This is a genomic window from Bradyrhizobium sp. WSM4872, from assembly GCF_055811715.1.
Genome location: NZ_JBVVPT010000004.1, coordinates 82,501 through 138,180, shown reverse-complemented (window position 1 = coordinate 138,180; position 55,680 = coordinate 82,501). Strand labels below are relative to the sequence as shown.

Annotated in this window: 57 protein-coding genes (1 of these 57 only partly in view); 20 read left to right on the top strand and 37 right to left on the bottom strand. The window is 64.1% G+C overall.

Translation table 11 applies throughout. The features are described 5' to 3' along the window. Positions 1-17: 17 nt before the first annotated feature. The 3 genes from AC0L3C_RS08180 (at position 18) to AC0L3C_RS08170 (ending at position 2,619) form a co-directional block, all read left to right on the top strand. The gene (locus tag AC0L3C_RS08180; RefSeq protein WP_473407634.1) at positions 18-605 is read left to right on the top strand and encodes a GNAT family N-acetyltransferase; all 588 of its coding nucleotides are present in this window, start codon (positions 18-20) and stop codon (positions 603-605) included. A 134-nt stretch (positions 606-739) separates the two neighbouring features. Next, on the top strand, positions 740-1,129 hold the full coding sequence (locus AC0L3C_RS08175; protein ID WP_473263747.1) for a RidA family protein: 390 nt from the start codon (positions 740-742) through the stop codon (positions 1,127-1,129). A 47-nt stretch (positions 1,130-1,176) separates the two neighbouring features. Beyond that, positions 1,177-2,619: a homospermidine synthase gene (locus AC0L3C_RS08170; protein ID WP_473282660.1), complete on the top strand. Its 1,443-nt coding sequence runs from the start codon at positions 1,177-1,179 to the stop codon at positions 2,617-2,619. A gap of 134 nt (positions 2,620-2,753) precedes the next feature. Here AC0L3C_RS08170 and AC0L3C_RS08165 read toward each other — a convergent pair whose 3' ends face one another. The 11 genes from AC0L3C_RS08165 to AC0L3C_RS08115 form a co-directional block, all read right to left on the bottom strand. Then, positions 2,754-3,089, bottom strand: a complete 336-nt coding sequence (locus AC0L3C_RS08165; RefSeq protein ID WP_007597175.1) for a hypothetical protein — start codon at positions 3,087-3,089, stop codon at positions 2,754-2,756. Between the two features lie 89 nt (positions 3,090-3,178). After that, positions 3,179-3,895 carry an MgtC/SapB family protein gene (locus AC0L3C_RS08160; RefSeq protein ID WP_219680356.1) on the bottom strand — a complete coding sequence of 239 codons (717 nt, stop codon included), beginning with the start codon at positions 3,893-3,895 and terminating at the stop codon, positions 3,179-3,181. Between the two features lie 30 nt (positions 3,896-3,925). Continuing rightward, positions 3,926-4,945 carry a WD40 repeat domain-containing protein gene (locus tag AC0L3C_RS08155; protein WP_473407633.1) on the bottom strand — a complete coding sequence of 340 codons (1,020 nt, stop codon included), beginning with the start codon at positions 4,943-4,945 and terminating at the stop codon, positions 3,926-3,928. After that, positions 4,945-5,991 (bottom strand): CobW family GTP-binding protein, encoded by a 1,047-nt coding sequence (locus tag AC0L3C_RS08150; RefSeq protein WP_473407632.1) that lies wholly within the window; start codon positions 5,989-5,991, stop codon positions 4,945-4,947. The genes AC0L3C_RS08155 and AC0L3C_RS08150 overlap by 1 nt, the downstream gene beginning before the upstream one ends. A gap of 54 nt (positions 5,992-6,045) precedes the next feature. Then, entirely contained in the window at positions 6,046-6,909 is an 864-nt protein-coding gene (locus AC0L3C_RS08145; RefSeq protein WP_473407631.1) for a metal ABC transporter solute-binding protein, Zn/Mn family, read from the bottom strand. 5 nt (positions 6,910-6,914) lie between these two features. Continuing rightward, positions 6,915-7,784, bottom strand: a complete 870-nt coding sequence (locus AC0L3C_RS08140; RefSeq protein ID WP_473407630.1) for a metal ABC transporter permease — start codon at positions 7,782-7,784, stop codon at positions 6,915-6,917. 6 nt (positions 7,785-7,790) lie between these two features. Further along, entirely contained in the window at positions 7,791-8,546 is a 756-nt protein-coding gene (locus AC0L3C_RS08135; RefSeq protein ID WP_473407629.1) for a metal ABC transporter ATP-binding protein, read from the bottom strand. A 2-nt stretch (positions 8,547-8,548) separates the two neighbouring features. Next, positions 8,549-8,800: a hypothetical protein gene (locus tag AC0L3C_RS08130; protein ID WP_473407628.1), complete on the bottom strand. Its 252-nt coding sequence runs from the start codon at positions 8,798-8,800 to the stop codon at positions 8,549-8,551. Positions 8,801-8,843: 43 nt separating this feature from the next. After that, positions 8,844-9,344, bottom strand: a complete 501-nt coding sequence (locus tag AC0L3C_RS08125; protein ID WP_027514082.1) for a hypothetical protein — start codon at positions 9,342-9,344, stop codon at positions 8,844-8,846. Beyond that, positions 9,341-9,952, bottom strand: a complete 612-nt coding sequence (locus AC0L3C_RS08120) for a permease (RefSeq protein ID WP_473263754.1) — start codon at positions 9,950-9,952, stop codon at positions 9,341-9,343. Before AC0L3C_RS08120 ends, AC0L3C_RS08125 begins: the two co-directional genes overlap by 4 nt. 184 nt (positions 9,953-10,136) lie before the next feature. Further along, positions 10,137-10,733: a superoxide dismutase gene (locus tag AC0L3C_RS08115; RefSeq protein ID WP_007615200.1), complete on the bottom strand. Its 597-nt coding sequence runs from the start codon at positions 10,731-10,733 to the stop codon at positions 10,137-10,139. Between the two features lie 237 nt (positions 10,734-10,970). On the opposite strand from AC0L3C_RS08115, the gene AC0L3C_RS08110 reads away from it, so the two are divergent. From AC0L3C_RS08110 to AC0L3C_RS08100, 3 genes are all read left to right on the top strand, one after another. Next, a complete protein-coding gene (locus tag AC0L3C_RS08110; protein WP_473407627.1) occupies positions 10,971-11,498 on the top strand; it encodes a GNAT family N-acetyltransferase in 528 nt (175 codons plus the stop codon). 82 nt (positions 11,499-11,580) lie between these two features. After that, the gene (locus AC0L3C_RS08105; RefSeq protein WP_473407626.1) at positions 11,581-12,966 is read left to right on the top strand and encodes an MATE family efflux transporter; all 1,386 of its coding nucleotides are present in this window, start codon (positions 11,581-11,583) and stop codon (positions 12,964-12,966) included. A gap of 106 nt (positions 12,967-13,072) precedes the next feature. Next, on the top strand, positions 13,073-13,507 hold the full coding sequence (locus tag AC0L3C_RS08100; RefSeq protein ID WP_473282644.1) for a DUF2147 domain-containing protein: 435 nt from the start codon (positions 13,073-13,075) through the stop codon (positions 13,505-13,507). Between the two features lie 4 nt (positions 13,508-13,511). On the opposite strand, the gene AC0L3C_RS08095 is transcribed toward AC0L3C_RS08100, so the two are convergent. Further along, entirely contained in the window at positions 13,512-14,651 is a 1,140-nt protein-coding gene (locus tag AC0L3C_RS08095) for a DUF3095 domain-containing protein (RefSeq protein WP_473263758.1), read from the bottom strand. 224 nt (positions 14,652-14,875) lie between these two features. Between AC0L3C_RS08095 and AC0L3C_RS08090 the strand changes: the two genes are divergently transcribed. Further along, on the top strand, positions 14,876-15,253 hold the full coding sequence (locus AC0L3C_RS08090; RefSeq protein ID WP_473263759.1) for a ribbon-helix-helix domain-containing protein: 378 nt from the start codon (positions 14,876-14,878) through the stop codon (positions 15,251-15,253). 4 nt (positions 15,254-15,257) lie between these two features. Here AC0L3C_RS08090 and AC0L3C_RS08085 read toward each other — a convergent pair whose 3' ends face one another. From AC0L3C_RS08085 to AC0L3C_RS08065, 5 genes are all read right to left on the bottom strand, one after another. Further along, positions 15,258-15,473 carry a hypothetical protein gene (locus AC0L3C_RS08085; protein WP_473263760.1) on the bottom strand — a complete coding sequence of 72 codons (216 nt, stop codon included), beginning with the start codon at positions 15,471-15,473 and terminating at the stop codon, positions 15,258-15,260. Positions 15,474-15,598: 125 nt separating this feature from the next. Further along, positions 15,599-16,321 (bottom strand): SDR family NAD(P)-dependent oxidoreductase, encoded by a 723-nt coding sequence (locus AC0L3C_RS08080; RefSeq protein ID WP_473263761.1) that lies wholly within the window; start codon positions 16,319-16,321, stop codon positions 15,599-15,601. Continuing rightward, positions 16,314-17,696 (bottom strand): class I adenylate-forming enzyme family protein, encoded by a 1,383-nt coding sequence (locus tag AC0L3C_RS08075; RefSeq protein ID WP_473407625.1) that lies wholly within the window; start codon positions 17,694-17,696, stop codon positions 16,314-16,316. Before AC0L3C_RS08075 ends, AC0L3C_RS08080 begins: the two co-directional genes overlap by 8 nt. Next, positions 17,683-17,928, bottom strand: coding sequence for an acyl carrier protein (locus AC0L3C_RS08070; protein ID WP_007597226.1), 246 nt, complete (start codon positions 17,926-17,928; stop codon positions 17,683-17,685). Before AC0L3C_RS08070 ends, AC0L3C_RS08075 begins: the two co-directional genes overlap by 14 nt. A 139-nt stretch (positions 17,929-18,067) precedes the next feature. Beyond that, positions 18,068-19,882 carry a long-chain-acyl-CoA synthetase gene (locus tag AC0L3C_RS08065; RefSeq protein WP_473407624.1) on the bottom strand — a complete coding sequence of 605 codons (1,815 nt, stop codon included), beginning with the start codon at positions 19,880-19,882 and terminating at the stop codon, positions 18,068-18,070. Positions 19,883-20,112: 230 nt separating this feature from the next. Between AC0L3C_RS08065 and AC0L3C_RS08060 the strand changes: the two genes are divergently transcribed. Then, on the top strand, positions 20,113-21,093 hold the full coding sequence (locus tag AC0L3C_RS08060; protein WP_473407623.1) for a Bug family tripartite tricarboxylate transporter substrate binding protein: 981 nt from the start codon (positions 20,113-20,115) through the stop codon (positions 21,091-21,093). A 39-nt stretch (positions 21,094-21,132) separates the two neighbouring features. On the opposite strand, the gene AC0L3C_RS08055 is transcribed toward AC0L3C_RS08060, so the two are convergent. Beyond that, positions 21,133-21,399 carry a DUF3551 domain-containing protein gene (locus AC0L3C_RS08055; protein WP_473407622.1) on the bottom strand — a complete coding sequence of 89 codons (267 nt, stop codon included), beginning with the start codon at positions 21,397-21,399 and terminating at the stop codon, positions 21,133-21,135. Between the two features lie 33 nt (positions 21,400-21,432). Beyond that, positions 21,433-21,714 (bottom strand): DUF3551 domain-containing protein, encoded by a 282-nt coding sequence (locus AC0L3C_RS08050; RefSeq protein WP_473282630.1) that lies wholly within the window; start codon positions 21,712-21,714, stop codon positions 21,433-21,435. A gap of 419 nt (positions 21,715-22,133) precedes the next feature. Here AC0L3C_RS08050 and AC0L3C_RS08045 point away from each other — a divergent pair, with 419 nt between their 5' ends. Continuing rightward, the gene (locus AC0L3C_RS08045; protein ID WP_473407621.1) at positions 22,134-25,274 is read left to right on the top strand and encodes an efflux RND transporter permease subunit; all 3,141 of its coding nucleotides are present in this window, start codon (positions 22,134-22,136) and stop codon (positions 25,272-25,274) included. Between the two features lie 28 nt (positions 25,275-25,302). On the opposite strand, the gene htpG is transcribed toward AC0L3C_RS08045, so the two are convergent. The 4 genes from htpG to AC0L3C_RS08025 form a co-directional block, all read right to left on the bottom strand. Beyond that, the gene (gene htpG, locus AC0L3C_RS08040; protein ID WP_473407620.1) at positions 25,303-27,180 is read right to left on the bottom strand and encodes a molecular chaperone HtpG; all 1,878 of its coding nucleotides are present in this window, start codon (positions 27,178-27,180) and stop codon (positions 25,303-25,305) included. Between the two features lie 122 nt (positions 27,181-27,302). Beyond that, entirely contained in the window at positions 27,303-27,716 is a 414-nt protein-coding gene (locus AC0L3C_RS08035; protein ID WP_473407619.1) for a hypothetical protein, read from the bottom strand. A 262-nt stretch (positions 27,717-27,978) separates the two neighbouring features. Then, positions 27,979-28,578 (bottom strand): nuclear transport factor 2 family protein, encoded by a 600-nt coding sequence (locus tag AC0L3C_RS08030; RefSeq protein ID WP_473407618.1) that lies wholly within the window; start codon positions 28,576-28,578, stop codon positions 27,979-27,981. Positions 28,579-28,732: 154 nt separating this feature from the next. Next, positions 28,733-29,539: a response regulator gene (locus tag AC0L3C_RS08025; protein ID WP_007597237.1), complete on the bottom strand. Its 807-nt coding sequence runs from the start codon at positions 29,537-29,539 to the stop codon at positions 28,733-28,735. Positions 29,540-29,759: 220 nt separating this feature from the next. Between AC0L3C_RS08025 and AC0L3C_RS08020 the strand changes: the two genes are divergently transcribed. Together AC0L3C_RS08020 and AC0L3C_RS08015 are read left to right on the top strand one after the other, a co-directional pair. Then, positions 29,760-29,990 carry a NepR family anti-sigma factor gene (locus AC0L3C_RS08020; RefSeq protein ID WP_027565572.1) on the top strand — a complete coding sequence of 77 codons (231 nt, stop codon included), beginning with the start codon at positions 29,760-29,762 and terminating at the stop codon, positions 29,988-29,990. Beyond that, on the top strand, positions 29,990-30,538 hold the full coding sequence (locus AC0L3C_RS08015) for a sigma-70 family RNA polymerase sigma factor (protein WP_007597240.1): 549 nt from the start codon (positions 29,990-29,992) through the stop codon (positions 30,536-30,538). Before AC0L3C_RS08020 ends, AC0L3C_RS08015 begins: the two co-directional genes overlap by 1 nt. Positions 30,539-30,642: 104 nt before the next feature. On the opposite strand, the gene AC0L3C_RS08010 is transcribed toward AC0L3C_RS08015, so the two are convergent. The 8 genes from AC0L3C_RS08010 to AC0L3C_RS07975 form a co-directional block, all read right to left on the bottom strand. Beyond that, on the bottom strand, positions 30,643-31,341 hold the full coding sequence (locus tag AC0L3C_RS08010) for a nitroreductase (RefSeq protein WP_473282622.1): 699 nt from the start codon (positions 31,339-31,341) through the stop codon (positions 30,643-30,645). Positions 31,342-31,478: 137 nt separating this feature from the next. Next, positions 31,479-32,723 carry an acyl-CoA dehydrogenase gene (locus AC0L3C_RS08005; protein ID WP_473407617.1) on the bottom strand — a complete coding sequence of 415 codons (1,245 nt, stop codon included), beginning with the start codon at positions 32,721-32,723 and terminating at the stop codon, positions 31,479-31,481. 136 nt (positions 32,724-32,859) lie between these two features. Further along, positions 32,860-34,107 (bottom strand): acyl-CoA dehydrogenase, encoded by a 1,248-nt coding sequence (locus tag AC0L3C_RS08000; RefSeq protein ID WP_473407616.1) that lies wholly within the window; start codon positions 34,105-34,107, stop codon positions 32,860-32,862. 14 nt (positions 34,108-34,121) lie between these two features. Next, positions 34,122-35,249, bottom strand: a complete 1,128-nt coding sequence (locus tag AC0L3C_RS07995) for an acyl-CoA dehydrogenase family protein (protein ID WP_473407615.1) — start codon at positions 35,247-35,249, stop codon at positions 34,122-34,124. A gap of 27 nt (positions 35,250-35,276) precedes the next feature. Further along, a complete protein-coding gene (locus AC0L3C_RS07990; protein WP_473407614.1) occupies positions 35,277-37,148 on the bottom strand; it encodes an AMP-binding protein in 1,872 nt (623 codons plus the stop codon). 43 nt (positions 37,149-37,191) lie between these two features. Beyond that, positions 37,192-37,998: an enoyl-CoA hydratase/isomerase family protein gene (locus AC0L3C_RS07985; RefSeq protein WP_473407613.1), complete on the bottom strand. Its 807-nt coding sequence runs from the start codon at positions 37,996-37,998 to the stop codon at positions 37,192-37,194. A 186-nt stretch (positions 37,999-38,184) separates the two neighbouring features. Further along, positions 38,185-38,943, bottom strand: a complete 759-nt coding sequence (locus AC0L3C_RS07980) for an SDR family NAD(P)-dependent oxidoreductase (protein ID WP_473407612.1) — start codon at positions 38,941-38,943, stop codon at positions 38,185-38,187. A gap of 56 nt (positions 38,944-38,999) precedes the next feature. Next, the gene (locus tag AC0L3C_RS07975) at positions 39,000-39,602 is read right to left on the bottom strand and encodes a TetR family transcriptional regulator (RefSeq protein ID WP_018453285.1); all 603 of its coding nucleotides are present in this window, start codon (positions 39,600-39,602) and stop codon (positions 39,000-39,002) included. Between the two features lie 209 nt (positions 39,603-39,811). On the opposite strand from AC0L3C_RS07975, the gene AC0L3C_RS07970 reads away from it, so the two are divergent. Together AC0L3C_RS07970 and AC0L3C_RS07965 are read left to right on the top strand one after the other, a co-directional pair. Further along, complete coding sequence (locus AC0L3C_RS07970) at positions 39,812-40,984, top strand: acetyl-CoA C-acetyltransferase (protein WP_473263779.1); 1,173 nt, start codon at positions 39,812-39,814, stop codon at positions 40,982-40,984. Positions 40,985-41,188: 204 nt separating this feature from the next. Beyond that, positions 41,189-42,733, top strand: a complete 1,545-nt coding sequence (locus tag AC0L3C_RS07965; RefSeq protein WP_473263780.1) for an acyl-CoA synthetase — start codon at positions 41,189-41,191, stop codon at positions 42,731-42,733. Positions 42,734-42,750: 17 nt separating this feature from the next. Here AC0L3C_RS07965 and AC0L3C_RS07960 read toward each other — a convergent pair whose 3' ends face one another. Next, positions 42,751-43,293 carry a methylated-DNA--[protein]-cysteine S-methyltransferase gene (locus AC0L3C_RS07960; protein ID WP_473407611.1) on the bottom strand — a complete coding sequence of 181 codons (543 nt, stop codon included), beginning with the start codon at positions 43,291-43,293 and terminating at the stop codon, positions 42,751-42,753. Between the two features lie 139 nt (positions 43,294-43,432). Between AC0L3C_RS07960 and AC0L3C_RS07955 the strand changes: the two genes are divergently transcribed. From AC0L3C_RS07955 to AC0L3C_RS07935, 5 genes are all read left to right on the top strand, one after another. Continuing rightward, complete coding sequence (locus tag AC0L3C_RS07955; RefSeq protein WP_473263782.1) at positions 43,433-44,251, top strand: alpha/beta fold hydrolase; 819 nt, start codon at positions 43,433-43,435, stop codon at positions 44,249-44,251. 2 nt (positions 44,252-44,253) lie between these two features. Beyond that, positions 44,254-45,066, top strand: coding sequence for an alpha/beta fold hydrolase (locus tag AC0L3C_RS07950; protein ID WP_473263783.1), 813 nt, complete (start codon positions 44,254-44,256; stop codon positions 45,064-45,066). Positions 45,067-45,253: 187 nt separating this feature from the next. Further along, positions 45,254-45,928: a GntR family transcriptional regulator gene (locus tag AC0L3C_RS07945; protein WP_473263784.1), complete on the top strand. Its 675-nt coding sequence runs from the start codon at positions 45,254-45,256 to the stop codon at positions 45,926-45,928. 143 nt (positions 45,929-46,071) lie between these two features. Beyond that, positions 46,072-46,872, top strand: a complete 801-nt coding sequence (locus AC0L3C_RS07940; protein WP_473263785.1) for a phytanoyl-CoA dioxygenase family protein — start codon at positions 46,072-46,074, stop codon at positions 46,870-46,872. 137 nt (positions 46,873-47,009) lie between these two features. Next, on the top strand, positions 47,010-48,323 hold the full coding sequence (locus AC0L3C_RS07935; RefSeq protein WP_473407610.1) for an NAD(P)H-dependent oxidoreductase: 1,314 nt from the start codon (positions 47,010-47,012) through the stop codon (positions 48,321-48,323). A gap of 312 nt (positions 48,324-48,635) precedes the next feature. Here the strand turns inward: AC0L3C_RS07935 and AC0L3C_RS07930 are convergent, their stop codons facing one another. After that, a complete protein-coding gene (locus AC0L3C_RS07930; RefSeq protein ID WP_473407609.1) occupies positions 48,636-50,489 on the bottom strand; it encodes a caspase family protein in 1,854 nt (617 codons plus the stop codon). A gap of 262 nt (positions 50,490-50,751) precedes the next feature. Between AC0L3C_RS07930 and AC0L3C_RS07925 the strand changes: the two genes are divergently transcribed. After that, positions 50,752-51,384 (top strand): tyrosine-type recombinase/integrase, encoded by a 633-nt coding sequence (locus tag AC0L3C_RS07925; RefSeq protein WP_473407608.1) that lies wholly within the window; start codon positions 50,752-50,754, stop codon positions 51,382-51,384. A 104-nt stretch (positions 51,385-51,488) separates the two neighbouring features. On the opposite strand, the gene AC0L3C_RS07920 is transcribed toward AC0L3C_RS07925, so the two are convergent. The 4 genes from AC0L3C_RS07920 to AC0L3C_RS07905 all read right to left on the bottom strand — a co-directional run bounded on the left by AC0L3C_RS07920 (position 51,489) and on the right by AC0L3C_RS07905 (position 54,668). Next, the gene (locus AC0L3C_RS07920; protein ID WP_473407607.1) at positions 51,489-52,025 is read right to left on the bottom strand and encodes a hypothetical protein; all 537 of its coding nucleotides are present in this window, start codon (positions 52,023-52,025) and stop codon (positions 51,489-51,491) included. 443 nt (positions 52,026-52,468) lie between these two features. Next, positions 52,469-52,915, bottom strand: coding sequence for a GNAT family N-acetyltransferase (locus AC0L3C_RS07915; RefSeq protein ID WP_473263789.1), 447 nt, complete (start codon positions 52,913-52,915; stop codon positions 52,469-52,471). A gap of 55 nt (positions 52,916-52,970) precedes the next feature. Then, a complete protein-coding gene (locus AC0L3C_RS07910) occupies positions 52,971-53,423 on the bottom strand; it encodes an NUDIX hydrolase (RefSeq protein WP_473407606.1) in 453 nt (150 codons plus the stop codon). A gap of 159 nt (positions 53,424-53,582) precedes the next feature. Next, positions 53,583-54,668, bottom strand: coding sequence for an NAD-dependent epimerase/dehydratase family protein (locus tag AC0L3C_RS07905; protein ID WP_473407605.1), 1,086 nt, complete (start codon positions 54,666-54,668; stop codon positions 53,583-53,585). A gap of 294 nt (positions 54,669-54,962) precedes the next feature. Between AC0L3C_RS07905 and AC0L3C_RS07900 the strand changes: the two genes are divergently transcribed. Beyond that, positions 54,963-55,680, top strand: the 5' portion of a protein-coding gene (locus AC0L3C_RS07900; protein WP_473407604.1) for a TRAP transporter substrate-binding protein. Its footprint extends 371 nt past the window's final position; 718 of the gene's 1,089 nt are visible here — the first part of the coding sequence; it begins with the start codon at positions 54,963-54,965; the stop codon falls past the right edge of the window.

Sequence of the window (55,680 nt, the reverse complement as noted above, 5' to 3'; positions counted from 1 at the left end):
GCGGGGACTGACGCGCCATGACTGCTCTTCGGAAGACACAGGTTGCCCCCACCTCGAAAGCCGCTCCGTTCGCGATCCGCAGCGAGCGTGCTGGCGACGTTGCGATGCGTGAAGCGCTGCTCGATGCGTCCTTTGGCGAGAACCGCCATGGCCGCACCTGTCAGCGCCTGCGTGACGGACGCGCACCCGCTGCCGGCCTTGCGCTGGCCGCGATGCGCGAGGGGAAGCTCGTGGGAACCGTGCGGCTGTGGCACGTCAGCGCCGGAGGCAGGCCCGCTCTGGTCCTCGGACCGCTGGCGGTGGACCCTGCCTGCCGCGAGCTCGGGATCGGCGCCGCGCTGATGCAACAAGCGCTGGCTGTCGCCCGGGCGCGCGGGCATGCCGCCGTGATCCTGCTCGGCGATGCCCCTTATTACGCCCGCTTCGGCTTCTCGCCTGAGAAGACCGGCGAGCTGTCGCTGCCCGGCCCATTCGAGCGCGACCGCCTGCTGGCGATCGAATTCACGGCCGGTGCGCTGGATGGCGCCGCGGGGATGATCGTCCCGACTGGCGCGACCCTGCCCAAACGGAGGGTAGTTCGCGGCCTCGAGGCGCGCGCGGCGTAAGGGATTGCCATGATGGCGACAACCAAGCCGCGGCGAGCAGAGATGCTCGCGCGTGCCCTTTGCTTTAGGGTTGCGCGGGCCTGAGAAACGCCCTTTAACCCGCCAAACGCCCCCTTCAGTCGAGGCCCACGACCATGTCCCGTCGCCTGATCTCCACCGGCTCTCCGCTTGAGAAGACCGTCGGCTACAGCCGCGCCGTGATCGACGGCGAGTTCGCCTTCGTCGCGGGAACAACGGGCTATGACTACACCACGATGACGATGCCGGCCGATGTCACGAGCCAGTCACGCAACTGCTTCAAGACCATCCAAGCCGCCCTGCAGGAGGGCGGATTCGAGATGGCCGATATCGTCCGTGCAACCTATTACGTCACCGACGCCAGCTATATCGATGCCCATTTCGCCGTCTGCGGCGAGGTTCTCGGTGACATCAGGCCGGCCGCGACCTTGCTGGTCGTCAGCGGCCTCGCCAAGCCCGAGATGAAGGTCGAGATCGAAGTCACTGCCAAGCGCCGCAGCGCCTGAGCCATCCTCACCATTTGTTCGTCAGCACGTTCCGGAGAAACCATCCCATGAGCCCCGCCTCGCAGATCTACGCGAAGATCACTGGTCCCATCGTCATGGTCGGCTTCGGCTCCATCGGGAAAGGCACGTTGCCGCTGATCGAGCGGCATCTCGATTACGACAAGTCGCGCGTTACCGTGATCGATCCGAAGGACGAGGGGCGCAAGGCCCATTGCGAGAAGCAGAATGTGCGCTTCATCCAGAAGGGCGTGACCAAGGACAATTATCGGGAGTTGCTGACCCCGCTGCTCACCGAAGGCGGCGGCCAGGGCTTTTGCGTCAATCTCTCGGTCGACACCGGCTCAACCGACATCATGGAGCTCTGCAACGAGCTCGGCGCTCTCTATATCGACACCGTTAACGAGCCCTGGCTCGGCTTCTATTTCGACTCCACGAAGGGCCCGGAGGCGCGCTCCAACTACGCCCTTCGCGAAGCGACGCTGGCTGCCAAGAAGGCGCGCCCTGCGGGCTCGACGACGGCCGTCTCCTGCTGTGGCGCCAATCCCGGCATGGTCTCCTTTTTCGTCAAGCAGGCGCTGCTCAACGTCGCCGCCGATCTGAAGCTCAATGCCCCCAAGCCGAAGACCAAAGCCGAATGGGCCGACTTGATGCGACAGGCCGGCATCAAGGGCATCCATATCGCCGAACGCGATACCCAGCGCTCCAAGAAGCCGAAAGAGCCCGATGTCTTCGTCAACACCTGGTCGGTGGAAGGTTTCCTCTCGGAAGGCGTGCAGCCATCAGAACTCGGCTGGGGCACCCACGAAAAATGGATGCCCGAGAATGCGCGCACCCACGAATCCGGGTGCGGCGCCGCCATCTATCTGATGCAGCCCGGCGCCAATACCCGCGTGCGCACCTGGTGCCCGACCCGCGGCGCGCAGTATGGCTTCCTGGTCACCCACAATGAGTCGATCTCGATCGCCGATTACTTCACGGTGCGCGATGCATCGGGCACGGCGGTCTACCGGCCGACCTGCCACTATGCCTATCATCCGGCTGATGATGCCGTGCTGTCGCTGCACGAAATGTTCGGCCGCGCCGCGAAGATGCAGGAGAAGCACCACATCCTCGACGAGAACGAAATCGTCGACGGCATCGACGAACTCGGCGTTCTGCTGTTCGGCCACGACAACAATGCCTATTGGTACGGCTCGCAGCTCTCCATCGAAGAGACCCGCAGGCTCGCGCCCTACCAGAACGCCACCGGCCTGCAAGTGACCTCCGCCGTGCTCGGCGGCATGGTGTGGGCGCTGGAAAACCCGAAGGAAGGCATCGTCGAAGCCGACGAGATGGATTTCGATCGTCTGCTGGAAATTCAGCTGCCCTATCTCGGGCCGGTGAAGGGTTTTTATACCGACTGGACGCCGCTCACCGACCGTCCCGGACTGTTTCCGGAAGATATCGATACGAGCGACCCGTGGCAGTTCCGGAATGTACTGGTGCGGTGAGAGCCGTCACCCAACTCTCCGCTCGTCGTTCCGGGGCGCGCCACTTGGCGCGAGCCCGGAATCCATCAGGCGACAGAATCCGCTGACAAGTGGATTCCGGGCTCGCGCTACGCGCGCCCCGGAATGCAGGGGGCCTACTTCCTCTCGATCGGAGGCGCTATCTTCTCGGCTGGCGCCGGCGGCAATGCTGGTTTGGCCGCGCCGGCAGCCCCTTGCGTCTGTGGGTCGGGCCGCGCGGGCTCCGGAGCGGGCGTGGTCGGCCGGTCGCCGCCGGGCTTGGCTTCGGCAGGCTTGTTCTGGTCGTCGGACGGCGTGCCCTGAAGGGGTTGCGTCGCCTGGGCGGTCTGCATCCGGGTCTCGGCGCGGATTTGCGCCAGCGACATGCCCGACACCACAACGCCGGCTGCGAACAGCGAGCAGGCGACCATCAGGTCGAGCTTCAGTCTGCGCTTGTCATATTGGCCGGGCATGTCGATCACCGCCTTTGTCCTCGGGATCAACTAAATCGCCGGTCTGCGGTTCCCTGCCCGTGGTGGCGGGAACTCGACGCCTGGCGCGCTCAATCCGTGGTGCTGACTTCCCAGGTGGCGTGGCGGACGCCGGGCAGGTGCTGGAGATCGGTCGCCACCGCATTCAGCTCGTTCGGATCGACGGCGCTCGCGACCAGCTTTGCTACGATCTCGATCAAATCATCCCCGGTTTCGACCATTTCGATATCGGCCACCAGATATTTTGCGCCCTCGAGCTTCTCGACGAGCCGGTCACGCATGTCGGGCAAGGCGTCCGGTGCGACCGCGAGTTTGAAGTAATAGGTCGCCTCGGAGGTCTTCTCGTTCAGCGGAATGCGGTTGATGGCGTTGACCAATGGCCGCAACATGGTGTTGCCGGCAATCACGAACACCGTCAGCGCCGCCGCCTGGGCAATCATGTCGGCGCCCGCGCAGGAGCCGACCGCGGCCGAAGCCCATAGCGTCGCCGCGGTATTGAGCCCGCGCACGTCCATCCCCTGCTTCATGATGACGCCGGCGCCGAGAAACCCGATGCCCGAGACGACGTAGGAGATCACCCGCACCGCGCCGTCGGCGCCGGTCAGGTGCATGGCGAGATCGACGAAAGCGGCGGCGCCGACCGCGACCAGCACGTTGGTACGCAGGCCCGCGGTGCGCTGCCGGTATTGCCGCTCGGCACCGATCAGCGTGCCCAGGACGAAAGCCGTGAACAGGCTGACCAGCGTGTCCGCAAAGTCAGCGATCTGGAAGGTTGTCAGAAACCGCATGGCCCCATCTACGGCCGGAACGATGACAGATCAAAGCTCCAGCAGCCCGCCGTCCCCATTTTCGTCGGCGAACGCCAGCAGCGTCCCCTTGGCGTTCCAGGCGAGCGCGGCCACCGGCGGCGTGCCATTGCGGCGGACAAGGATTTCCGCACCATCCTCCAACCGCACCATCAGCACGGTGCCGTCGCTATAGCCGGCGGCGAAGATGTCGTTCCTGGGGTGGCAGGCGACCACCGACACGCGCGCTTGCAGCGGCGCGAGCATCGCGGGCTCCTTGCCCATCGGCCCGTCCTTGCTGGCAAACGGCCACAGGATCACCGTGTCGGCGCCCGAGGTCGCCAGCGCCTTGCCGCCCGCGCTCCACGACATCGAGCGGACGCGGCCGGGATAGCCGGTCATGCGCATGTGCCTGTTGTCGGCAAGCCGCCAGCCGTGCAGCGCCGATTCGTGCATCGTGGTGACCAGGAATTTGTTGTCCGGGCTGAAGGTGACGCCGAGATGCGAGCCGGCCCAGGGCAGGAATTCGGCCGATCCCGCCATGTTGGGAAACCACAGCGTCGCGCCATTGTAATGGGCGATCGCGAGACGCTGGCCCTTTGGCGCAAACGCAAGGCCGCCAACGGTCGAGGGCACATCGAGCGACTTCTCCTCGCTCTTGCCACTCTTGAAGAAAGCGGTCTTGCCGGCCGACCAGGCATAGGCACCGTCTGGATGCAGCGCCACCGCATCGATCCAGCGCCGCTTCGGGTCAGTCGCAAGCAGCGTCACCTCGCCCTTGGCGTCGAGCGACACGACTTTTCCATCGTCGCCGCCCATCACGAGGCGCTTGCCGTCGGAGGCGGCCGAGAGAATGCCGCCGCTGTGCACGGCGACCTTGCTGATCTCACCCTGGCCATCCACGAACGCGACAGTCTCCTCACCGCCGACGAAGGCGGCGCGGGGCCCAAGGAAATGCACGGAGGTCACGACCATCCCGAGCGCGAGCGGCTTGACGCGCTCGGTGACGGAGACGATCGAGGCGGAATCGGGGTCCGGCGTGAACTCTTTCATCACGAGACGATGCAGCTCTCAAAACCCTGGCGAATGAGATCTTGCGGCAATTCACGCCCGATGAAGACGAGACGACTTTCGCGCGGTTCGCCCTCCTTCCACTTCCGCTGGTGGTTGCCCTCCAGCATCATGTGGACGCCTTGGAAGACGTAGCGGTCGTCGTCGTCGTGGAAGGCGAGAATGCCCTTGGAGCGCAGGATCTTGCCGCCCTCCACCTGCACCAGATTCTGGAGCCAGGGCATGAAGACGTTCGGATCGAGCGGCTTGTCGGTCTTGAGCGACAGCGACTGCATGTCCTCGTCGTGATAGTGCTTCAGGCCGTGGCCGTGATCATGATCGTGATGATGGTCGTGACCGTGGTGATGATCATGGTCGTGGTCATGATCCTCGGCATTCAGGAAGTCCGGCTCGATGTCGAGGATGCGGTCGAGGTCGAAAGCGCCGCGGTCGAGCACGTCCGCCAAAGCCACCGAGCAGCGCTCGGTGCGATGCAGTTTCGCATAGGGATTGATGGCGCGGATGCGGGCCTCGACCTCGGCAAGCTCGGCCTTGCTGACGAGATCGGTCTTGTTCAGCACGATGACGTCGGCGAAGGCGATCTGGTTCTTGGCCTCGGGCGCGTCCTTGAGCCGGTCGGACAGCCACTTGGCGTCCGCAACCGTGACCACCGCGTCGAGGCGTGCGTTCTTCTGCACGTCCTCGTCGACGAAAAAAGTCTGGGCGACGGGGGCCGGATCGGCAAGGCCGGTGGTCTCGACGATGATGGCGTCGAACTTGCCCTTGCGTTTCATCAGGCCTTCCATGATGCGCACGAGATCGCCGCGCACGGTGCAGCAGATGCAGCCGTTGTTCATCTCGAACACTTCCTCATCGGCGCCGATGATGAGGTCGTTGTCGATGCCGATCTCGCCGAATTCATTGACGATGACGGCGTACTTCTTGCCATGGTTTTCCGACAGGATGCGGTTCAGCAGCGTGGTCTTGCCGGCACCGAGATAGCCGGTCAGGACGGTCACGGGAATTTTTGGGGCGGTCGCTTCAGACATAACAACTCCGGACTTCGGGCTTTTCGCGCGACGCGAGGCGGGGTGGCCCCTGCCCTAGTGGTCAAGCGCGCTGGTCAGGGCCTTTATATTGTGCCTGACCATATCAATGTAAGTGGGTGCAGGCCCCTTTTCGCCGGTCAAACCGTCCGAAATCAGGGTCCCGCCGACTTTTGAGCCGGTCTCCGCCGCGATCCGCCGGATCAGCCGGTCGTCGCTGATATTTTCCAGGAACACGGCCGGGATTTTTTGAGCCTTGATCTGGCCGATGATGGTGGCGATGTCCCGCGCGCTGGGCTCGGTTTCCGTGGAGACCCCCAAGGGCGCGATGAACTGGACGCCGTATTCGGCAGCGAAATAGCCGAAGGCGTCATGAGTCGAGATCACCTTGCGCCGCTCCTGCGGGATCTTGGCCACGGCTTCACGGACCTCGCGGTCAAGCGTTTCGAGCTTTTCCAGATAGCCCTTGGCCTGGGCGCGGAAGAACTCCGCATCATCAGGATCGGCCGCAGCCAGCGCATTGGCGATGTCGGTGACGTAGACCTTCGCGTTGGGGACGGACTGCCAGCCATGCGGGTCTGCGGCAGAGCCGAGCTTGAGCGGCGCGATGCCGGCGCTCGCGGTGATCACCTGCGCCTTGGATCCGGAGGACTGCACGAGCCGCGGCAGCCAACCCTCGAGACCAAGTCCGTTGACGACGACGAGCCTTGCGTCCGCGATCCGCTTAGCATCGCTTGGCGCGGGCGTGTAGACGTGGACGTCGCTGTCGGCCCCGACCAGCGTCGTCAGATTGATCCGGTCGCCGCCGACATTGCGGACGAAATCGGCGAGGATCGAGAAGCTCGCGACGACCTTGAGCTGCTCCGCGCCATGCAGGGGCGAGGCAATCAGCAAAAGCACACAAAGCAGGATGCGCCGCATCGCTATCACGCTTCCAGATGCCGGCCGGGAAACAGCTGCCTAACGACGCCGCCGACCCGGCCGAACAGGACGGAGGCGGTGTAAAGCGCGCTCGCCACCAGAATGATCGCAGGGCCCGACGGCACACGGGTCTGGAACGACAGCACGAGACCCGCATAGCCGGAGACGGCGGCAGCGACGACCGCGATGCAGATCATGACAGTGAGATCGCGCGACCAGAACCGCGCGATGCCGGCCGGCAGGATCATCAGGCCGACCGCGAGCAGCGTGCCGAGCGCCTGAAAGCCGTTGACGAGGTTGATCACGACCAGCGCGAGGAAAGCGAGATGCGCAGGCCCGCCAGCCCGGCTCACGGTGCGCAAGAACAAGGGATCGACGCTTTCGATCACCAAGGGGCGATAGATCACCGCGAGCACCAGCAGCGTCACCGTGGCGTTGAAGGCGACGACCAGCAGCGTCTGGTCGTCCATCGCGAGAATATTGCCGAACAGCACGTGCAGCAGGTCGATATTGGTGCCCTTGATCGAGACGATGGTCACGCCCAGCGCCAGCGATGCCAGATAGAAGGTCGCGAGCGAGGCATCCTCCTTCAACCCGGTCGAGCGCGCGACGAGGCCTGCGAGGATCGCGACGGCAAAACCTGCGATCAGGCCTCCGGCCGTCATCGCGAACAGATTGAGACCGGAGAGCAGGAAACCGACAGCGGCGCCGGGGAGGATTGCATGTGCCATGGCGTCGCCGACGAGGCTCATCCGCCGCAACATCAGGAACACCCCGATCGGCGCACCCGCGAGCGACAGCGCGATCACGGCCGCGAGCGCACGTCGCATGAACTCGAATTCGGTGAACGGGCCGATCAGCGCGTCATAGAGCATCGGATATCAAGCCGCCCGTGAACGGGCATCATCGGCCGAGCATGCCGCCGCGCTGTCGTCGAAGGCTTCGCACATCCGCATCGCGACCAGCAGGTTTTCCGGCGTCAGCACCTCCGCCGTCGGCCCCCACGCCACAGGGCCGCGCGCCAGCACCAGCGTCTCGCTGAAATGGGTGCGCACCATCTCCATGTCGTGGAGTGCGGCCAGCACGGTGCGGCCCTCTTCGTGCCAGTGCTTCACCAGCGCCAGCAGATCGGCCGTGGTCTTGCTGTCGATGGCGTTGAAGGGCTCGTCCAGCACGATCAGCCGCGCGTCCTGGAGCAGCACGCGCGCGAACAGCACGCGCTGCATCTGGCCGCCCGAGAGTGTGCCGATCGGGCGGTTTTCAAAGCCGTTGAGGCCAACGGAAGCGATCGCGCGGAGGATCTTTTCGCGCGCCGCCTTGCCGATGCCGCCGAACAGGCCGGTCCCACGCCACAGCCCGGTGGCAACGAAGTCCAGCACCGAGATCGGGAAGCTGCGGTCGATCTCCGCGCTCTGCGGCAGATAGGCGATATCGCGGCTGTCGAGCCCGCCGAGATGGATGCTGCCGTCGAGCGGCCTGAGGATGCCGACGATGCCGCGCAGCAGCGTCGACTTGCCGGCGCCGTTCGGGCCGATCACGGCCAGCAACGCACCCGGCGCGACCTCACCATTGAGATGGTGCACGGCCGGATGACGGTCATAGCCGAGCGTGACGTTGTGGAAATGCAGCGCCGCCATGGTCACCTCATCGCCAGGAAGACCACGCCCCAGAGCACGGCGCAGACCGCGAGCGCGGCCGCGAGGCGGGCGGCCATCGTCATGCGCAGGATCGACCAGTGCGCCGCCTGAGCCGGATGCGGAGAGGCCGCATCGTGGACGTGGGCGTGGGTGTTAAGCGCGTGGGTGTGATCGTGTCCGTGCGAATGCCCGTGATCATGGGAATGGCCATAAGCATGGTCGTGATGATGGGCTGGGGACGCGGCGGGAACCATGCCGAAACGTTATATTATAACATTACCCCTGTCCACGCCGGGCTCAGGGCTTGCCGATCACCATGGCGATGGCGGCGGCGACGAACGGGAATGGCAGCGAAACCGCACAGCGGAACCAGACGAAACGGGCCGGCATGAACGGAATTTCCCACAAAATCACCCGTTGGAAGGCAAACAGCGCCCAGGCAACGACATAGGCAACCACCTGCGGCACCCCACCGCCTGATTTCAGCGCCACCGTACCGATGGAGAAGCCGATCACCGGGCCGCCGGGGGTCGCGGCCCCGGCGACCACGGCGGTCGCGACCCCGAGCCAGCCGCTGTCCGGGCCGAGCCAGCCGCTGATCACCTCCTGCGGGATGATGGCGGCGATGTAGCCGGAGCCGATCACCCCCAGCGCAATCCGCGGCACGATGTTGATGAAGTCCATCGAGCCTTCGCGCAGCGAGGCCTTGAACACCGGTGGGCCGCGGCGAAAGGCGATCAGGCCGACGCCGAACACCGAGCCCCACAACAGGATGTCGATCAGAAGCGCGGCGCTCAATTCTCGTCGTCCTTGATGGCTGGCTTCGGATAAAGCCGGACGTAGACGAAGCGGCCGAGCGCGCCTGCGAGCACCGGCAACGGCAGCGAGATGACGATGCGCCACAGCGTGAAGTCGGTACCCATGATCGGGATTTCCCAGGCCACTGCCCGGCCATAGCCGATCAGGGTCCAGCTCACGACCATGGCGATGGTGGCACCGAAATCGGCGCCGACCGCGAGCAGCGCACTCGCCACGGGATAGGCGGTGAAGGGACCGCCAGGCAGGATCGCGCCGAAGGCGGTGCCGATCAGAAGGCCTTTCAGGCCCGATTTCGGCCCGAGCGCGCGCGAGACTTTTTCGTGCGGCAGGATCTCGGAGATGAACGCGCCGAGCAGGCAGCCGGCCAGCACGCGCGGCAGGATGCCGCCGAACAGCGAGAGATCGTGGGTCAGTATGTCGAGAACACCGTCGGTGCCGTCACGCCGCCAGACCAGACCCGCGCTCACCGCCACCAGCGCCGCGATGATGATGGTCGACCAGCCGATCGGCTTGCGCACGCGACCCGGCCGTGGCTCGGCGTCCGCGTCCTCGGCGGGCGCCGGGTCTTTCGGGGAGGGTTCTGACAACGGGCGCGTTCGGCTCGAGGGTGATGCCCGTCCTGATTAAGGGCGCCGCAGATGCGATGCAAACAGTACGATGACGGGAGCGATGCGCACATCGCGCAGGGCCATGCGGGCGAATTGCGAATTCCGCACAGCAAAAAGGCGGCCGCACGAGCGACCGCCTTTCGCTATTCCGATGAGGCTTAACTCAGGCCTTGTCGAACAGGGACTCGACGTATTCCCAGTTCACGAGGTTCTCGACGAACGCCTTGAGATAATCTGGACGACGGTTGCGGTAGTCGATGTAGTAGGAGTGCTCCCAGACGTCGCAGCCGAGGATCGGGGTGGCACCGTGCACCAGCGGATTCTCGCCGTTCGGGGTCTTGGCGATCTCGAGCTTGCCGTTCTTGACCTGGAGCCAGCACCAGCCGGAGCCGAACTGGCCGACACCGGCCGCCTGGAAGTCCGTCTTGAACTTCTCGAAGCCGCCGAGGTCCTCGTTGATCTTCTTCTCGATCTTGCCCGGCAGCTTGGTGCCGCCGCCATTGGGCTTCATCCAGCTCCAGAAATGGATGTGGTTGTAGTGCTGGCCGGCATTGTTGAACACGGCGGGGTTCTTGCCGAACGAGCCCTTGACGATCTCCTCAAGGGACTTGCCTTCCCATTCGGTGCCCTTGAGCGCGTTGTTGCCGTTGGTGACATAGGCCTGATGATGCTTGTCGTGGTGGAATTCGAGCGTTTCCTTCGACATGAATTGCCCGAGGGCGTCATAGGCGTAGGGGAGTGGGGGCAGCGTAAAGGTCATGGGTGTTGTCCGCGACTGATGGGGGAACGAGACTTAACGGTCACCCCTTATAGAAGGTTCCGTAGCCGTTAAATACCGCGAATTTTCCAAAAGGCATGGTGCGGCGGCTTGGCCGGATTGCATAAAATCGTCGCAAGGATGTCGGCGTTTCAACCGGGCCGTAAAATCTCATTGCCTTTGAGGTGCTTATGGCCGAACGAAACGCACCCATTGCGCGGAGCTGCGAAAGAGAGAGCGATGAGCATCGAGATCGACATTTTGAACGGCGACGCCTCTTGGCGGATGGCGCAGCCGCTGCATCAGGCGGTCTTCGGACCTGATGTCGTCGGGAAGCAGCCCTGGGCTCACGTCAAATGGGCCAATGCCGACCTGCGCGTGCTGATCGAGACGCCCGAGGATGGTCTCGTGTGCCACGTCGGCATCTACGTCCGCACCGTCACCTGGAACGGGCAGAAGGTTCACATCGGCGGCATCGGCGGCGTCTGCACGCGGGAGGACCGGCGCGGCCGCGGCTATGCGACCATGGCGATCGACGCCGCGGTGCATACCATGCATGCCAACGAGGCGGTCCGCTTCGCGCTGCTGTTCTGCGAGCCGCACAATGTCGCGTTCTACCAGGCCCGCAGCTGGCTCCCCTTCAAGGGCGAGGTCTATTGCGAGCAGCCGGAGGGGCGGATCCGCTTCACCCACATGGCGCCCTATGTCTGCAACATCGTCAGCGCGCCGACGCTGGGCACGATCGACCTCTGCGGCCTGCCCTGGTGAGCCCTGCGTGAAGGGAGGCTGGTGCCGGCGTTGCACGCCATATAATATGTCGAGCATCATCCAATATTCCGCGCGGTGACCCATGACGATCGACGCCTCCCTGGACGCCGTGCCGCCGCCTGCCCCGGTCGCCTCCCCGATCGCCAGCTTGCTGACGGCACCGATCCTGCCGACGCTGCTGCGGCTCGCGATCCCCAACATGATCGCGATGGTCGGCAGCACGCTGGTTGCGATCGCGGAGACCTCCTATATCGGCCGGCTCGGCACCATCCCGCTCGCGGCGATCGCGCTGGTGTTTCCGTTCGCCATGCTGACGCAGATGATGAGCGCGGGCGCGATGGGCGGCGGCGTCTCGTCCGCGATCAGCCGCGCGCTCGGCGCAGGCGACCGGAGCCGTGCGGCGACGCTGGCGTTGCATGCCGCCATCATCGGCCTCTGCGGCGGGCTTTTCTTCACGGTGACGATGCTCGTCTTCGGCCGCTCGTTCTTCACGCTGCTGGGCGGGCGCGAGCGCGTGCTCGAGGAAGCCAGCGGCTATTCGCAAATGCTGTTCTCCGGCGCGGTCGCGATCTGGCTCGTCAACACGCTGGCATCGGTTATCCGCGGCACCGGCGACATGCGTCTGCCCTCGATGGCGCTGATCGGGACGAGCGCGCTCCAGATCGCGCTCGGCGGCACGCTGGGGCTCGGCCTGTTCGGCGCGCCGCAATTCGGCATGCCCGGTGTCGCCGCCGGTCAGTTGATCGCATTCACCTGCGCTGCGATCTTTTTCCTCTGGTATCTCTGGTCCGGCCGCAGCCGGCTGCCGCTGGATTTCCGCGCCTTCCATTTCGATCGCGCGTTGTTCTTCGACATCCTCAAGGTCGGCGCGGTCGCCTGCCTGTCGCCGCTCCAGACCGTACTCACCATTTTGATCTTCACCAAGATCCTGGCGACCTTCGGCACCGAAATGCTGGCCGGTTACGGCATCGGCTCGCGACTCGAATTCTTGCTGATCCCGATCACCTTCGCCTTCGGCATCGCGTCGGTGCCGATGGTCGGCATGGCGATGGGCGCCGGACAGGTGAAGCGCGCGCGGCGCGTGGCTTGGACCGCGGCCGCGGCCTCGGGAATCACGGTCGGCCTGATCGGCGTCGTCATCGCGCTCGATCCGTCACTGTGGGTTTCGCTCTTCATCAGGGATCCCGGCGTTGCCGCCGCCGCCCACAGCTATTTCCATTGGGCGGGCCCGACCTTCGTGTTCTTCGGCATGGGCGTGTCGCTGTATTTCTCCTCGCAAGGCGCTACGCGCGTCGGCGGTCCGGTGCTCGCCTCCACCGCGCGGCTTCTGATCGTCGCGATCGGTGGCGGCGGCCTCATGATCGCGCAGGCTCCGGCCTGGACCCTGTTTGCGCTGGTTGGCGGCGCCATGACGGTATTCGGGCTTTCGACCGCAGGCTCGGTCGCCTTGGTGCGCTGGGGCAAATGAGCGCAGGTCATTGCACGCAGGCAGATAAACGCAGGAATGTGATTCCATCCAGCGTTGCACTATCCTGCTGGGCTGCTATGGAGGCGCTCCACTTCGGGGCTTCTCCATGACTTCCAGATTCGCTGCACTCATCGTCCTTCTGGCTGCGCTCGTTGGCGCGACTGCCGCCCGTGCGCAGAGCGCCGACGGGACCTGGCTGACGCAGGCCGGCGATGCCCGCGTCAAGATCAGCAAATGCGGCGGCGGCATCTGCGGCAATGTCGTCTGGCTGCGTGAACCCCACGACACCGCGACCGGCCTGCCCGCCACCGACAGCAAAAATCCCAATCCCGCTCTCGCCAGGCGCCCGATGATCGGCTTGCCATTGTTCAGCGGCATGCAGCCTTCCGGGCCGAACAAATGGTCGGGCCAGATCTACAATGCCGACGACGGCAGCACCTATGCGAGCAGCGTTACCGTGATATCAGCGGACTCGCTGCGGGTCGAAGGCTGCGTCGGCGCGCTCTGCGGCGGCGAAACGTGGACCCGGGCGGGACGCTAGCGCTTCACGCCATCATCGCCTTCAGCGCCGTCGCCGCCGAGGCATAGCCGCCCCGCGCGCCATCGATAAAATGGACGTGATCGCTGCGCAACGCCGACGGGGTGAAGCAGGTCATCATCGCAGCGTCCTGCTGGTAGAGGCCGTAACGCACGATGCCGTCGCGCGCGGCAGTCGCGAGGCGATCGCTCAGCGCCCGTTCGAGCTCCGGCGTACAGTCGAGGATCATGCGCAGGCCGTCGTCATATTTTCGGAAATCGGAGTTCTCCACGACCTGCCGTGTATAGAGCTTCGGCACGAAGCCGCCGACCTTGAGATCGAAGCGCATGATCAGATAGACGAAAAGCGTGTAGGCCAGCGCGCGGGCGCGGCGTGCGAGCAGCGGACCTCCGCGCATGGTGCGCGCCTCATATTCCAACCCCTGCGGCGGCCATGTCAGCGGCGGCCCTTGTGGCGGCACGGGCCGACCGGCGTCCGGGCTGCGCTCGACGAGACGGATGACGTCCTCGATCACCTTGCGGAAGACCCGCGGGTCGGCCCCCTGGGCCGGCATCACCAGCACGGACAGGATCAGGCCGCGCGCAGCCGGAATCACCTCGAAGCGGCAGGACAGGCCGGAGAGATCGGGCTGCGTGCCCGCGGGCGCTTCGGTGATCGCAAACTCGCCGCGCTTCATCGCTGCGTCCGCCCAGGCGAGCCCGCCGCCAGAAAACATCGCATAGGACAAATTGGCCGACGGACCGAAGCGCGCGACGCGCACGTCGAGGCCCTGCGCGCGGATGGCGCCCACCGGCACCAGCGCGACGCGCATCCGCAAATCGAGATCTTCCCGGACCCAGGTCGCGGTCGCAGCCAAAGCCTTGCGAGCCAGTTCGAGATCATTAGGTGCGACCGCAAAACTCGCGCCGTCGCCGCCGAACACGAAGGGAAATTCGCGTCCCTCCAATGCGTTCGTCACGGCCGCGATCACTGCGGCACCGGCCATGTTCACCGCCTTGTAGCGCTGCGCCGCGATGGCCTTGGTCGAATCCACGATGTCGGCAACGCCGACGCTCCAGTCGTCGGGCAGCGGCGAATACAAAGCGGGGTCCATCAGGCTGGTGAAGCCGCGAAAGACCGGAATGCCGCTATAAAAGGCTGATGTCATCGGATGATGCCGGATGGTTGGGACGCGCGTCCAAAAGACATACGTAGCAGGATCGATCCGGGTTCGCCCGGGGGCGCGCCCTTGCAACCATTGGCCGAAATGGACCCGGACAACAAGATGAGGACCGCTGCAATGCCACAGAAGGTCATTGATCGGCATCAAACAGCGGGCCGCAAATGGCGTCTAGTCTCGATGATCTGACATGATTGCGCGGGAACATCGACGTGTCCGACTTCGACGGGAAGGACTCCATCGCTCCGGTAAGCCGGCGCACTGGGCGTGATCCGATCAGCGCGGTGAAGATGCCGGAAAGCCTGACCGCCGCCGTCGATAGTTGGGCCGAAACCCATCACCTGTCGCGCTCAGATGCCATCCGTCAGCTGGTCGAGCTGGGCCTGAAGGTCGCGCCCCCGGCACTCCCGCCAGGGCACCCGCTCGCTTCGGATGCCACCAGGATCGAAGAGCTTGCGGTGCATGAACTCGAGGGACTGCTCGATCCTGCCCTATCTGAAGACGAACGCGAGCGCAGGATCCGCCGCCTGACCGACGGCCCGCCGGAGTTCTCACACGAACGGATTGACCTGCCGAAGCACCGGACCTGAATGTCTAGTGCAGCTTCTCGCCCTCGCGCTTACGCGGCGCGGATGAGGGGACGTCGTGGCAGCCGACCAGACGCACGAATTTCTGCGGATACATTTCGTAACCGTGGTCACCGGAATTTTGATGAGACATCGGCTCGCAGTGAACGGCCTGGCTGTGAACGTCGCTTTGCTGTGCGCAAGATGGCTTTGCCGACGCCTTGATCTGGCTCGAAGCGGTCATGGACTGCTCCCTAACGATTAGGGCAGATCGATTGACGTAACCCAATCGATTGCGCGGGATCTTACGACCAAATCCGGATGATGTCATTGCGCCGGATCAATGCAATTGTGGCGGTGAAGTTCCGCCTAGGCCGTGTTGCCCGCGTCGACCGTGAACACGGTACCCGTCACATTGCGACCGCCCTCGCCCAACAGATATTCCACCATCCGCGCGACGTCGTCGGTCTCCGGCAGGCGGCGTAGCGCGCTGCGGCCGGCGATGCGCTTGCGGCTGTCGTCGGACAGGTTGTGCGTCAGCTCGGTGTCGATGAAACCCGGCGCGATCGCGTTCACGGTGATGCCGAGCTTGCCGACCTCGCGCGCGAGCGAACGGGTGAAGCCCGTGGCGGCGGCCTTGGTCGCACCGTAAACCGAGAGGCCGTTATAGCCGGTCGTCGCAATGATCGAGGAGATGTTGATGATGCGGCCGGCGCCGTCGGCCATCATCTGGCGCGCGACATATTTGGTGAGAATGATCGGCGACAGCACGTTGAGCTGCACCAGCGCCTCGATCTCGGAATTGTGCATGGTCGCGAGCAGGCCTTCGGTGCCGAGGCCGGCATTGTTGACGAGGCCGTAGATCGGGCCGAATTCATCGCGCACGAGTTTTGCGAAAGCGGGAATCGCATCGATCACGGCGAGGTCGCAGGCGCGGAAATGGAGACGCCCTTCCGACCCGGCAATCGCCCTCTTGAGCTCGTCGCTCTCGCGCCGCGCCGCCGCGATCACGTTGTAGCCGCCATCGACAAGCCGCTGGCCGATCGCAAGGCCGATGCCGCGGCTACCACCCGTGACGAGAACATTATGCATCGGTGCGCGCCAGTTTGCCGGCCGGGGTGACGTCGAGCGCTTCGACGAAGCGGATCACCGCCGGCACCTTGTGGGACGCGAGCTGCGCGCGGCACTGATCCAGGATCTGGTCGCGGATCTCTTTCGCGCGCGCCGGATCGGTGCCATCGGCCAGGATCACGTCGGCGACGACGATGCCGCCGGTGATCGGGCTCTTGCGTGACTTCGCCCGCGACATCCGCACGTCGGGATGACGGTTGATCACCGCCTCGATCTCTTCGGGGTGAACCTTCAGCCCACCGATATTGATGATGCCGCCGCGGCGGCCGACGAAATAGTAGCGGTCGCCGCGCAATTCGACGATATCGCCGCTATCGACATACCCGTCCGCATCGGTGAGCGCGGCCGCGTCGCGGCCGATATAGGCGTGCGCTGTGCGGGTCGAACGGATACGGAGCGAGCCGTCGACGACCTTCATCTCGACGCCGTTGCGGTTGCCGAGATAGTCGGCCGGAAAGCCCTCCAGCCCGTCATTGACGGCAAAGCCGACGCCGGCCTCGGTCGATGCATAGGCATGGCCGACGGAGGAATTCGGGAACGCCGCCTTCAAGCCGTCCAGCACCGCCTGGTCGGCGATCTCGCCGGAGAGGCGGACGTAGCGCGGCGCGAATCGCGCGGCCGAGCCACTCATCAACAGCTTGCGCCAGTGCGAGGGCGTGCCGGAGATATGGGAGACGCCGCGCGCGTTCAGCCGCGTGACGTGATCGCCGAGCGCCTCATGCGGATCGGACAGCACCATCGATCCGCCGGAGAGGACGGCGCGGAGGAATATCTGCAGGCCGCCATAGCGGCGGATGTCGTAGAACGTCGCCCACACTGGCGCGGGCCCCTTCGCGGGGCCCTCGGCAACGATCGCCCCGGTAAGTGCCTCCAACGTATGGCCGGCGATTTTCGGCACGCCCGACGTGCCCGAAGTGAGCATCAGCCATTCCGTGGCGCGTTCGGTCCTGGCCGGCGCGGTGGCTTGAAGCGGCAGCTGTGCGGTGACGACCAGCGGCACGCCGGTCTCGGCCCAGCGATCGGGCTCGTCGGTGACGACGGCATCAATCCCGGCATCCGCCATCAGCGCATCGAGATGCGCGGGGTTGAGATCGGGCGGGCACAGCAGCATGCGGCGCGCGATACCGTCGAGCTCGATCATGGCAAGACCCGACCGGAGCTGGTCGGACAATTTCAGCAGCACCGCGCGACCGGACAGCTCGCCCAAGCGTCCACCCAGGACCGTCTGCGACAGGATATCCGTCAGCGACACGACATCGCGCGCATCCGACAGCGTGCGGCCGGTCAGCTCCGCGCCGAGATGGTCGCGAAGCGCAAAGATCTCACGCGGGGACATTTTCGTAGGCTCGCACGAAATCGCCCACGGTGGCGGGGAACGCTGCGTCCTCGGAGATGGTAAAGGGGTCGACGCCGGTCTCGTCCTCGAGGCGCGCCACCAGGATGGCGAAGGCGAGCGAGTCGAAGCCCGTCTCGTGCAGGGACAGATCGTCCGAGAGTGCGGGAAGCGCGACGTGCTGTTCCTTGGCGATCTGCTGGATCGCTTCAATGACCTTAGACCGTACGGACATGGCTGGCTCGCTTCTGTTGTCGTTCGTGTTCCGGCGGCTCTTGATGACCGCCTCCCTTGGCCGCTTGTTTACCCGACAGAAGTAAATGGCTTCTTGGACAATTCGGATAAAATTGGACCTATCTCCGAATTTTCGGGAGCTAGAGCCGGATCGTACCCTCGTTGATTTGCGCATACGTCTCCGCGTCCAGCGCGACATAGGCGCCGGTGTTCGGGTCCAACATGAACAGCGGGTCGGAGACCGCGCCCGGATCAAACCCCTCGCGCGCGAGCTCGCCCTTTTTTTGCTTGAACGTCTCGGTCGCGTCGAGCTCACGCGAGATGCGTATGAAGACGGGATGAGCATAAGCCGGCAGGCGCTGTGCGAGATGGGCGGGCAGCGCCTCGACGGCGAAGCCCTCGTTTACCACGATCGCGCTCATGCCGGCGCGGCCGTCGGTGCCGAGGATGCTGACGCCGTAGGTGGTGGCGTCGACCACGCCGCTGAAGTCGCGCACGGCGTCATTGACCTCCGAAGTCGCGACGTTCTCGCCCTTCCAGCGAAAGGTGTCGCCGATGCGGTCGACGAAGTGGAAGAAGCCCTTCTCGTCGAGCCGCATCAGGTCGCCGGTGCGGAACCAGGAATCGCCCTTAGCAAAGACATCGCGCAGGATCTTCTTCTCGGTCTCGCTCGCCTCGGTGTAGCCCTCGAAGCGACCGCCGCCCTCATCCGCCGTGCCGATGCGGCCTATGGCTTCGCCGGCTTCGCCGCGCGCGCAGGGAATACAAAACCCCTCCGCATTGCGCAGCGGCGCGCCGTTATCAGGGTCGAGCTTGACGAGACCTGCAGGGAAGCGATGCGCGAGCAGCGGCGGAACGCGGCCGATCGCGCCGGGCTGGCCCTCGACGTTGAACAGCGAGAAATTGCCTTCGGTCGCCGCGTAGAATTCGAGGATGCGCGGAATGGCGAAACGCGCCTGAAAATCGTCCCAGATGTCACCGCGCAGGCCGTTCCCGCAGACGAGTCGGAGGCGATGCCGGTTCTCGTATTCCGACGGCGGCGCCTTGAGCAGGTAGCGGCAGAGCTCGCCGATATACTGAAACAACGTGCAGTCGTGGCGCACGATGTCGGGCCAGAAATTTGATGCTGAGAATTTTTCCGCGATCACCACCGAACCGCCGGCGGCGAGCATGCTGCATGGCGCGACGATGCCGCCGACCGAGTGGAACAACGGCAGGCAATCGTAGAGCCGATCCTGCGGCGTCGCACCGGTGAGGCCGGCGAACCAAAAGCCCCAGTTGAGGATGCGGCGGTGGCTGATGCTTGCGGCTTTCGGCAGGCCGGTCGTGCCGGAGGTGTAGATCAGCAGGGCGCGGTCGCCGATGGTGACGTCGCCTCGCTCGTCCGGCGAAAGCGGCCCGTCATCGAGGGCGGCAAGCGCGACATCGATCGCACGCTCGCAGCGAGCATCGCCATGGGTCCAGACCTTTGCTTCCGTCTTCAGCTGCGGCGACGCGTCGTCCAGCGCATTCTTGAGTTCGTGCGCGACAATGATGTGAGCGGGCCTTGCGACTCCGATGCAATGCGCGAGCGACTGGCCGATGAGCTTGGTGTTGATCAACGCCACCACGCCGCCGACGCGGCTGATGCCGAGCCAGGCCGCGACATAGTCGATGCCGTTCGGCATGATCAGCGCGACAGTGTCGCCCTTGGCTACACCGGCCGAGCGCGCCCACCGCGCATAACGATTGATGCGTTTCGAAAGCCCCTCATAGTCGAGGCTCGTGTCATCGGTGGCCAGCGCAATGCGATCGGGTTGGCGCTGCGCCCAATCGTCGACGACGTCGGCGAACAGCCGGCCCGGCAGCGTCTCGATCCGTGCAGTGAGCTCGATCGCCTTCAGCCAGATTTTCGAAGCCGAAGGTGCGCGCCCGGCTTTTGGTGGTTCGATCACGCCGGTTGTCATGCCGTTCATTCTTTCGGAACGTGTCTGCTGTTCCCGGCAGCTTAGCTCGCACGCCCTGCCCAGATGTTAAGAGACAGGGTAAAACCGGGTTAGTGCGCGATTAACTCTAGTCATCCTTTACCAAACCGGTGGGATCGGCGTGCGCGACATCGCAATTCTTGCAATAGCAAAGCCACCTGTCGGGGCGCGTTGCGCGTGTCCCCTCGCCCTGCTTGCGGCGAGGTGAACTGGAGAGTGTGATGATCACCAAGCGACATTTCCTTCAGGCTGCGGCCTCTGCCGCAACCGTGCTCGGCACGCCACGTGCCTTCGCGATCGGGAATCCCTCCTATCCCTCGCACAGCGTGAAATGGGTGGTGCCCTATGCGCCGGGCGGGGCCACCGACGTGCTGTCGCGGCTGCTCTGCCAGCGCCTCTCCGACCGGCTCGGCCAGACCTTCGTCGTCGAAAACAAGCCTGGCGCCGGCAGCAATATCGGGACGCAGGCGGTGATCGCGTCCGCCCCCGATGGTCACACCCTGCTGCTGACCTCGACCGCGAACGCCATCAACGCCTCGTTCGACCCGGCGCTGCCGTATGATTTCGCCCGGGGCATCGCGCCGGTCGCCGGCGTCGCACGAATTCCGCTGGTGCTGGTCGTCAACAACGACCTGCCGGTGACCAGCGTCGCCGACTTCATCGCCTACGCCAAGACCAATCCCGGCAAGATGTCGATCGCCTCATCCGGCATCGGCACCTCGCTGCATCTCTCCGGAGAGCTGTTCAAGTCGCTGGCCGGTGTGCAGTTCATCCACGTGCCCTATCGCGGCTCGGCTCCCGGATTGACCGACGTGATGAGCGGCCAGATCCAGGGCATGTTCGACAACGTTACTTCATCCTTCGAGCTCGTGCGCGCCGGCAAGCTGCGCGCGCTCGGCCTCACCACGCGCGAGCGCTCGCAGATTCTGCCGGACGTGCCATCGATCGCGGACACGCTCACCGGCTACGAAACGAGTTCGTTCTACGGTGTCGGCGCTCCGCACGACACGCCGCGCGAGATCGTTGATCTCCTCAACCGCGAGATCGACGCCGCGCTGTCCGATGCGGAGATCAAGTCCCGCATCGCCGGGCTCGGCGCGATCCCGCTGCACGGCAATGCCGGTGAATTCGGCGGCATGCTGACGGCGGAAACAGACCGCTGGCGTAAGGTGGTGGAGCTGTCGGGCATCCGGAAGGAGTAGCGTCTGCACGCGAAGCGGAAGCGCTGGATCCGCGCAGCGCTAGCCTCGCTGATGGCGCAAGCGCTGCGGCGATGCGTTGAACGGATAATACGGATTGAGATCGCAGCTGGCGGAGCGGCCCGAAGCGGTAGCTTGGCACTGCGGCACTGAGGTGAAAGAGCAATCGTACCACTCCCCGCCGCCGCCGTTCGCACCGGAATAGACGTGCATGCAGACGGGATAGCGCGGATCGAAGGTCTGCGCATGCGACGGCGCGGCCGTGAGCAGGGCACCGACGGTCATGATCAGGCCGAATAAGCGACGCATAAGAATTCCCCCCGAAAGCCGCATTGCAGAACGCTAGTGCACCTTCTTGTGGCGCCGGCGGGGCGCCGGCGGGGGTTGGTCGAACGCATAGTAGGGATTGACGTCACAGCTTGCCGAGCGACCCGAAGCCGTGGCACGGCACTGCGGCAGCGAGGTGAAGGAGCAATCGAAATAATCGCCGCCGCCACCGCCGAAGCCGCCGGGCATATAGACGTGCATGCACACCGGGTAACGCGGATCATAGGTCTGGGCGCTGGCATCTGCCGCCGCGAACAGCGTAACAATTGCGGTGAGGGTCAGGATCGGCAGGCGCATCGGACATTCCTCGAATCGGTGGCAACGGCACGCGTTATGTCATTTCGATATGGCACAACTGCGCGGCAGAAGCGATTGTTCCTATTTCATACCTCTCCGGCTTGTGACACGCGACGAAATGGGTGAGACATCGCGCCGCAAAGATGCGGAAGTGGAAAGCACCCAGTTTTCCGGCCTGCGCGGAACGCATAACTCGGTGCAGCTCTCCTTCGACAAAGGTCGCAAAGCATCCAGCGCAGGAATCCGTTCGCTGGCCGAAGCGAACGTACTAGTCTTTCGATCACAACGCCGGCCCGGACCGACGATGTTCCAGGGCAATCAACAGGCAAATGGGCTGAAGGAAACGCACTTGCGCTCTCGGGCGCGACTCCGCTGTGCGCGGGGAGAAGATGCGCTGGCCAGGGCTGTGGTGTCAGGGCATGCAAGAGAGCTTCTCGTCTCCGTTCATCCGCTATCCGATCGGCACCTCACTGCTGATGGCGGGCATCCTGTTCGTAGGCCTCGTGGCCTATCCTCTGCTGCCGGTTGCACCGCTGCCTCAGGTCGACTTTCCGACCATTCAGCTCTCGGCTTCGCTCCCCGGCGGCAGCCCCGAGACCATGGCCTCTTCCGTGGCGCAGCCGCTCGAACGCCAGCTCGCACAGATCCCCGGCATCACGCAGATGACGTCGACCAGCTCACTGGGTTCGGCGTCGATCACGATTCAGTTCGACCTCAACCGCAAGATCGACGCCGCCGCCAACGATGTGCAGGCAGCGATCAATGCAGCGAGCGGCCAATTGCCGAAGAACCTGCCCTCGCCTCCCACCTATCGCAAGGTCAACCCGGCGGACTCGCCGGTGATGATCCTGTCCGCGACGTCCGACACGCTGCCGCTGACCGTCGTCAGCGACCGCACCGATGCGCAGCTCGCGCAACAGATCAGCCAGTTATCCGGCGTCGCCCAAGTGTTCGTCGGCGGACAGCAGAAACCCTCCGTACGCATACAGATCGATCCGGCCAAGCTCGTCGCCAAGGGCCTGTCGCTGGAGGACGTGCGCGCCCAGATCGCGGCTGCGACCACCGACAGCCCGAAGGGCAGCATCGACGGGGCCAAGCGCGCCTACACGATCTACGCCAACGACCAGCTCACCCAAGCCCAGCATTGGCAGGACGTCATCGTCGCCTATCGCAACGGCGCTCCATTGCGGATCCGCGACATCGGTGAGGCCGTGGCAGGGCCGGAGGACATGAAGACGGCGGCTTGGGCCGACGGCAAGCGCGGCGTGTTCCTCGTCATCTTCAAGCAACCCGGCGCCAACGTCATCGAGACCGTCGATCGCATCAAGGCGCAGCTGCCGCGGCTGATCGCGGCCATCCCGCCCGCGATCTCGATCAAGATCATCAGCGACCGCACCATCACCATCCGCGCCGCCGTCGAGGACGTACAGATCACGCTCATGACCACTATCGCGCTCGTGGTGATGGTGATCTTCATCTTCCTCCGCAGCTTCTGGGCGACGATTATCCCGAGCATCACGGTGCCGCTAGCGCTACTGGGAGCCTGCTCGCTGATGTGGGTCTTCGGCTATTCGCTGGATAACCTCTCCTTGATGGCGCTGACGATCGCGGTCGGCTTTGTGGTGGACGACGCCATCGTGATGCTGGAGAACATCACCCGTTACGTCGAGCAGGGCGAGAGGCCGCTTGCTGCGGCCTACAAGGGCGCGGCCGAAATCGGCTTTACGATCGTCTCGATCAGCATCTCTCTGATCGCGGTGCTGATCCCGTTGCTCCTGATGGGCGGCATCATCGGCCGGCTGTTCCGCGAATTCGCGGTCACGCTGGCGATGGCGATCCTTGTTTCTCTGGTGGTGTCGCTGACCCTGACGCCGATGATGGCCTCGCGCTTCCTGCGCGCCAACCATGAGGCCCGGCACGGCCGCTTTTACCAGTGGAGCGAGCGGATGTTCGAAAGGGTGGTGCTCGGCGCCTACGAACGCGGGCTCGACGTCGCGCTGCGCCACAGTTTCGTCACGCTTTGCATCTTCTTCGCGACCGTAGCACTCTCGATCTACCTCTTCATCCTGATCCCGAAGGGTTTCTTCCCGCAGCAGGACAACGGCTTCCTCACAGCCGTGTCCGAGATGCCCCAGGACATCTCCTTTGCCGAGATGAAACGGCGCCAGGTGGAACTCAACACCATCGTGCAGGCCGACCCTGCCGTCGATTCGATCGCGATGTTCATCGGCGGCGGCGGTACGGCACTGAACTCGGGGCGCATGTACATCACCTTGAAACCGCTGGAGGAGCGCGATGCCGGCGCACAGCAGATCATCGCGCGGCTGCGGCCCAAGATCGCCAAGGTGGAGGGCGCCAAGCTCTATATGCAGGCCTCGCAGGACGTTCGTCTCGGCGGCCGCGCCACCCGCACTCAGTTCGAATTCACGCTCCAGGACGCTAACCTCGCCGAACTGAACGAATGGGCGCCGAAAATCCTCGATGCGATGAAGACGCTGCCGCAACTGCGCGACGTCGCGACCGACCAGCAAACCGAAGGCACGACGGTTCAACTCAGGATCAATCGCGACACCGCCGCACGCTACGGCATTCACCCGCAGCTGATCGACGACACCCTCTATGACGCGTTCGGCCAGCGTCAGGTCGCGCAATATTTTACCCAGACCAACAGCTATCACATCGTCCTGGAGATCACACCGGACCTGCAAGGCCAGCTCGGTACGCTCGACAAGATCTATCTCAAATCACCGCTTACCGGCGACGAGGTGCCGCTCTCGGTGTTCTGCAACTGGACCAATGTGCCCGTGCGACCGCTTGCGATCTCGCATCAAGGCCAATTTCCGTCGGTGACGATCAGCTTTAATCTCGCCGAGGGCGTGGCGCTGGGACAGGCGACCGACGCGGTGCTGCACGCGGTCCGCGAGATGCGCGCGCCGCCGGCGCTGGCAACAAGTTTTCAGGGTACCGCGCAGGCATTCCAGCAATCGCTCGGCACCGTGCCGTTGCTGATCCTCGCCGCACTGGTTGTGGTCTATTTGATTCTGGGCGTGCTCTACGAGAGCTACATCCATCCTCTGACCATCCTGTCCACGTTACCCTCGGCTGGCGTCGGCGCCGTCGTGATCCTGATGATCTTCGGCTTCGACTTCAGTCTCATTGCCCTGATCGGAGTCATTCTCCTGATCGGCATCGTCAAGAAGAACGGCATCATGATGGTGGATTTCGCCATCGCGGCCGAACGCGAGCAGCATCTCACCCCGGAGCAATCGATCCGCCAGGCGGCGCTGCTGCGCTTTCGCCCGATCATGATGACAACAATGGCCGCCCTGCTAGGCGGCGTGCCGCTGATGCTCGGAAGCGGCACCGGCTCCGAAATCCGCCAACCGCTCGGTTATGCGATGGTCGGCGGCCTTCTCGTAAGCCAGGCGCTGACGCTGTTCACGACCCCGGTCGTCTACCTCTACCTCGACCGCTTCTCCGACCTGCTCTCGCGCTGGATGGAGAAGAAGCCGCAAGCCACCGTCGCGTGCGATGAGCAGAAGGATCACGCGGCGGAATGAGCGCGGCGGCACATATGTCCTGCGCCGGCTACCCGCCGAGCCCCTGCAACACCAGCCGGTTCAGTCTGGCCGCAAACGCCGCAGGGTCCTCCGGCAGCTCGCCGTCCAGAATCTGCGCCTGTTCGAGCAGGAGCAGGCTGAGATCGTCAACCGTCTTGGAGCCGGCCTGAGCCTTCGTGATCGCCGTCACCAGCGGATGGCGCAGGTTGATCTCGAGGATCGGCTTGGTGCGCATGCCACGGTTCTGCTGAGCCAGGATGCGCTCGAGCTCGCGGCTCGGGCCCTGGCTGTCGGCGACGAGGCAGGAAGCGGAGCTGGTAAGACGCGTCGAGGCCTTGACGTCGCTGACGCGCTCGCCGAGCGCGGCCTTGATCATCGCGATGGTGGCGGCCTCGTCGGCGGGCGGCTCGTCCTTTTTCGCCTCGTCGGCCTCGTCGACGCGCGGGATCAGGTCGAGATTGAGATCGCCCTGGCTCAGCGACTTCAGCGGCTTGCCGTCAAACTCCGAGGGCATCGAGGTCCAGAAGGCGTCGACGGGATCGGACAGCAGCAGAACTTCGATGCCGCGCGCAGTCGCCGCCTCGAGCCGGGGGTTCGACTTCAGCCGGTCGATGCTGTCGCCGACGAGATAATAGATCTCGGTTTGGTTCGGCTTGAAATCGGCGATGACGTCCTTGAGCGAGCGCTTCTCGCCCGAGGTCGTGGTGAAACGCGACAGCGCGAGCAGCTTTTCGCGGCGCTCGAAATCCTCGTAGATGCCTTCCTTCAGCACCGCGCCGAAGGCCTCCCAGATCTTCGCGAAGTTCTCCGGATCCTTCGCCGCCAGGCTTTCGAGCTCGGACAATACGCGGGTCGCCACGGCCTTGCGGATCTGCGCGAGCTGCGGATTGTTCTGAAGCATCTCGCGCGAGATGTTGAGCGGGAGGTCCTCGCTGTCGACGACGCCGCGGATGAAGCGGAGGTAGCCCGGCAGCAGATCGGCATCGTCGGTGATGAAGACGCGGCGGACATACAGCTTGACGCGCCCCTTGCGGTTCGGCTCGAACAGGTCGAACGGTTTGGTCGACGGCGCGAACAGCAGCACGGCGTAGGAGTAACGCCCCTCCGCGCGATAATGCAGCGTCATCGCGGGATCGTCGAAGGCGGAGGCGATCTGCTGATAGGCCTTCTTGTAGTCTTCCGGCGTGAGCTCGGATTTCGAGCGCTGCCAGAGCGCGCTGGCAGAATTGATCTGGCGCGGTTCACCCTCTTCAGGCACGAGCTCGATGGGGAAGAGGATGTTGTCGGAATAAGCGCCGACGATGCGCTCGATCTCGTAAGCTTCGAGATATTTCTTCGCATCGTCCTTGAGATGCAGGACGATCTCGGTGCCGCGCTGCACGCGGCCCGCATCCTCCTCGCTGGCACGCGCGATCTCGAAGCCCGACCCGCCTGTGGACGTCCAGGTCCACACGTCGCTCTCGCCGGCGCGGCGGCTGACCACGACGATCTTGTCGGCGACCATGAAGGCGGAATAGAAGCCGACGCCGAACTGGCCGATCAGGCCGAGGCCATCCTTGGCCTCCTTGAGCTTCGATACGAAGGCCTTGGTGCCCGAGCGGGCGATGGTGCCGAGGTGGTCGATCAGCTCCTGCCGCTCCATGCCGATGCCGTTGTCGGCGATCGCAAGCGTTCCAGCCGTCTTGTTCGGAATGATCCGGATCTTGAGCGCGTCGCCTTCGCCCAGCAGCGCCGGAGTAGCGATGGCCTCATAGCGCAGCTTGTCGCAGGCATCCGATGCGTTGGAGACGAGCTCGCGCAGGAAGATATCGGTCTCGGAATAGACGGAATGCACCATCAGGTGCAAAAGCTCGGAAACCTCGGCCTGGAAGGGCTGCGTATGCACAGCCGTGTCTGACGTCGTCATGCGTTTACCCGGTCAATCGAAAGGGGAAGAAACCCGGGATATAACGCGAGGGGGCGGGGGATCAAGTGGACGTCAGCAATCGCCCTCCGGGGGGAGGGCGACTTGTCCGTGGCAAACGCCGGTCAGGTCACGCAGCGGCCGGGCTGGAGCAGTTTTGCGACCTCGGTCAAGGAGCTCACCATCGGCTCGCAGGCGATCGTCGGCTTTTTGCGGATCTGCTTCTGGTCCGGGAGCAACACCGGCGGCTTGGCGTTGCCGGTCGCGATCACCGCGGGGACCCGCAGCAGCACCGACGTGTCGGCCAGATCGTTCAGCCGCATCGACACGGTGCGGGTCGGAACCTCAGCCTGCTTGATCTCGGCCAGCCGGTCGGCTTTGCTGGAGCGATTGACGTTATGGCCCGGCTTGTCAGCGACCGGCTGCCAGCGGTCGGCCAGATCATGGCCGGACGCCAGCTGCACGGCGCCGACCTGGACGGCGCCAAGCGTCGCGGCGATCGCGACGGCACCTAAAAATACCTTTTGAATCTGTGACATGGTTGTCGGTCCCTCGCCCCATGGCGATCGCGGGAACAACGCGAGGAGGTGACCGGGAGTTCTCAGTCGTTAAGATCACTTAACCGTGTGCGAAAAAGGCACGCCGCCGCGAAAAATTCCCACGAAAAATTTCGCAACCGCCTGGAACGACTTTCGCGGACGGGAGTCGTCTCAACAGCCGGCTATTCCCCCCTGCCCCATAAGCCGGCGACGTAGGGCGCGACTGTGGTGATGCCAGTCGCGCCTTACTTTTGTCTGGCGTTCAGTTCCCCTTCCCCGCGAGCCACTCCCGCCCCTCCCCATAGAGCTTCTCGACCTCGGGCCCGGTCAGGCCCGGCATGTCGCGCTTGACCTTGTAGCCGATCAGCTCCTGCATGTAGGCGAGGTGGCGGTAGCCTTCCGGGAGCGCGGCAAGGGCTTTCTGGTCGAGCTGAAGTGTCGCGGCGGGATCGACCCGGTCGATCCGGTCCTTCTCGTAGATCGGCTGGCGGCGGACGATGCCCCATTTTTCCTGCCGCTTCTCCAGGAAATCGTAGAAGCGCCCGGTGCAGACGACGTCGCAGGGCACGTCGTGCACCGGCGCGCGCTGCGAGATGGTCATCTTGGTCTGCGCGATGGCGCGCGCCCCCTCGAGGTCGATACTGCAGCCGCCGAGGAAATGCAGGATGCGCACGCCCTTGGCGAACCCCTCCTGGCTGACCCGCATGAAATCCCGCGCCGGCCCCTGAAACCAGGTGGCGGACATCCAGCCCTCTTCATGCCAGACCGTGGCAAAGCGCTCCCAGTCGCCGGCGTCCCGCCACACCGCCCAGTTCTCGACGAGGTCGCGGATGGCGAGACGATCGAGGAGTTGCTGGTCCATGAACACTTCTCCGATGGCAGCGCGGCTGCAACGCAGCCGCTGCATGAGGTATGAGCGGCGAATTCGATAGCCGTCAAGCGTGGCAAGCCGGTCAACGAAAATCCGGCGCACCTTGCGGTACGCCGGATCGGATTTCGTCAAATGCCGGTCGCAGTTACGCCGCCGGCACCTTCGGCGCGCGGTTGCGGGAGTTGCGCTGGAAGAACAGCGCCTGGCTCGCCACCGCCGACACCATCGCCGGCTGGAACGGCTTTGAGATCAGGAACGCCGGCTCGGGACGCTCGCCGGTGAGGAAGCGCTCCGGGTACGCCGTGATGAACACCACCGGCACTTCGAAGGTGCGGAGCAGCTCATTGACGGCGTCGAGGCCCGACGAGCCGTCGGCGAGCTGGATGTCGGCGAGGATCAGCCCGGGCCGCTTGTTCTTGGCCAGGGCGACCGCATCGGCGTGGGTGCGGGCGACGCCAACGACATTGTGGCCGAGATTCTTCACCAGGCTCTCCAGATCCATGGCGATGAAGGTCTCATCCTCGATGATCAGCACGTCGGTGGCGATCTCGGCGGCCATCTCACGCCCTGCGGCATCTGCAAGCCGGCGCGTCTCGCCGACGTCGGTGCCGAGAATGTAGCCGACCTCTTCTTCCGAGAATCCCTCGAGGGAGAGCAGCAGGAAGGCCTGCCGCGGCAACGGCGTGATGTTCGACAGCCGCCGCTCGGGCGGCATCGGCAGGTTCGTCACCTCGGAATCGTCGTTGACCGAAACGGAATTCCATATCTGGGTGAACAGCCGGAACAGGCCGGCGCGCGGCCCGTGGCTCTCGTCGAGCACCGACGGATCTCCCAGCATGGCTTCCAACATGGCTGCGACATAGGCGTCACCGGAGGACTGGCTGCCGGTCAGGGCGCGTGCGTACCGGCGCAACAACGGCAAGTGTTCAGCAACGAGCTGTGAACGGGACATCCCCACTCCATATATCTTCGGGCCGACCTTGACGTGCAGGCGTTAGGCGGGGGGCCCGGGTTCCCCTGCTGGGTTGATTACGCCTCAGGCGGAGAAAAGTTCCGCATAGGGGCGGAACTTTTTCTCGCAACTCGCATTGAGCCTATCCAGGGAACGGCTCCCGGTTGAGAGAACTTCTCGATTTTACAGCTACTTAACTCGGGGAAACGTGGAACAGGTCATGAAAGATCTCAAGTCTCAAGCCAGCAAAAGCACGACCCCCGGCAAGGGAGGGCTCACTCCGGAGATCCAATCCCGGATCGGGCACCAGCTGCGCGCCATGTACGACGACGTGGTGCGGCAGGGGGTTCCGGACCGGTTCGCGGAACTGATCAAGAAACTTGATGCGCCGGGAGCGGCACCCCAAGTGGAAAATGGTGGCGGCTCTAACGACAACAATGGGAGGGATTGATGCCTCTCACGGACTCCCTGCGTAACGACATCCTGGCGGCCGTGCCCAGCCTGCGCGCGTTCGCCATTTCGCTCAGCGGCAATGCCGATCGCGCCGACGATCTGGTCCAGGAGACGCTGTTGCGCGCGCTCGCCAACATCGACTCGTTCCAGCCCGGCTCCAACCTGCCGGCGTGGCTGTTCACGATCCTGCGCAACCTGTTCCGCTCCGACTATCGCAAGCGACGGCGGGAAGTCGAAGATGCCGAAGGCAACTATGCCAAGACGCTGAAGACGCAGCCTTCGCAGAACGCCCATCTCGAGTTCGAGGAATTCCGCACGGCGCTCGACAAGCTTCCGCAGGACCAACGTGAAGCGCTGATCCTCGTCGGCGCCTCCGGCTTCTCCTATGAGGACGCGGCTTCGATCTGCGGCTGCGCAGTCGGCACGATCAAGAGCCGCGTCAACCGTGCGCGCTCCAAGCTCGCGGCGCTGCTCTATGTCGACGGCGCCGAGGATTTCGGGCCCGACGAGACCATTCGCGCCGTGATCGGCGGCAGCGGCGGCTGACGGCCGGCGTCAATCGGACTGAGACCGCGATGAAGGCGGCCGCTTCCGCGGCCGTCTTCGTATATCTGAAGCGTGAAACTTGATGCGTGCCTGCGCCGCCTCGATCACTCGTCCACGAAGGTCACGGTCTCGGCCACGCTCGCACGCGACGTGCGGTAGCTGTTGACCTTGTGGGCATTGTCGGCATAGCCGAACGAAATGCCGCAAACGATGCGGCGATCATCAGGCAGATTGAAATGGCGGCGGATCAGGCCGGAGTGGCGCGCAAGCGCTGCCTGCGGAATCGTGCCGAGCCCGAGCGCCTGCGCGGCCAGCATGAAGTTCGAGACATAGGCGCCGCAATCGATCGCACCGTAGATGCCGAGCGGCTCGTCGGTGTGGATGATGGCCACATGCGGCGCACCGAAGAAATTGTAGTTCTCCAGCGCCTGCTTGGCATAGGCCATCTTGTCTCCGCGCGCGATCCCGAGCGTGTTGTAGAGCTGAAAACCGCTCTCGCGACGACGCTCGAGATAGGCGCCGAGATATTCGCGCGGCGGCGGGAAATCATAGTCGTCCCCGAGACCGCCCGAAGCCTCCTTGTAGATCAGCCTGCGAAAACGCTCCTTGGCCTCGCCGCTGGCGATGACGACCTGCCAGGGCTGGCTGTTGCACCACGACGCCGTGCGTTGCGCGGTGGTCAGCAAATGTTCGATCGTCGCGCGATCAACTTCCTTGGCCAGGAAGGCGCGCACCGAGTAGCGCTCGTTGAGCAGCTCTTCGAGCACGCCAATGCGGTTGTTCTGATTGACTGCAGCGTCCATGGATCAGCTCGCACTCTTTTCGTAGGGTAGGCAAAGGCGCATAGCGCCGTGCCCACCAACAGACTTACCTCGGCGCATCTGCATATGGTGGGCACGCTTCGCTTTGCCCACCCTACGAGATGCAGCGAGAGGCTAGATCACCGTCCCTTGGTCGGAATCTTGTTATACGGCACGTCTTTGTCGACGCGGATGTCGCCCGGCAATCCCAGCACGCGCTCGGCGATGATGTTGCGCAAAATCTCGTCGGTGCCGCCCGCGATGCGCATCGAGGGCGAGGACAGCAGCATCTGCTGGAACTGACCCTGCACGGTCTCTTCATCCGTGCCGGTGAGAACGCCGGCCGCGCCCTGGAGGTCCATGGCATAGGTCGCGATGTCCTGCAGCATCATGCCGGAGACGAGCTTGCCGATCGAATTCTCCGGGCCCGGCCGCTCGCCCTTGGACAGCGCCGAGATCGCGCGGTAGCTGGTGTATTTCAGCCCGCTCGACTTCACCGCCCAGCTCGCAAGTTTTGAGCGCACGGCGGGATCGTCGATGGCGAGGCCATCTTCCAGCATCAGATTGGAGCAGAACTCGAACATCTCGGGGACGCCGGTCGCAAGCCGCGAGCCAATCGACATCCGCTCGTTCATCAACGTGGTCAGCGAGACGCTCCAGCCCTCGCCGATCGCGCCGAGGCGCTGGCTGTCGGGAATGACGACGTCGGTGAAATAGACCTCGTTGAACTCCTGCATGCCGTTGGCCTGCTTGATCGGCCGCACCTCGACGCCGGGGCTCTTCATGTCCAGGAAGAACATGGTGAGCCCCTTGTGCTTGGGTACATTGGGATCGGTGCGCGCAATCAAAAGTCCGTAGTCGGAATAGTGCGCACCCGAGGTCCAGATCTTCTGGCCGGTGACAACCCAATTGTCGCCCTTCTTCTCCGCGCGTGTGCGCAAGCCCGCGACGTCGGAGCCCGCCGACGGCTCGGAGAACAGCTGACACCAGATCTCCTCGCCCGCGGCGAGCTTCGGCAAATGGCGCCGCTTGGCGTCCTCGCTGCCAAAAGCCATCACGGTTGGGCCGCACATGCCCTCGCCGATCTGGAACGGCTGCGTCAGCTTGCCATAGACGCCTTCCTCCTGCTGCCAGATCACCCGCTCGATCGGCGTTGCACCCCGGCCGCCATATTCCTTGGGCCAATGCAGGCAGGCCCAGTTGCCTTCGGCCTTCTTCTTCTGCCAGGCCTTGCCGACATCGACGATGTCGTGGTTGGCGAGCCGGATGCGGCCGAGCGAGGATTTTGACAGCTCGGCCAAAAACTCCTTCGGCGCATTGGCCTCGACCCATTTGCGCGCGGTCTTGCGGAATGCGGCTTCCTGCGGGGTGTCGTCGAAATTCATCTTCGAACTCTCCTCTCTCGTGCCCCGGACGCTGCGCAGCGCGAAGCGGTGCGCTGCAGAGCCGGGGCCCATTGCGGCCTCCTGGGTCCCGGCTCTGCGGCGCGGTACTTCGTACCGCACCGCGTCCGGGACACGATCAGCCTCTTCCCTTCGTCGGGATCTTGTTGAACGGCACGTCCTTGTCGACCCTGATGTCGCCGGGCAGGCCCAACACCCGCTCGGCGATGATGTTGCGCATGATCTCGTCGGTGCCGCCTTCGACGCGGGTACCCGGCGCGCGCAGCAGCATCGCCTGGAAGCGGCCGGCGAGTTCGGAATCTTCAGGACCGCTGACCACACCTGCGGCGCCTTGCAGATCCAGCGCATAGGTCGCGACATCCTGGATCATCGAGCCCGCCACCAGCTTGCCGATGGAGTTTTCCGGTCCCGGGCGCTCGCCCTTCGACAGCGCGGAGATCGCGCGCATGCTGGTGTATTTCAGCCCGCTCGCCTTCACCGCCCAGTTCGCCAGTTTCGAGCGCACCGCGCGGTCCTCGATTGCCGGGCCGTCGTCCAGCATCAGGCTCGAACAATATTCGAACAGCTCGGGGAAGCCGGTCGAGACCGCCGCGCCGATCGCGCTGCGCTCGTTCATCAGCGTGGTCAGCGAGACGTTCCAGCCGTCACCGACGTCGCCGAGGCGCTGGTGATCGGGAATGCGGACGTTGGTGAAATAGACCTCGTTGAAGTCGGAAGCGCCGCTCGCCTGCTTGATCGGCCGCACCTCGACGCCCGGGCTCTTCATGTCCAGGAAGAACATGGTGAGGCCCTTGTGCTTGGGCACGGTCGGATCGGTGCGGGTGAGCAAAATGCCGTAATCGGAATAGTGCGCGCCCGACGTCCAGATCTTCTGGCCGTTGATCACCCAGTCATCGCCATCCTTCTCGGCGCGCGTGCGCAGGCCCGCAACGTCGGAGCCGCCGGCCGGTTCGGAGAACAGCTGGCACCAGACCTTTTCGCCGGAGGCGAGTGGCGGCAGATAGGCGCGCTTATGCTCCTCGCGCGCGAACGCCATCATGGTCGGCCCGCACATGCCGTGGCCGATGATGAACATGCGGGATAGCTGACCGAACGGCCCCTCTTCCTGCTGCCAGATCACACGTTCGATCGGCGACGAGCCGCGGCCACCATACTCCTTCGGCCAATGCAGGCAGGCCCATCCGGCATCGGCCTTCTTCTTTTGCCAGGCCTTTGCCACTTCCAGAATGTTGGCGTTCTTCAATTGCGTGCGGCCGAGCGAGGATTTGCGAAGCTCCTCCTCGTACTGCTTGGGCGCATTGGCCGCGATCCAGGCGCGGGCAGTGGCGCGAAATTCAGATTCCTGCGGGGTATCGTCGAAGTTCATGACGTTGCCTTTGCCTACGCCGCGTTCTTCTTGCGCATGCGGTCGATCAATTGGTCTTCCCAATAAGAGAGGCTGCCGAGCCCGAGCGCCATGGCGTTGGCGCGGCGGTAGTACATGTGGCAGTCGAACTCCCAGGTGAAACCCATGCCGCCGTGAACCTGGATGTTGTTCTTGGCGCAGTGCTGGAACGCCTGCGTCGCGCTGATGCGGGCCGCGGCGGCGGCTTCCGGCAGTTCCGCGGCGTTGGTCGAGAGTGCCCAGGCGCCGTAATAGCTGTTGGAACGCGCCAGCGTCGCCGACACGTACATGTCCGCCAGCATGTGCTTGACGGCCTGGAACGAGCCGATCTGTCGGCCGAAAGCGATGCGGTCGAGCGCATAGTCGCGGCCCATCTCCAGCGCGCGGTCGGAGCCGCCGACCTGCTCGAACGCGCAGAGCACCGCGGCGCGATCGAGCACCTGGGTCAAGATGCTCCAGCCTTCGCCGGTCGCACCCAGCGGCTCGGCCTTGCAATCCCTGAAAGTGATCTCGGCCTGTCCGCGGGTTGGATCGAGATTGGTCAGGCTTTTCACCTCGACGCCGCCGTCCTTGAGATCGACAATGAACAAGGAGATGTCGCCGTCGCGCCCGCTCGATGCCGTGCGTGCCGCGACCACCGCGAAGTCCGCGATCGCGCCATCGGTGACCGGCTTCTTGACACCGTTGAGCACGCCATTGGCAGCCGTGAGCTTGACGTTCTTCGGCGACGGATTGCCCTTGCCCTCGAACAGCGCCAGCGTGCCGATCGCCTCGCCCGAAGCAATGGCCGGCAACCATTTCTTCTTCTGCGCCTCACTGCCGGCGATCAGCAGCGCTTCGGCTGCGAGATAGACGGTGGAGGAAAACGGCACCGGCGCGTTCGCCCGGCCCATCTCTTCAGCGATCACGCAAAGTTCGAGATGACCCGCGCCCGCGCCGCCAAAGTCCTCCGGGATTGCGACACCGAGAAAACCCATCTCGGCGAGGCCCTTCCAGAGCTCCTTGTCGTACGGCGCCTTGCCGTCGAGAACTGTGCGCACAACTTTGGGCGAGCATTTCTCGGTAAGGAATTTGCGCGCCTGATCGCGGAGCTGCTTCTGGTCGTCGGAGAAATCGAAGTTCATGGCGCGTATCCGTGTTGATGATGTCGATTACTTGAGAATGATGACGTCTTGGTCGGGCTTGTCCGCATAAAGCCGCTCCACCAACGCGGCACGGCGCTCCAGGCCGGCGCGCTGGTTGATGTAGCCCTTGTCGGTGAGCTCGTTGCCGTCGATCGAGGGCGGTTCCTCCATCAGCATGGCGCGCGCGATGATGCGACTGCTGGCGCCTTCGCACTCCTTGTTGTGAGCCTCCAGCCCGCGCCTGAAGCATGCGATCACCTCGGGGTGCTTCACGGCGTCCTCGAAGCTCAAATCGGGAGTACCGACGAGTTGGCGGCAGGCGTGCAGGTTCGGCCAGGCGAGCAGGCCGATGAAGGCGCGATCCTGCCCCGCGACCAGCGCATCATGCACGACGGGCGTCGCGGCAGCGATCGCATCTGTACGCAGCGAGCCTACATGAACGAAGGTGCCCGTGGTCAGCTTGAAGTCCTCGACCACGCGCCCGGCAAAGATGATGCCCTTCACCGGGTCGGTGTCGTCGACGAAGATTCCGGCGTCACCGATGCAATAAAACCCTTCCTCGTCGAACATTTTCTTCGTCAGGTCAGGCTGGCCGAAATAGCCCGGCGTGACGTTGACGCCGCGCAGACGCAGCTCGTATTTCGAGCCGCACGGCACCATCTTCAACTCGACGCCGGGGAACGGCAAGCCGATCAGACCGACGCGCTCGGTGTCCCAATAGGTACCAGTCGAGGTCGGCGCGGTCTCGGTCGAGCCCCAGCCGGTGTAGAACACGATGCGCTCGCCGGTGGTCTTCACGGCGAGAGCCTGCATGCGGTCGTAAAGATCATCAGGCAGGCGCGCGCCGCCATAGGCCATGATCGAGAGATTCTTGAAGAAGGATCGGCACAGCGCGTCGTCCTTCTCCATGGCTGCGGCGAGCGCGGCATAGCCGGCGGGGACGTTGGCGTAATAGGTCGGCGAGATCTCGCGCAGATTCCGGAGAGTTTCCTCGAATTGGCCCGGCATCGGCCGGCCGTCATCGATATAGAGCGTGCCGCCGTCGACCAGGATCGGGTGGAACGCCGCGTTGCCGCCCATGGTGTGGTTCCAGGGCATCCAGTCCAGCATGGTCGAGATCGGACCGCTGGGATCGCGCGGCCGCACCTGCATCATCATCGCCGCATTGGCGCACATCATCGCTTGCGTGTTGATGACGGCCTTGGGCATGCCGGTCGAGCCTGACGTGAACAGCAGTTTGCCGACGGTCTCAGGCGTGACCTTCGCGATCGATGCTTCGACATCGGCAGTCACGGCTGTCGCCGCGAGCTCGGCAAAGCTGACGCTCTCGATGCTCTCGCAGGGCCGCAAGACGTGAACGACGGTGACGCCAGTGAGATCGAGCGCTTTCAGCGCCTTCTCGAAGGTCGGGCCGTCCTGCACCATCACCACGCCGGGCTTGATCAGGTCGAACAGATATTTCAGCTTGACGTGATCGTGGCTCATCAATGAGTAGGCTGGCGAAACCGGCGCGGCCGGGACGCGCGCCTGCATCGCGGCCTGGGTCATCAGCGCGTGCTCGATCGAATTGCCGGAGAGGATCGCGACCGGGCGGCCATCGAGCGCAAGATTGAGCAGGCCTTGCGTCAGCGCATCCACGGTGCGCTTGGCTTCGCCATAGGACAATTTGCGCCATTCGCGGTTGGGGCCGCCGCGCTGGGCAAGCCAGATCCGCTCCGGCGCTTCCTTCGCCCATTTTGCCAGCGAAGCCGGGATATGCTTCTCGTAGGTCTGCAGCGGGATGCGCGACTTCAGCACCACGGTGCCGTCGTCGCGGCGCTCGACGTCGATGTCGCGCGCCAGCCACTCGACCTTGCGAAAGGCTGGCTTCGTCATCACCGCCGCCGCGCTTCCACTCATTTTGCGTCTCCCGGAATTTCTCGTCCTTTACGGATCTTCATTGTCAGCGCCTGATATAGACAGGCTTTCGCTTCTCAAGGAAGGCCCTGATGCCTTCCGAAAATTCCTCGGAGCGGCTGCACAGGACCTGGTTGCGATCCTCCATCGCGATCACGGCTTCCAGCGATCCGGCATCGACACTCATGTTGAGACATTCCTTGGACAGGCGCAGGCCCACGGGCGAGGCCATGATCATCGCGTCGACATAGGGTTCGGCGGCGTCATCGAGCTTGTCCTCGTCGACGATCTCGGAGACCAGCCCGACCGCGAGCGCGCGTTCGGCGCCGATGAAGCGGCCCGTGAGGATCAGCTCCGAGGCAACCGAGACACCGACAAGGCGTGGCAGGAAATAGCTGGTGCCGATGTCGCAGCCGCCAAGGCCGAGCTTGATGAAAGCGCAGTTCATCCGCGCCGATCTCGTCGCGATGCGGATGTCGGAGGCGAGCGCCAGCGCAAAGCCGCCGCCGGCTGCCGCGCCCTGTACCAGCGCGAGGATCGGCTGCGGGCAGCGCCGCATCAGCATCACGATATCGGCGATGCGCCGCTGCGAGTCGAGCGACTCCGTGACACCGGGCGGCTCCTGCTGGCCGGCACGGCGCGCCATTGCGGCCTTGAGATCGAGTCCTGCGCAAAAATTCTTTCCGGCGCCCTTCAGCACCACGACGCGCGTGTCGCGGTTGCGCTGGAGGCCCTGGAAGTAGACGTTGAGCGCGTCGATCAGCGCAGGATCGAGCGCGTTGAGGTATTCGGGACGATTGAGCGTCACGGTGTCGACGCCGTCATTGTGCTCGATCAGCAGCGGTTGGGACATGAGGCGCCTCGTGCTTGCCGCCATTCGCGGTGCCGATTGCTGCGCCCTCTCCCCTTGTGGGAGAGGGCATGTACGCTGCGAACCCGGAATTCGCTTGGGTGAGGGGTCTGTCTCCGCGGATAGAGACCCCTCATGCGGCGCGCTACGCGCGCCACCTTCTCCCACAAGGGAGAAGGAAAAAGAGCCCTACCGCGGCGCCATGCGGATCGCGCCGTCGAGACGGATGGTCTCGCCATTGAGCATCGGGTTCTCGACGATGTGCACGGCCAGCGAGCCGTATTCATTGGCGTCGCCGAGACGCGCGGGGTGCGGCACCTGGGCACCGAGGCTCTTGCGGGCCTCTTCGTTCAAGCCCATCAGCAGCGGCGTCAGGAACAGGCCGGGCGCGATGGTGTTGACGCGGATCTTCTGGCTCGCGAGGTCGCGCGCCGCCGGCAGGGTGAGACCGACGACGCCGCCCTTCGACGCCGCATAAGCGATCTGGCCGATCTGGCCTTCGTAAGCCGCGACCGACGCGGTGTTGACGATGACGCCGCGCTCTTCACCGACCGGCTCGATCGTGACGAGGCGCTCGGCGAACAGACGCAGGCAGTTGAAGGTGCCGACCAGATTGACGTTGATGATGCGCGCGAACTTTTCCAGCGGGTAGACCCCATCGCGGCCGACAATGCGCTGCGAGCCGCCGATGCCGGCGCAGTTCATCAGCACGCGCGCGACGCCGTGCGCGGCTTCCGCCTTGGCGATCGCCGCCTTGATCTGCTCCTCGCTGGTGACATCGGCGTGGAGCGCGATGCCCTTCACTTCGGCGGCAACCTTTTCGGCGTTTTCCCTGCTCTGATCGATCACGCCGATCTTCGCACCCTTGGCGGCCATGGCGCGGGCGGTCGCGGCACCAAGGCCCGACCCGCCGCCGGTGATGAGAACTGCAACGTCTTTCAACTGCATCGTAAGCTACCTTTTCCTTGGGCGTTTCTTCTCTAGACTTCTGCGTTCTGGCCGGACTATCCGGCCGCGGCAGCTTCCTCGATATTCGTGAGGATGCCGCCGCAGATCAGCGTTTCCATGTGCTTGATGTATTGCCGGCAAACGTCGTCGGTGACCGGGCCGACGCCGGTCGCGCGCGACATCGCGTGCCGGCCGAAGAACAAATGATCGCAGGCGCCGATCAGGCTGGTGTAGAACAGCACCGGATCGGTGGCGCGGAATTCGCCCTGACTGACGCCTTCGGCGAGCAGGCGGCGATGAAAGTCGAGCAGCGGCGCGACGAAGAATTTCGAGACTTCGTCCGCGGAGCCCGCGACGCTCTCGTGCAACAGATAGTGGATCAGCCGGTTCATGTAGGGAAACCGGTGATAGGCGCGGATGATGCCGCCGATATGCAGCTTCAGCTTCGCGGTCGGCGTGATCGGCTGCGCCAGCAGATATTCGAGATTGGACAATTCCGTCCCCGCGTCGCGCTCGAGCAGCGCCAACAGCAGGCCGTCCTTGTTGCCGAAGTGATATTTGACCAGCGCGGCATTGGCGCCGGACTTCTGGGCGATGTCGCTCAGCGAAATCTCGATCGAGGAGCGTTCGATCATCAGCTCGCTCGCGGCCACGAGCAATTTCTCTGCCGTGGAATTCTTTCCGCTGGGGAGCCTGTTCGGTACGCTGGTCGTCACGGAGATCCCTGATTTTGGCGCGAGAGCGGCCGCAGATAAGCCCAAGCAGCGCCTCCCCACAAGAATTAATTGATCGATTGACTAAACAACCGGTCACCCCTTAAATCCACCCCGACAACCAACCATTCAGAATAATCCAGGGAGAAACCGACATGGCCGAGGCTTATATCGTCGCCGCTGCGCGTACCGCCGGTGGGCGCAAGGGGGGCCGCCTCGCCGGATGGCATCCGGCCGATCTCGCCGCGAAAGTGCTGGACGAGCTGGTCGATCGCACCAAGGTCGATCCCGCTTTGGTCGAGGATGTGATCATGGGCTGCGTCATGCAGGTCGGCGAGCAGTCCAACAATGTCGCGCGCAACGCCATCATGGCCTCGAAACTGCCGGAGAGCGTGCCGGGCACCTCGATCGACCGCCAATGCGGCTCCTCGCAGCAGGCGCTGCACTTCGCAGCCCAAGCCGTGATGTCCGGCGCGATGGACGTGGTGATCGCCGCTGGCGTGGAATCGATGACGCGCGTGCCTATGGGTCTGTCGTCGCAGCTTCCGGCCAAGAACGGCTTTGGCAATTACAAGAGCCCAGGCATCGAGCAGCGTTATCCGAACATCGTGTTCAGCCAGTTCACCGGCGCCGAGATGATGGCCGAGAAGTACGGCCTCTCCAAGGACGAGCTCGACGAGTACTCCTACAACAGCCATCAGCGCGCGATCGCGGCAACGCAGGCCGGCCACTTCAAGAAGGAGATCGTGCCGCTCGAGATCACCCGCGCCGACGGCTCCAAGGACACCCACCACATCGACGAGGGCATCCGCTTCGACGCCACGCTCGACGGCATCAAGGGCGTCAAGCTGATCGCCGAGAACGGCAAGCTCTCCGCGGCCAGCGCCAGCCAGATCTGCGACGGCGCCTCCGGCGTGATGGTGGTGAACGAGCGCGGCCTGAAGCAGCTCGGCGTGAAGCCGCTGGCGCGCGTCCACCACATGACCATGATGGGCGGCGATCCCGTGATCATGCTCGACGCACCGCTGCACGCCACCAAGCGCGCGCTGGAAAAGGCCGGCATGACGATCGACGACATCGACCTGTTCGAGGTCAACGAGGCCTTTGCCTCGGTGCCGACCGGGTGGCTGAAGACCACCGGCGCCGATCCGGAACGTCTCAACGTCAATGGCGGCGCCATCGCGCTCGGCCATCCGCTCGGCGGCTCCGGCACCAAGCTGATGACGACGCTCGTTCACGCCCTGCATCAGCGCGGCAAGCGCTATGGCTTGCAGACCATGTGCGAAGGTGGCGGCATGGCGAACGTGACGATCGTGGAGCGGCTGTAAACCCGCATTGCATCGCTCAGGCATTCCCACATGAAGGGTCGTCCCGGCGCAGGCCGAGACCCATAACCACAGAAGTTTGTGGTTAGGACTAACTGGGCGACATCGCGTTTCGACAATCTGGATTGGTGGTTATGGATCCCGGCCCCCCGTGCGCAATTGCGCACTGGGCCGGGATGACACCTTTCTTGTTGAGAGATCTCGACCATGACGCATCCGTCCGTCTACGCAAAGTCCACGCCCAAAAAGATCGCCTACCAGATGGCCGGGACCGGCAAGGCGATCACCTATCGCGAGCTCGAGGAGCTCTCGAACCAGGGCGCGCACCTGTTCCGCTCGCTCGGGCTGAAGGCCGGCGACCACATCGCGCTGCTGATGGAGAACCGCCTCGCCTTCATGGAGATCTGCTGGGCGGCGCAACGCAGCGGGCTCTACTACACCGCGATCAGCCGCTATTTGAAGCAGGACGAGATCGACTACATCATCGCCGATTGCGGCGCCAAGGTCGTGATTACGACACCGAAATGCGCCGACCAGATCAAGGCCCTGATCAAGGGTGCGCCCGGCGAGCCGGTCTTCTACATGATGGACGAGCCGCAAGCCGGCTTCCGCTCCTATGACAAGGAAGCGGCCGCGCAGCCGACAACGCCGATCGCCGACGAGGTCGCCGGCTATGACATGCTGTATTCGTCAGGCACCACCGGCCGGCCCAAGGGCATCAAGAAGGCGTTCGAGGGCAAGCCGATCGACGAGCCGAACGCGTTTCTGCGCGTGCTCTGCGCCGGCATGTGCGGCATGAACGCCGAGACGACTTATCTCTCACCGGCACCGCTCTATCACGCCGCTCCCTTGCGCTTCAACATGATGGCGGTCGTGCTCGGCGGCACTTCCATCATCATGGAGCACTTTGACGCCGAAGATTTCCTGAAGCTGGTCGAAACGTACAACGTAACGCAGGCGCAGCTCGTACCGACCATGTTCGTGCGCATGCTCAAGCTGCCGGACGAGGTCCGCAACCGCTACGACGTCTCGACGCTCAAGGGCGCGATCCACGCCGCCGCGCCCTGCCCGGTCGAGGTCAAGGCCAAGATGATTGAATGGTGGGGGCCGATCCTGATCGAGTACTACGCGGGTTCCGAAGGCAACGGCGTCACCGTCTGCAACTCGAAAGAATGGCTGGAGCACCGCGGCAGCGTCGGGCGCGCCGTGGTCGGCAAGATCAAGATCCTGGACGAGAACGACGATGAGCAGCCGACGGGCGAGATCGGCACGGTCTATTTCGCCGATGCGCCTGTTTTCACCTATCACAACGATCCCGAGAAGACGAAGAAGGCCTACAACGCAAAAGGCTGGTCGACGCTCGGCGACGTCGGCTATCTCGACAGAGACGGCTTCCTCTTTCTCACCGACCGCAAGTCCTACATGATCATCTCGGGCGGCGTGAACATCTACCCGCAGGAAACCGAGGACGTGCTCATCACCCACCCCGAGGTCGCCGACGTCGCCGTGTTCGGTGTGCCGAACGAGGAGATGGGCGAAGAGGTCAAAGCGGTGGTGCAGCCGCACGATCCCAAGCGCGCCGGCAAGGAGCTCGAGGCCGACCTGATCGCCTACTGCAAGAGCCGCCTCTCGACGATCAAATGCCCGCGCTCGATCGATTTCGAAGCCGAGCTGCCGCGCACGCCAACCGGCAAGCTGGTGAAGCGGCATCTGCGCGACAAATATTGGCCGAAGGCGGCGGCGAAGATCTAGCCCGCGGCGTCATCGCCTCAGTCGAACAAGCTCGGCGTGTGGTTCACCAGCGCGCCTTCGATCTCCAGCATCTTCAGCTTCGTCACCACGCCGCCATTCGCGGAGAAGCCGCCGGGCTTGTTGCCGGCCGCCAGCACGCGATGGCAGGGCACGACGATCGGGCAGGGATTGCGGCCGAGCGCCTGGCCGACGTCGCGCGACAGCTCGACACCGCCGAGCTGCTTGGCGATGTCGCCATAGGTGACGGTCTTGCCCGGCGGAATGGTGCGGGCGATCGCGTAGACGCCGCGGTTGAAGTCGGGCACCCCGTCGAGGTCGAGCGGGATGTCGGTGAGGTCATCCGGCTCGCCGGCGAGCAGCTTTGTAATGCGGTCGATTGCCTGCTGCACTTCGGCGGTCGGCTCGGCTTCGCTGGCGTCGGCATGGCGCTGGCAGATGCGGGTGCGGATCTTCTGCTCCCCGCCCATCGGCAGTTGCGTGCCGTTGATGCCGCGCGGACCCCAGGCAATGGCGCATAGGCCGATCTTGCTATCGAACAGGGCAAAATGCTGGTCGGTCATGGTTCGGTCCCTGGCTTGCGCTTCCTCGCAGGCCCCCAATGTGAACTGAGCTCAAATCTAGGCTTGGAAATAGTTGCGATCCACCCGGTTTCGGGGAATCTTGCACAGGAGTTCCGCCTCCCCGTTTCGCGAGCCCGCAATGCAAAGCCTCCACGTCAACGGATACGACATGCCCTATCTCGACGTGGGCGAAGACCGGGACCGGCCGCCGCTGGTTTGCGTGCATGGTTCGCTCAACGACTTCCGTGTCTGGGGCTGCGTGCTCGGGCCGCTGACGCAGCGGCACCGGCTGATCTGCGTTAGCCTGCGGCACTTCTTCCCGGCGCGATGGGATGGCGTCGGCGACACCTATTCGATCGTCCAGCATGTCGACGACGTCATCGCCTTCATCGACAAGCTCGACCTCGGCCCGGTCGATTTGATGGGCCATTCCCGCGGCGGGCACATCAGCTTCCGCGTCGCGCAGCGGCGGCCGAATTTGCTCCGGCGGCTGGTGCTGGCCGAGCCCGGCGGCGAGCTCGATGCGAGCCTCGATCCCGACTACGCCGGCGGCCCCTCGCCGCTGCTGGCGCGGTTCACGGCCTCGGCCGAGAAGATCGCGGCCGGTGACATCGACGGCGGCCTCGCGGTCTTCGTCGACACGCTGGAAGGCGCCGGCACCTGGCCGCGGCTGCCGGCGCTGGTGAAGCAGAATCTGCGCGACAATGCTTTCACGCTGATCGGCCAGGTCCGCGACAACCGCCCGCCGTTCTCGAAGGCGGACGCGGAGTCCATCAAGATGCCGACGCTGTTCGTCCTGGGCGCGCGGACCAAGGGCCTGCTGCCGAAGGTGCTGCATGCGCTGGCGGCGCATGTGCCGTATTCCAGGACGGCGGTCATCCCGAACGCAACGCACCCGATGTTCGAGCAGGCGCCGCAGAAATACTCCGAAGTGGTGCTGGATTTTCTGGCGGGCTGATCATGCAGACATTTCACGTCAGTGGTTACGACATGGCCTATCTCGAAGTCGGCGAGGGGCCGCCGCTGGTCTGCGTGCACGGCACGCTCGGCGATTTCCGCACCTGGTATTCAGTGCTCGGTCCGCTGTCGAAATCGCATCGCGTGATCTCGGTGAGCCTGCGGCATTTCTTTCCCGAGCATTGGGATGCCGTCGGCGACGACTACAAGATGGCCCAGCACGTCGCCGACGTGATCGCTTTCATCGAGCAGGTCGAACCCACGCCGGTCGATTTGATGGGCCATTCGCGCGGCGGCCACATCGCGTTTCGCGTGGCGCAGTCGCGGCCGGATCTGTTGCGAAAGCTGGTGCTGGCCGAGCCCGGGGGCGATCTCGATGCGAGCCTGCCGGTGCCTGCGGGCACGCCCACGCACCTGCCGCTGGCCGCGCGCACGGCGCGCTCGGTCGAGATGATCCGCGCCGGCGACATCGAGGGCGCGCTGCAGAACTTCTACGAAGGCATCGAAGGCGACGGCTCGTGGCGGCGCGTGCCGGCGGCGGCGAAGCAGCAATTGCGCGACAACGCCATCACCTTCCTCGGCCAGGTCAACGAGCAGCGCAGGCCCTACACGCTCGCGGACGCGCAGGCGATCAGGGCCCCGACGCTCCTGATCGGCGGCGGCGCGACGACGGGGAGCCTTTCGGTGATGTGGCGCGTGCTGGCCGAGCACATCGCCGGGGCCAAGACGGCCGTGATCCCCGATGCCGGCCACTGGATGTTCGAGCAGGCGCCGCTGGAGTTCGGCGAGGCGGTGGACGCGTTTTTGGGGGAGTAAACGCCTCACGCTTTTTTCCTCGAAAACAACCCCATGCACAGTAGCCGAGCCTAGCAATATCAATGGCTTGGTGGGGCGCAAAAGCGGGCCCGACGCTCCATTGGCCGCGCTTGACGTCCTTATCCTCTCGCCGTATCCTTGAATACGGAATTCCGTATTCTCTCTCATGGTTCTCGGAGCTACCGGCGTGATCCCTCTCGACCCGCTTCCGAACCTGATCGACCAGGTCTATGCGCGGATTCTGGAGGCGATCTCCGACCGCACGCTGCAGCCCGGCCAGCGCATCCGGCAGAACGAGCTTGCCGACAGGCTCGGCGTGTCGCGCCAGCCGGTGTCGCATGCGCTGCACCTGTTGCACCGGCAGGGACTCGTCGCCGAAAGCGGCCGGCGCGGCTTTGAAGTCACCCAGCTCGATCCCGCACGCATCCGCCAGCTCTACGAGGTGCGCGGCGCGATCGATGCGCTGGCAGCGCGGCTAGCCGGCGAACGCGCGGCAAGCGATGCGGCGGGACGCGCGCGGCTGGAGGCGGCGCTCGCCGCCGGGCGCGGGATCGACGGCAAGACCACGCTCGCCGAGCTGATCGCGCTCGACGTCGCGTTTCATCGCGCGATCTATCGGCTCTCCGGCAATCCCGTGATCGAGGAGACGATTACTCCGCAATGGCCGCATATGCGCCGCTCGATGGCGACGGTGCTGTCCGAGCTGGATTATCGCGGCAGCGCCTGGGTCGAGCATGCCGACATTGCCGGCCATATTTTAGCAAGCGATGCGAAGGCGGCCGAACGCGCGGCGCTTGCGCACGCGCAGACGGCGGGACGGATGACCGAGGAGAGACTGAGGGCGACGGAAGAGGCGGCGTAGCCGCCCACGTTGTCGTTCCGGGGCGATGCGCAGCATCGAGCCCGGAATCCATCGGACGGCCTACGCTGCGGAGAAATGGATTCCGGGCTCACGCTTCGCGTGCCCCGGAATGACAACAAAACAAACCAAAAGGAGGACGCGCCGTGAAACTGTCCCAGGAGCAATTGGAGTTCTTCCACCGCGAGGGCTGGCTGTTCCTGCCCGAACTGTTCAGCCCGGAGGAGGTCGATCTCCTCGCGCGCGAGGCGGTCGCCATCTATGACGCGAACCGGCCGGAAGTCTGGCGCGAGAAGAGTGGCGCGCCGCGCACCGCCTTTGCCGCGCATCTCTACAACGAGGCGTTCCGCATTCTGGGTGCGCATCCGCGCATGATCGATCCGGTCGAGCAATTGTTCGGCGAGCAGGTCTACATGCACCAGTTCAAGATCAACGCAAAATCCGCCTTCACCGGCGACGTCTGGCAATGGCACCAGGATTACGGCACCTGGAAGCGCGACGACGGCATGCCCGAGCCACGCGCGATGAACATCGCGATCTTCCTCGACGAGGTGATGCCGATCAACGGTCCCCTGATGCTGGTGCCGCAGAGCCAGAACGCCGGCGACCTCAAGGCCTCGCACGACCTCGCGACGACCTCCTATCCGCTGTGGACGCTGGACGAGGAGACCGTGACGCGCCTCGTCAAGCAGGGCGGCATCGTGGCGCCGACGGGAAAGCCGGGCGGCATGCTGATGTTCCACGGCAATCTCGTGCACGGCTCGGCCGGCAACATCACGCCCTATCCGCGCAAGATCGTGTACCTGACGCTGAACGCGGTTTCGAACTACATCCGCACCCCGACGCGGCCGGAGTACATCGCGCATCGCGACTTCGCCCCGATCAAGACGGTGGCGGACGACGCGCTGCTGCGGCTCGCCCGTGCGCCGCGGCAGGCGGCGGAGTAAGCGTCATTCCGGGGCGGCGCGTAGCGTCGAGCCCGGAATCCATCAGGCCGCAGAAGTCGCGGATGGATGGATTCCGGGCTCGCGCTTCGCGCGCCCCGGAATGACGAGCTTCAATCGTTGCGCTTAGGACAAGCCCCATGAACCTCTTCCGCCTCCTCCAGGCCCGCGCTGCCGCCGGCAAGCCCGTCCGCGTCGCGCTGATCGGCGCCGGCAAATTCGGCTCGATGTTTCTGGCGCAGGTGCCGCACACGCCGGGACTGGAGGTTCCCATCATCGTCGACATCGATCGCGACCGCGCGCGCGAGGCCTGCCGCACGGTCGGCTGGGACGCGGCGCGGATCGCCGCCACCGTTTTCACCGATGACGGCGCGCGCGCCATTGCCGGCGGCGCGATGGACGTGGTGGTGGAGGCGACGGGCAATCCGGCCGTCGGCATCAAGCACGCGCGCGCGGCAATCGCGGCCGGCAAGCATATCGTGATGGTCAATGTCGAGGCCGACGTTCTGGCAGGTCCGCTGCTCGCTGAGGAAGCCCGCAAGGCCGGCGTGGTCTATTCGCTCGCCTATGGCGACCAGCCGGCGCTCACCGCGGAGATGGTGGATTGGGCCCGCGCCACCGGCTTTCACGTGGTCGCCGCCGGCAAGGGGACGAAATATCTGCCGGCCTATCACGACGTGACGCCGGATGGCGTCTGGCAGCATTACGGGCTGACCGCGGGCGAGGCGCAATCGGCCGGGATGAATCCGCAGATGTTCAACTCCTTCCTCGACGGCACCAAATCGGCGATCGAGATGGCCGCGATCGCGAACGCCTGCGGACTGGACGTGCCCGCGGAGGGCCTGCTGTTTCCACCCTGCGGCGTCGACGACCTCCCGCACATCATGCGGCCGCGCAGCAGGGGCGGCGTGCTGGAGCGATCGGGCGTCGTGGAGGTGGTCTCCTCGCTCGAGCGCGACGGAAGGCCGGTGTTTCGCGATCTGCGCTGGGGCGTTTACGTCGTGCTGGAGGCGCCGAACGACTACGCCGCCGACTGCTTCAGGCAATACGGCCTGAAGACCGGCGGCAGCGGACGGTACGCGGCGATGTACAAACCGTACCATCTGATCGGCCTCGAACTGAATATCTCGGTGCTGTCGGCCGCGCTGCGCGGCGAGCCGACCGGGCAGCCCCATGGTTTCCGCGGCGACGTCGCCTCGGTGGCCAAACGCAATCTGCGCGCCGGCGAGATGCTGGACGGCGAAGGCGGCTACACGGTGTGGGGCAAGCTGGTGCCGGCGGCCGCGAGCCTCAAGGCCGGCGCGCTCCCGATCGGCCTGGCGCATCGCGTGAGGCTGAAGCACGACGTCGCCCATGGCGAGATCGTGCGCTGGAGCGATGTCGAGTTCGACGCAGGCAACGAGACGGTGAAGACGCGGAGGGCGATGGAGGCGGCGTTCGCAAGCGCAGAGTAGGCCGCGCATTCATAAATCGGGATTCATTGGTGCGGCCTGAGCGATGTGCGCTGGCCGACGTTTTGCGGGCCCAAGCTGAACATCGACTCAGGTCAGCTACGGGCCAGGAGCGGACATCAACGAGCCACCGCTCCTTGCCAAACCTTCGAAATGACCCGATCGGGCATTAGGGGCGCCCTACCGCTTGCATAAGGCGAGCCGCCGACTGGTTTGCAGTGGCAGTCGCCGGTCGACTTCAGCTTCGCCAACCCGCTGATCAGCCTTGGGTGCGGATTGTGGCTGCGCCTTTACGAGTGCGGCGCTGCGCGTCGATCAGTCACAGATCTCCATGGTGTAGCTGTGGCTGCCCGTAGCTCCGACGGGACCCGTGCGCGGGGCGAGTCGACAGCCGCGGCCCACTGGACGGCATCCGGCTTGGCCGCAGACCATCTGACCGCTCGACAGAGGCTTGGACGGTGATGCTTCTGCCCGCTTCCTCTGCTCGTCGCGCTTCTGCGCATCGTCACGTGTAGCAACAGGCTTCTTCTCCTGCGCCTTTTCGCATTCATTGTCGTCGTTCACGCGATAACCAGCGCGGCAGGCGATCTTCACGCAGGCGTCGCCATCGCCTCTGAAACCGTGATCACAGATCAATGGGCAGACCCGGCCCGGCTTGGCCTTGATCGCATCGAGAGCCTCGAAGCTCGCGACCTTGGCGTCGAACTTAGTTCCGGCATATTTGTTGAAGGTCGAGAGCGACCTCTGCGATAAGGCATTCCAGTCTCCGTCAGCAGCCGCGGATAGACATCCGACCCGGCGCAGCTCGGACTGGACCAGCGTTGCGGTCTGCTGAGGCGACAGGCTCGGCTGCGATGACGTCGGCGCCACGGCCGCGACCTTCTGCTCGGTGTCGATCTGGTCCTTCTTCTCTGCCGCGTGTTTTGCGGACTGATCAGCCGCGCCCTTGTCGCTCGCGATCTTGTCTGCGAGAGCCTTTTCAGCCGCCTGCTTGTCGGCAAGCGCATTGGCAACGGCTGCCTCCGCGTCTTTCCTTCTCTGCTCGGCAGCGGCGGCTTTCGCCTCTTCGATCTGCTTGGTCTTCTCGGCGGCGAGCCGGGCGTCCTCGGCCAGTTTCGCGGCGGCCGCCGCCTTGTCCTGCTCGGCCTTCTTGGCGCGGTCCGCCGCGAGCCGTGCTTTCTCATCTTCGGCCTGCCGGGCCCTGTCGGCGGCGGAGGCGCGCGCTTGCTCAGCTTCGATCTTCTTCAGCTGGACCTTGGCGAGGTCAGCATAGAAGCCATCCGGGTACGTCCGCAGGAAGGCTTGCCATGCGTCTTTGTCGCCTGCCTGCAAGGCCAGCTCGTAGTCTCTGCGAACTGCATCCTGAGGGCTTGCCTGCGGTCCAGGAGCGGCTGCCGGCTTCGCCGGGACCAGCGGCACGTCGTCGCCACCGAGCGAGCCGTACACATAGGGCTCCTGCTTGTAGCCTGTGTTCTTGAGGACGTCGTCGCGGACGAAGCCAAACGCCTTGCGCAGGTCGAGCCCCGGCGTCGGCAGGCGCTCGACCAGCGCGGTAGAGAACGGACTGTTCCTGGAGTCGCCGTCCGAGGCGGTCGAGCCGGCCTTGGCCGCAAAGGCGATCATGGTGTTCGGGCTGGTTGGCTCGATCTTGGCAAGACCGCGACCGATCGCGCGCGAGGCCACGGTGCGCTTCATGTTCTTGGCGAACGGGTTGTCGCGGCAGGCGTCCAGGATCACGAGACGGAGCTGCTTGGCCGGCTCGATCGCGAACAACACCCGATCGAGCGGGAATGTCTCGTCAAACACGTCGGTGTCGGTCTCTAGCGCCGCGTCCGTCGGGATCAGATAGTTGTTGCCGTCCAGTTCGATGCCATGGCCAGCGTAATAGATCACGGCCACATCAGCATCGCGCGCCTTGACGCCGAACTCGCGCAGCGCCTTGCGCATGTCGACGACGCTCAGATCGAGCTTGGTATCGACCACGTCGAAGCCGGCCTTCTTGAACATCCCACCGACGAGCGTGGCGTCGTTCACAGGGTTGGCGAGCCGCGGCACGCTCTTATAGGCCGAGTTGCCAATCACCAGCGCCACCCGGCGCTCGGCCTGAGCCGGAGCAGCGCCAAGCGAGATCGAAAAAATCAATAAAACCAAAAACCGAAGCGCGCCCACTTGGAGCCCCAAATCACAATATGAGCAGAGTATTCGCAGCCTGCCGGAAGGCAAGGGGCCTGTCTGTGATGTTGATCACGGTACGATCTGCGTCCGTTGCACGGCTTATGCAGAGGTCGGCGGCCGCTGTCCGCAATGGGTCAAAATCGGTCTTCATAGATCGAAATGGACACAAGAACGTCTCCAATCGTCTAGAAGCGGACGCGGGATTGGAAGGGCTCCAAGCTGAAAATGACCAGCCTCACTAGCTGAGGAGGTTAACATGACCGATGTCCCAAGCACCATCCCTGCTGTCTCGAAACACGTTCCTTGGAACAAGGGCAAGATCGTCGGCGCAAAGCCGCCGCTCCGTCCGAAGCACGTCTGGTCAATCCGAACCAAGCTCCAGGTCGAAGGCCGAATGCGCGATCTGGCGCTGTTCAACGTCGCCATCGATAGCAAGCTGCGCGGCTGCGACGTCGTAGCCTTGAAAGTCGATGACCTTGCGCCGGGCGGATATGCCGCCGACCGCGCGACCGTCCGACAAAAGAAGACCGGCCGGCCAGTCAAATTTGAACTGACGGAATCGACCCGGCAGGCAATCGACGACTATCTGCGGCTTACAGGCAAGAAGTCAGGAGAATATTTGTTCACTGGCCGGCGGCGGAGTGGGCATATGACGACCCGCCAGTACGCCCGACTCCTATCTCACTGGATCGCTGATATCGGACTGGACCCGCGCCTGTTCGGGACGCATTCCCTTCGCCGGACCAAGGCGACCTTGATCTATCGCCGAACCGGCAACCTGCGAGCCGTACAGCTCCTGCTGGGGCATACCAAGATCGAGAGCACCGTTCGATACCGCGGCATTGAGGTCGACGACGCCCTCGCGATAGCAGAACAGGTTGACGTCTGACTTCGGGGGCAGAGCAGACGTGCTCTGCGCTGCCCTCAGAGTCGGCTGCGGGCCACAAGCTGACATCCCGAGCATCGATCGAGTGTCGCAAGCTAGGTGTCATGTCAGTTGCTCCTCTTCAAATCGCTAGATTGAATGAAATCCCACCAGGTCAGACGGTTGGCGAGCGTCTCTTCGCCTGTGAGACTGGATCCGTCGAGACGCAGATTCTTTTCGAAGTAGGTCAATAGCCAGGGCAACTTTTGCTCAATGCTCTTTGGAATCGGCTCGTCGGTGCTCTCGATCGTAACGTCATTCCAAGCAATATTCGCACCTAGCGATGCTTGGAGATCATTGCGGTCAACTTCGATCACGCTGCTCGGATCATTTACGTCCGCAAACGTCACCAGATCCGGCAGATCTTTTGGAGCAATCTGGCGCGGGCCGCGCAAACGCGCGACGCGTGGCACATCATCCATAAACTCTCGTGACCAAGATTCGCCGTACGCCCGCAGCACGAGGTCGGTTCCAGGCCCTGCCTCCTCCGTCCAGCGGATCTCGTCATCGTATTTCCGGTGGAGCCTACTTGTAAGCAACGCGATCAGGGGACGCATGCCTGGGCCGAGGTCCAGATAGAGAGCCCCACCATCGAGCTTGTGCATCGTGCCTTTCGCAGGGAACGAAACATGCCAAAAGGTCACTTGGATCACAGTCGAACCACGCTTAACGCCATCAGGCGTGCTGACCGCCAACGTTAGCTTGTATCGGTAGCTCTCTGTCCTTCCGCATCCCGATAGGCAAAGACTGATGGCGACGAGTGCCCCGAGCCGGGTAACGAGTGGCAAGATCATCGGCATTATGTTCTGCCCAAATTAAAGGCTCGTCACTAGGTTGTGCGGATAACCTTTGTCAACCACGGGCTTGGCAGATGCTCAATTTTGACTAAAGCGGCCACGACTTCGCCTTTGGGTCAATTGCGGCGGTTTCCCGCTGAGCGACCGACTTCCGGTCCTCGTCTGCGTCCGGAAATGTCGCTGCACTGCGCGACTGGCGCGATGGGCCAATTCCCGACACGTCCCCAAGCACATCGGAGGGCCAATGACACCTACGGCCGCACTTCGAAGTAAGTCTTGCCGCCTCGTTCGAATCCTGCTCGCTCGTAGAAGCGCAGGGTCGCCTCACGCTTGGACCCCGTCGCCAAGTGGACCTTATAGCAATCGGCCTGCGATGCGATCTCAAGCGCATAGGTGAGAACCCGTCGCCCGAGCCCTGATTTGCGATGGTCGGCGTGGGTGACTACATTCTCAATGACGCCATATGATCGGCCGCCCCGAGACAGATTGGGAACAATTGCAAGCGTGCACGACGATAGAAGCTGTTCACCTGCTTGCGCCACGATCACAGTCATAAACCTCGATGAAAGCAGGTTGGACCAGACGCGCTCAGCCGTAGCTGACTCCAGTTGAGCTTCGTGCGGATGGAGATGCCGGTAAAGGTTCAAAACCTGATGCAGGTCGTGTTCTGTTGCGTGACGGACAATAGCCTCTTTCATGTAGTGATCTCTTGCAAAGCAAGTCGCAGTTGCGGAGCAAATTGCAACGACAATCTCATATCCGAGGCCGCACTGTCTCCAGAAGTTTCAGAGCCTCCACCACCGAATTGTAGATCAATTGGTCATCCGGTTTGCGGTCCTCTTTGAGCTTCTCCACGTTCGCGCGATCAACCCAGAGAGTTTCTGACACTTTGCCGGTTTCCAGAGCTGGTTTTGTGAGGTCCCCGTCGACGGTCACGATGAACTGTCGTTCTTCGTAGGGTGTCGGCCCATAGCTCCAATATTTAGGTGTTAGCTCAAGAACGATGTTTTTGAGTTGCCAGCCTGTCTCCTCATGTATTTCCCGGCGCAGAGCAGAAAGAACGTCCTCGTCGTCTTCGACGTGCCCGCCGATCAAGTCCCAACACCCGGGAAATAGCTCACGCGTCGATGAGCGCCTTTGCACAAAGACGCGTCCTCGACCGTCAACGACCAACGCGTCCGCAATGAACTGCCTTCTTGGTGACATTTTCGTCGGTCTCGGAGTGTGGTAGATTAGCCTTTGCGGCGCCCACTTGAGGCCGATGCCGTGGCCTCAAGGTCCGATTTTGATCCAGCCGTACGAGCTCCGCAACGGGTCCACAATCTGACCTAGTAACGTCCCCGACATATCGGCTTTGGTTTTCCGTCAGGGCAGCAGCCGCTCTTGCCTCGCCTGCCTGAACCACTTCCGGAACATGTCTTCCGTGTCCATCATCTCGGTGAAGCCGGCGCGGTTGATCTTCACGGTCGAGACGATCGAGGGCGGACCAGATTCGGCGTGGCCGTAGCGCAGGCTGTAATCGGCATATTGGAACGAGAGGCCGACGAATTCGGCCAACACAGGCGATGCAAGGTCGTGCTTGCGCCGCAGCGCGTCCCAGGGACCGACCCAGGATGGAAACTCCCTGGCGAGCGACAGCGGGACCGGCTTGCCCGGCTTCATCTCCAGTGCATCGGCGACCGCAGGCCAGATGTTCTCCCAGGTGAAGACGTCGCCATTGGTCACGTTGAAGGCTTCGTTGCGCGCGGCCTCCGCCTCGCCCGACCAAGCGATAGCGCGGGCGAGGAGATCGACATCGACGGCCTGCCCCACCCGCGGAGCGCCGCCGGGGTAATCGAGCGGCCTGCCCTGCTCGCGCAGGATCGCGGCATAGACGCCGAGCGGCGGGATCAGGTCCATGGCGCCGCCCATGGCGAGGCCTACGATCAGCACCGGCCGCAAGATGCTCCAATGCCAGCTCTTGCCGGTTTGGAGGTCGCGCAAGAAGCTTTCCTGCGCCCAGTAGAAGTTGGGCTGCTCGTACATTTCGGAGCGGCCTTCGCGAGCCGGCACTGTCAGCGGGCGAACGTGGACGCCGTAGGCCTTGGTGCCCTGCAGCAGGGCGACGTGCCTGAGGCCGGGCGCCACAGGCTCGAGCGCACCCATCAGATTGCGCAGCATCAGGTCGTTGGTCTTGATCTGCTGCGGGTCGCGCCAGCCGTCGACGAGCTGCGGCGCCTCGTAGAGCGCGGCGTAGATCAGATGCGTCGCGCCGCTCAGTTCGGCGGCGGCGCGCTCGCAATCCGCTGCACTGGTCAGGTCGATCGGGAGATGACGGGCACCGTAGAGGTCGCGCGGCTTCCGCCGGGACAGCGCAATGACATCGCACCCGCCCGATAGGCCGAAGTGTCGCAATGCGGCATTGCCGACGAGACCGCTCGCTCCGGCAACTACGACCTTTTTGCCTGTCATTCGCAACCTCCCGGTTTTTGCGTGAGTGAATAGCAGATCGTTGACAGGCACGACTTGCGTCACGCCGGCGTTCGCACCTGCGAGGCGCCCATGAGACTTGAGACTTGATTCTGGCGAAGCGCCCGGTCATCCTCGCGCGCGGAACCGCAACGATCGGAATTCCATCTACCAATGCCCGCAAGGGCCGTCGGAAACGCCACAACGTCTCAACAGAAAACGTCGAGCGTCGACGAAGACAAGACGACACCAAGATCGTTCCCCAGGTCGAAGCATCGACTTAACGGAGGGAAGCGCATGGAACGTCGTAAATTCCTGACGGCAGGCGGATTGGGCCTGGCCGCAAGTGCCGTCGCTGCGCCGGCGATCGCGCAGTCGATGCCCGAGATCAAATGGCGATATGCCGCAAGCTGGCCGAAGGCGCTCGATACGCTCTACGGCGGCTGCGAGTATTTCGCCAAGCGCGTCGCCGAGATCACCGACAATCGTTTCCAGATCCAGCCATTCGCAGCCGGCGAGATCGTGCCGGGCCTGCAGGTGCTCGACGCCGTCGCCAACGGCACGGTCGAGATGGGCAACACCGCGCTGTATTATTATTGGGGCAAGAACCCCGCCTTCACGTTCGGAACGGCGCTGCCGTTCGGCTTGAACACGCGCCAGCACATTTCGTGGCTGCAGTGGGGCGGCGGCCAGGACCTGATCAACAATCTCCTGAAGGAGTACAACACCATCGGCATTCCGACCGGCTCGACCGGCGCGCAGATGGGCGGCTGGTTCCGGAAGGAGATCAAGTCGATCGACGATCTCAAGGGACTGAAATTCCGGGTCGGCGGCTTTGCCGGAACGATCATCGCCAAGGTCGGCGGCGTGCCGCAGCAGATCGCGGCTGGCGATATCTATCCCGCGCTGGAGAAAGGCACGCTCGATGCCGCCGAATGGGTCGGGCCCTATGACGACGAGAAGCTCGGCTTCGTGAAGGTGGCGAAGTACTATTACTATCCCGGTTGGTGGGAAG

Coding starts and splice junctions, on each gene's coding strand:
- AC0L3C_RS08180 (WP_473407634.1), top strand. CDS start 18: ATGACTGCTCTTCGGAAGACACAGGTTGCCCCCACCTCGAAAGCCGCT.
- AC0L3C_RS08175 (WP_473263747.1), top strand. CDS start 740: ATGTCCCGTCGCCTGATCTCCACCGGCTCTCCGCTTGAGAAGACCGTC.
- AC0L3C_RS08170 (WP_473282660.1), top strand. CDS start 1,177: ATGAGCCCCGCCTCGCAGATCTACGCGAAGATCACTGGTCCCATCGTC.
- AC0L3C_RS08165 (WP_007597175.1), bottom strand. CDS start 3,089: ATGCCCGGCCAATATGACAAGCGCAGACTGAAGCTCGACCTGATGGTC.
- AC0L3C_RS08160 (WP_219680356.1), bottom strand. CDS start 3,895: ATGCGGTTTCTGACAACCTTCCAGATCGCTGACTTTGCGGACACGCTG.
- AC0L3C_RS08155 (WP_473407633.1), bottom strand. CDS start 4,945: ATGAAAGAGTTCACGCCGGACCCCGATTCCGCCTCGATCGTCTCCGTC.
- AC0L3C_RS08150 (WP_473407632.1), bottom strand. CDS start 5,991: ATGTCTGAAGCGACCGCCCCAAAAATTCCCGTGACCGTCCTGACCGGC.
- AC0L3C_RS08145 (WP_473407631.1), bottom strand. CDS start 6,909: ATGCGGCGCATCCTGCTTTGTGTGCTTTTGCTGATTGCCTCGCCCCTG.
- AC0L3C_RS08140 (WP_473407630.1), bottom strand. CDS start 7,784: ATGCTCTATGACGCGCTGATCGGCCCGTTCACCGAATTCGAGTTCATG.
- AC0L3C_RS08135 (WP_473407629.1), bottom strand. CDS start 8,546: ATGGCGGCGCTGCATTTCCACAACGTCACGCTCGGCTATGACCGTCAT.
- AC0L3C_RS08130 (WP_473407628.1), bottom strand. CDS start 8,800: ATGGTTCCCGCCGCGTCCCCAGCCCATCATCACGACCATGCTTATGGC.
- AC0L3C_RS08115 (WP_007615200.1), bottom strand. CDS start 10,733: ATGACCTTTACGCTGCCCCCACTCCCCTACGCCTATGACGCCCTCGGG.
- AC0L3C_RS08110 (WP_473407627.1), top strand. CDS start 10,971: ATGAGCATCGAGATCGACATTTTGAACGGCGACGCCTCTTGGCGGATG.
- AC0L3C_RS08105 (WP_473407626.1), top strand. CDS start 11,581: ATGACGATCGACGCCTCCCTGGACGCCGTGCCGCCGCCTGCCCCGGTC.
- AC0L3C_RS08100 (WP_473282644.1), top strand. CDS start 13,073: ATGACTTCCAGATTCGCTGCACTCATCGTCCTTCTGGCTGCGCTCGTT.
- AC0L3C_RS08095 (WP_473263758.1), bottom strand. CDS start 14,651: ATGACATCAGCCTTTTATAGCGGCATTCCGGTCTTTCGCGGCTTCACC.
- AC0L3C_RS08085 (WP_473263760.1), bottom strand. CDS start 15,473: ATGACCGCTTCGAGCCAGATCAAGGCGTCGGCAAAGCCATCTTGCGCA.
- AC0L3C_RS08080 (WP_473263761.1), bottom strand. CDS start 16,321: ATGCATAATGTTCTCGTCACGGGTGGTAGCCGCGGCATCGGCCTTGCG.
- AC0L3C_RS08075 (WP_473407625.1), bottom strand. CDS start 17,696: ATGTCCCCGCGTGAGATCTTTGCGCTTCGCGACCATCTCGGCGCGGAG.
- AC0L3C_RS08070 (WP_007597226.1), bottom strand. CDS start 17,928: ATGTCCGTACGGTCTAAGGTCATTGAAGCGATCCAGCAGATCGCCAAG.
- AC0L3C_RS08065 (WP_473407624.1), bottom strand. CDS start 19,882: ATGAACGGCATGACAACCGGCGTGATCGAACCACCAAAAGCCGGGCGC.
- AC0L3C_RS08060 (WP_473407623.1), top strand. CDS start 20,113: ATGATCACCAAGCGACATTTCCTTCAGGCTGCGGCCTCTGCCGCAACC.
- AC0L3C_RS08055 (WP_473407622.1), bottom strand. CDS start 21,399: ATGCGTCGCTTATTCGGCCTGATCATGACCGTCGGTGCCCTGCTCACG.
- AC0L3C_RS08050 (WP_473282630.1), bottom strand. CDS start 21,714: ATGCGCCTGCCGATCCTGACCCTCACCGCAATTGTTACGCTGTTCGCG.
- AC0L3C_RS08045 (WP_473407621.1), top strand. CDS start 22,134: ATGCAAGAGAGCTTCTCGTCTCCGTTCATCCGCTATCCGATCGGCACC.
- htpG (WP_473407620.1), bottom strand. CDS start 27,180: ATGACGACGTCAGACACGGCTGTGCATACGCAGCCCTTCCAGGCCGAG.
- AC0L3C_RS08035 (WP_473407619.1), bottom strand. CDS start 27,716: ATGTCACAGATTCAAAAGGTATTTTTAGGTGCCGTCGCGATCGCCGCG.
- AC0L3C_RS08030 (WP_473407618.1), bottom strand. CDS start 28,578: ATGGACCAGCAACTCCTCGATCGTCTCGCCATCCGCGACCTCGTCGAG.
- AC0L3C_RS08025 (WP_007597237.1), bottom strand. CDS start 29,539: ATGTCCCGTTCACAGCTCGTTGCTGAACACTTGCCGTTGTTGCGCCGG.
- AC0L3C_RS08020 (WP_027565572.1), top strand. CDS start 29,760: ATGAAAGATCTCAAGTCTCAAGCCAGCAAAAGCACGACCCCCGGCAAG.
- AC0L3C_RS08015 (WP_007597240.1), top strand. CDS start 29,990: ATGCCTCTCACGGACTCCCTGCGTAACGACATCCTGGCGGCCGTGCCC.
- AC0L3C_RS08010 (WP_473282622.1), bottom strand. CDS start 31,341: ATGGACGCTGCAGTCAATCAGAACAACCGCATTGGCGTGCTCGAAGAG.
- AC0L3C_RS08005 (WP_473407617.1), bottom strand. CDS start 32,723: ATGAATTTCGACGACACCCCGCAGGAAGCCGCATTCCGCAAGACCGCG.
- AC0L3C_RS08000 (WP_473407616.1), bottom strand. CDS start 34,107: ATGAACTTCGACGATACCCCGCAGGAATCTGAATTTCGCGCCACTGCC.
- AC0L3C_RS07995 (WP_473407615.1), bottom strand. CDS start 35,249: ATGAACTTCGATTTCTCCGACGACCAGAAGCAGCTCCGCGATCAGGCG.
- AC0L3C_RS07990 (WP_473407614.1), bottom strand. CDS start 37,148: ATGAGTGGAAGCGCGGCGGCGGTGATGACGAAGCCAGCCTTTCGCAAG.
- AC0L3C_RS07985 (WP_473407613.1), bottom strand. CDS start 37,998: ATGTCCCAACCGCTGCTGATCGAGCACAATGACGGCGTCGACACCGTG.
- AC0L3C_RS07980 (WP_473407612.1), bottom strand. CDS start 38,943: ATGCAGTTGAAAGACGTTGCAGTTCTCATCACCGGCGGCGGGTCGGGC.
- AC0L3C_RS07970 (WP_473263779.1), top strand. CDS start 39,812: ATGGCCGAGGCTTATATCGTCGCCGCTGCGCGTACCGCCGGTGGGCGC.
- AC0L3C_RS07965 (WP_473263780.1), top strand. CDS start 41,189: ATGACGCATCCGTCCGTCTACGCAAAGTCCACGCCCAAAAAGATCGCC.
- AC0L3C_RS07960 (WP_473407611.1), bottom strand. CDS start 43,293: ATGACCGACCAGCATTTTGCCCTGTTCGATAGCAAGATCGGCCTATGC.
- AC0L3C_RS07955 (WP_473263782.1), top strand. CDS start 43,433: ATGCAAAGCCTCCACGTCAACGGATACGACATGCCCTATCTCGACGTG.
- AC0L3C_RS07950 (WP_473263783.1), top strand. CDS start 44,254: ATGCAGACATTTCACGTCAGTGGTTACGACATGGCCTATCTCGAAGTC.
- AC0L3C_RS07935 (WP_473407610.1), top strand. CDS start 47,010: ATGAACCTCTTCCGCCTCCTCCAGGCCCGCGCTGCCGCCGGCAAGCCC.
- AC0L3C_RS07925 (WP_473407608.1), top strand. CDS start 50,752: ATGACCGATGTCCCAAGCACCATCCCTGCTGTCTCGAAACACGTTCCT.
- AC0L3C_RS07920 (WP_473407607.1), bottom strand. CDS start 52,025: ATGCACAAGCTCGATGGTGGGGCTCTCTATCTGGACCTCGGCCCAGGC.
- AC0L3C_RS07915 (WP_473263789.1), bottom strand. CDS start 52,915: ATGAAAGAGGCTATTGTCCGTCACGCAACAGAACACGACCTGCATCAG.
- AC0L3C_RS07910 (WP_473407606.1), bottom strand. CDS start 53,423: ATGTCACCAAGAAGGCAGTTCATTGCGGACGCGTTGGTCGTTGACGGT.
- AC0L3C_RS07905 (WP_473407605.1), bottom strand. CDS start 54,668: ATGACAGGCAAAAAGGTCGTAGTTGCCGGAGCGAGCGGTCTCGTCGGC.